The 57094-nt window shown below is 57.1% G+C and carries 59 protein-coding genes (2 of these 59 only partly in view); 39 read left to right on the top strand and 20 right to left on the bottom strand.

Translation table 11 applies throughout. The features are described from left to right. The 21 genes from MO767_RS21985 to MO767_RS21885 all read left to right on the top strand — a co-directional run. On the top strand, positions 1-1643 hold the 3' portion of the coding sequence (locus tag MO767_RS21985; RefSeq protein WP_282482214.1) for a terminase TerL endonuclease subunit. It extends 85 nt beyond the left edge of the window; only the last 1643 of its 1728 coding nucleotides appear in the window; its start codon lies beyond the left edge, outside the window; its stop codon occupies positions 1641-1643. Between the two features lie 7 nt (positions 1644-1650). Continuing rightward, entirely contained in the window at positions 1651-1815 is a 165-nt protein-coding gene (locus MO767_RS21980) for a hypothetical protein (RefSeq protein ID WP_282482213.1), read from the top strand. After that, positions 1808-3145 (top strand): phage portal protein, encoded by a 1338-nt coding sequence (locus MO767_RS21975; RefSeq protein ID WP_282482212.1) that lies wholly within the window; start codon positions 1808-1810, stop codon positions 3143-3145. The genes MO767_RS21980 and MO767_RS21975 overlap by 8 nt, the downstream gene beginning before the upstream one ends. Next, complete coding sequence (locus MO767_RS21970; protein ID WP_282482211.1) at positions 3142-3843, top strand: HK97 family phage prohead protease; 702 nt, start codon at positions 3142-3144, stop codon at positions 3841-3843. The genes MO767_RS21975 and MO767_RS21970 overlap by 4 nt, the downstream gene beginning before the upstream one ends. Positions 3844-3852: 9 nt before the next feature. Then, on the top strand, positions 3853-5112 hold the full coding sequence (locus MO767_RS21965; RefSeq protein ID WP_282482210.1) for a phage major capsid protein: 1260 nt from the start codon (positions 3853-3855) through the stop codon (positions 5110-5112). Positions 5113-5161: 49 nt separating this feature from the next. Beyond that, positions 5162-5407 carry a hypothetical protein gene (locus MO767_RS21960; protein ID WP_282482209.1) on the top strand — a complete coding sequence of 82 codons (246 nt, stop codon included), beginning with the start codon at positions 5162-5164 and terminating at the stop codon, positions 5405-5407. A 2-nt stretch (positions 5408-5409) separates the two neighbouring features. Further along, positions 5410-5886, top strand: a complete 477-nt coding sequence (locus MO767_RS21955) for a head-tail connector protein (RefSeq protein WP_282482208.1) — start codon at positions 5410-5412, stop codon at positions 5884-5886. Continuing rightward, positions 5886-6224: a phage head closure protein gene (locus MO767_RS21950; protein WP_282482207.1), complete on the top strand. Its 339-nt coding sequence runs from the start codon at positions 5886-5888 to the stop codon at positions 6222-6224. Before MO767_RS21955 ends, MO767_RS21950 begins: the two co-directional genes overlap by 1 nt. Beyond that, on the top strand, positions 6217-6702 hold the full coding sequence (locus MO767_RS21945; RefSeq protein ID WP_282482206.1) for an HK97-gp10 family putative phage morphogenesis protein: 486 nt from the start codon (positions 6217-6219) through the stop codon (positions 6700-6702). Before MO767_RS21950 ends, MO767_RS21945 begins: the two co-directional genes overlap by 8 nt. Next, on the top strand, positions 6702-7070 hold the full coding sequence (locus MO767_RS21940; protein ID WP_282482205.1) for a DUF3168 domain-containing protein: 369 nt from the start codon (positions 6702-6704) through the stop codon (positions 7068-7070). The genes MO767_RS21945 and MO767_RS21940 overlap by 1 nt, the downstream gene beginning before the upstream one ends. 62 nt (positions 7071-7132) lie before the next feature. Next, positions 7133-7633: a phage tail tube protein gene (locus MO767_RS21935; protein ID WP_282482204.1), complete on the top strand. Its 501-nt coding sequence runs from the start codon at positions 7133-7135 to the stop codon at positions 7631-7633. A 9-nt stretch (positions 7634-7642) separates the two neighbouring features. Beyond that, entirely contained in the window at positions 7643-8068 is a 426-nt protein-coding gene (locus MO767_RS21930) for a phage tail assembly chaperone family protein, TAC (RefSeq protein ID WP_282482203.1), read from the top strand. Beyond that, positions 8020-8277 carry a hypothetical protein gene (locus MO767_RS21925; RefSeq protein WP_282482238.1) on the top strand — a complete coding sequence of 86 codons (258 nt, stop codon included), beginning with the start codon at positions 8020-8022 and terminating at the stop codon, positions 8275-8277. The genes MO767_RS21930 and MO767_RS21925 overlap by 49 nt, the downstream gene beginning before the upstream one ends. Positions 8278-8328: 51 nt before the next feature. After that, positions 8329-11214 (top strand): phage tail tape measure protein, encoded by a 2886-nt coding sequence (locus MO767_RS21920; protein WP_282482202.1) that lies wholly within the window; start codon positions 8329-8331, stop codon positions 11212-11214. Continuing rightward, the gene (locus MO767_RS21915; RefSeq protein WP_282482201.1) at positions 11211-11696 is read left to right on the top strand and encodes a DUF1833 family protein; all 486 of its coding nucleotides are present in this window, start codon (positions 11211-11213) and stop codon (positions 11694-11696) included. The genes MO767_RS21920 and MO767_RS21915 overlap by 4 nt, the downstream gene beginning before the upstream one ends. Further along, positions 11697-12128: a hypothetical protein gene (locus MO767_RS21910; protein ID WP_282482200.1), complete on the top strand. Its 432-nt coding sequence runs from the start codon at positions 11697-11699 to the stop codon at positions 12126-12128. Then, entirely contained in the window at positions 12070-15657 is a 3588-nt protein-coding gene (locus MO767_RS21905; protein ID WP_282482199.1) for a host specificity factor TipJ family phage tail protein, read from the top strand. The genes MO767_RS21910 and MO767_RS21905 overlap by 59 nt, the downstream gene beginning before the upstream one ends. A gap of 12 nt (positions 15658-15669) precedes the next feature. After that, entirely contained in the window at positions 15670-16146 is a 477-nt protein-coding gene (locus MO767_RS21900) for a hypothetical protein (RefSeq protein ID WP_282482198.1), read from the top strand. 73 nt (positions 16147-16219) lie between these two features. Then, the gene (locus MO767_RS21895) at positions 16220-18157 is read left to right on the top strand and encodes a hypothetical protein (protein ID WP_282482197.1); all 1938 of its coding nucleotides are present in this window, start codon (positions 16220-16222) and stop codon (positions 18155-18157) included. A gap of 18 nt (positions 18158-18175) precedes the next feature. Then, positions 18176-18991: a hypothetical protein gene (locus tag MO767_RS21890; RefSeq protein ID WP_282482196.1), complete on the top strand. Its 816-nt coding sequence runs from the start codon at positions 18176-18178 to the stop codon at positions 18989-18991. A 143-nt stretch (positions 18992-19134) separates the two neighbouring features. Next, positions 19135-20340, top strand: coding sequence for a tetratricopeptide repeat protein (locus tag MO767_RS21885; protein WP_282482195.1), 1206 nt, complete (start codon positions 19135-19137; stop codon positions 20338-20340). A 61-nt stretch (positions 20341-20401) separates the two neighbouring features. Here the strand turns inward: MO767_RS21885 and MO767_RS21880 are convergent, their stop codons facing one another. Further along, a complete protein-coding gene (locus tag MO767_RS21880; protein WP_282482194.1) occupies positions 20402-20566 on the bottom strand; it encodes a hypothetical protein in 165 nt (54 codons plus the stop codon). A 178-nt stretch (positions 20567-20744) separates the two neighbouring features. On the opposite strand from MO767_RS21880, the gene MO767_RS21875 reads away from it, so the two are divergent. Continuing rightward, positions 20745-21167, top strand: coding sequence for a cell wall hydrolase (locus tag MO767_RS21875; protein ID WP_282482193.1), 423 nt, complete (start codon positions 20745-20747; stop codon positions 21165-21167). Between the two features lie 278 nt (positions 21168-21445). On the opposite strand, the gene MO767_RS21870 is transcribed toward MO767_RS21875, so the two are convergent. Beyond that, a complete protein-coding gene (locus tag MO767_RS21870) occupies positions 21446-22735 on the bottom strand; it encodes a hypothetical protein (RefSeq protein ID WP_282482192.1) in 1290 nt (429 codons plus the stop codon). Between the two features lie 293 nt (positions 22736-23028). Beyond that, positions 23029-23361, bottom strand: a complete 333-nt coding sequence (locus MO767_RS21865) for a hypothetical protein (RefSeq protein ID WP_282482191.1) — start codon at positions 23359-23361, stop codon at positions 23029-23031. A 773-nt stretch (positions 23362-24134) separates the two neighbouring features. On the opposite strand from MO767_RS21865, the gene MO767_RS21860 reads away from it, so the two are divergent. The 3 genes from MO767_RS21860 (at position 24135) to grxD (ending at position 27104) form a co-directional block, all read left to right on the top strand. Next, complete coding sequence (locus MO767_RS21860; protein WP_282482190.1) at positions 24135-24425, top strand: hypothetical protein; 291 nt, start codon at positions 24135-24137, stop codon at positions 24423-24425. Positions 24426-24559: 134 nt separating this feature from the next. Continuing rightward, positions 24560-26665, top strand: a complete 2106-nt coding sequence (locus tag MO767_RS21855) for a molybdopterin oxidoreductase family protein (protein ID WP_282482189.1) — start codon at positions 24560-24562, stop codon at positions 26663-26665. Between the two features lie 97 nt (positions 26666-26762). Next, positions 26763-27104, top strand: a complete 342-nt coding sequence (gene grxD / locus MO767_RS21850; protein WP_034149018.1) for a Grx4 family monothiol glutaredoxin — start codon at positions 26763-26765, stop codon at positions 27102-27104. Between the two features lie 177 nt (positions 27105-27281). Here the strand turns inward: grxD and bfr are convergent, their stop codons facing one another. Together bfr and MO767_RS21840 are read right to left on the bottom strand one after the other, a co-directional pair. After that, complete coding sequence (gene bfr, locus MO767_RS21845) at positions 27282-27755, bottom strand: bacterioferritin (protein WP_123368465.1); 474 nt, start codon at positions 27753-27755, stop codon at positions 27282-27284. A gap of 199 nt (positions 27756-27954) precedes the next feature. Then, positions 27955-28173 (bottom strand): bacterioferritin-associated ferredoxin, encoded by a 219-nt coding sequence (locus tag MO767_RS21840; RefSeq protein WP_008155585.1) that lies wholly within the window; start codon positions 28171-28173, stop codon positions 27955-27957. 313 nt (positions 28174-28486) lie between these two features. Here MO767_RS21840 and MO767_RS21835 point away from each other — a divergent pair, with 313 nt between their 5' ends. Further along, positions 28487-29089, top strand: coding sequence for a peroxiredoxin (locus MO767_RS21835; protein ID WP_282482188.1), 603 nt, complete (start codon positions 28487-28489; stop codon positions 29087-29089). A 74-nt stretch (positions 29090-29163) separates the two neighbouring features. Here MO767_RS21835 and rnt read toward each other — a convergent pair whose 3' ends face one another. Together rnt and pyrC are read right to left on the bottom strand one after the other, a co-directional pair. Next, positions 29164-29841 carry a ribonuclease T gene (gene rnt / locus MO767_RS21830; protein ID WP_149631464.1) on the bottom strand — a complete coding sequence of 226 codons (678 nt, stop codon included), beginning with the start codon at positions 29839-29841 and terminating at the stop codon, positions 29164-29166. Continuing rightward, on the bottom strand, positions 29838-30884 hold the full coding sequence (gene pyrC / locus MO767_RS21825; RefSeq protein ID WP_138968976.1) for a dihydroorotase: 1047 nt from the start codon (positions 30882-30884) through the stop codon (positions 29838-29840). Before pyrC ends, rnt begins: the two co-directional genes overlap by 4 nt. A 159-nt stretch (positions 30885-31043) precedes the next feature. Here pyrC and MO767_RS21820 point away from each other — a divergent pair, with 159 nt between their 5' ends. Both MO767_RS21820 and MO767_RS21815 read left to right on the top strand, forming a co-directional pair. After that, positions 31044-31952, top strand: a complete 909-nt coding sequence (locus MO767_RS21820; protein ID WP_282482187.1) for an OmpA family protein — start codon at positions 31044-31046, stop codon at positions 31950-31952. Positions 31953-32081: 129 nt separating this feature from the next. Continuing rightward, positions 32082-33299 carry an argininosuccinate synthase gene (locus MO767_RS21815; protein WP_007898502.1) on the top strand — a complete coding sequence of 406 codons (1218 nt, stop codon included), beginning with the start codon at positions 32082-32084 and terminating at the stop codon, positions 33297-33299. Positions 33300-33469: 170 nt separating this feature from the next. On the opposite strand, the gene MO767_RS21810 is transcribed toward MO767_RS21815, so the two are convergent. After that, positions 33470-34102 (bottom strand): hypothetical protein, encoded by a 633-nt coding sequence (locus MO767_RS21810; protein ID WP_282482186.1) that lies wholly within the window; start codon positions 34100-34102, stop codon positions 33470-33472. A gap of 579 nt (positions 34103-34681) precedes the next feature. On the opposite strand from MO767_RS21810, the gene MO767_RS21805 reads away from it, so the two are divergent. Continuing rightward, on the top strand, positions 34682-35308 hold the full coding sequence (locus MO767_RS21805; protein WP_008155570.1) for a response regulator transcription factor: 627 nt from the start codon (positions 34682-34684) through the stop codon (positions 35306-35308). 87 nt (positions 35309-35395) lie between these two features. Here the strand turns inward: MO767_RS21805 and MO767_RS21800 are convergent, their stop codons facing one another. From MO767_RS21800 to metG, 8 genes are all read right to left on the bottom strand, one after another. Then, positions 35396-35575, bottom strand: coding sequence for a hypothetical protein (locus MO767_RS21800; protein WP_007898493.1), 180 nt, complete (start codon positions 35573-35575; stop codon positions 35396-35398). A gap of 106 nt (positions 35576-35681) precedes the next feature. Next, positions 35682-36320 carry an endonuclease III gene (gene nth / locus MO767_RS21795; protein ID WP_282482185.1) on the bottom strand — a complete coding sequence of 213 codons (639 nt, stop codon included), beginning with the start codon at positions 36318-36320 and terminating at the stop codon, positions 35682-35684. Between the two features lie 25 nt (positions 36321-36345). After that, on the bottom strand, positions 36346-36933 hold the full coding sequence (locus tag MO767_RS21790; RefSeq protein ID WP_282482184.1) for an Rnf-Nqr domain containing protein: 588 nt from the start codon (positions 36931-36933) through the stop codon (positions 36346-36348). Next, entirely contained in the window at positions 36926-37537 is a 612-nt protein-coding gene (locus tag MO767_RS21785; RefSeq protein ID WP_282482183.1) for an RnfABCDGE type electron transport complex subunit G, read from the bottom strand. The genes MO767_RS21790 and MO767_RS21785 overlap by 8 nt, the downstream gene beginning before the upstream one ends. Next, on the bottom strand, positions 37534-38526 hold the full coding sequence (locus MO767_RS21780; protein ID WP_282482182.1) for an RnfABCDGE type electron transport complex subunit D: 993 nt from the start codon (positions 38524-38526) through the stop codon (positions 37534-37536). Before MO767_RS21780 ends, MO767_RS21785 begins: the two co-directional genes overlap by 4 nt. Then, the gene (gene rsxB / locus MO767_RS21775; protein ID WP_282482181.1) at positions 38513-39523 is read right to left on the bottom strand and encodes an electron transport complex subunit RsxB; all 1011 of its coding nucleotides are present in this window, start codon (positions 39521-39523) and stop codon (positions 38513-38515) included. The genes MO767_RS21780 and rsxB overlap by 14 nt, the downstream gene beginning before the upstream one ends. Further along, a complete protein-coding gene (locus MO767_RS21770; protein WP_282482180.1) occupies positions 39520-40089 on the bottom strand; it encodes an Rnf-Nqr domain containing protein in 570 nt (189 codons plus the stop codon). The genes rsxB and MO767_RS21770 overlap by 4 nt, the downstream gene beginning before the upstream one ends. A 142-nt stretch (positions 40090-40231) precedes the next feature. Further along, positions 40232-42283 (bottom strand): methionine--tRNA ligase, encoded by a 2052-nt coding sequence (gene metG, locus MO767_RS21765; protein WP_095132521.1) that lies wholly within the window; start codon positions 42281-42283, stop codon positions 40232-40234. Positions 42284-42464: 181 nt separating this feature from the next. On the opposite strand from metG, the gene apbC reads away from it, so the two are divergent. Beyond that, the gene (gene apbC, locus MO767_RS21760) at positions 42465-43559 is read left to right on the top strand and encodes an iron-sulfur cluster carrier protein ApbC (RefSeq protein ID WP_282482179.1); all 1095 of its coding nucleotides are present in this window, start codon (positions 42465-42467) and stop codon (positions 43557-43559) included. A 119-nt stretch (positions 43560-43678) separates the two neighbouring features. Here apbC and MO767_RS21755 read toward each other — a convergent pair whose 3' ends face one another. Continuing rightward, complete coding sequence (locus tag MO767_RS21755) at positions 43679-44437, bottom strand: SDR family oxidoreductase (RefSeq protein ID WP_282482178.1); 759 nt, start codon at positions 44435-44437, stop codon at positions 43679-43681. Between the two features lie 172 nt (positions 44438-44609). Here MO767_RS21755 and MO767_RS21750 point away from each other — a divergent pair, with 172 nt between their 5' ends. From MO767_RS21750 to groL, 4 genes are all read left to right on the top strand, one after another. After that, entirely contained in the window at positions 44610-45341 is a 732-nt protein-coding gene (locus MO767_RS21750; protein ID WP_282482177.1) for a HugZ family protein, read from the top strand. A gap of 66 nt (positions 45342-45407) precedes the next feature. Then, positions 45408-45887 (top strand): FxsA family protein, encoded by a 480-nt coding sequence (locus MO767_RS21745; RefSeq protein WP_282482176.1) that lies wholly within the window; start codon positions 45408-45410, stop codon positions 45885-45887. A 248-nt stretch (positions 45888-46135) separates the two neighbouring features. Continuing rightward, positions 46136-46429, top strand: coding sequence for a co-chaperone GroES (locus tag MO767_RS21740; RefSeq protein WP_008155545.1), 294 nt, complete (start codon positions 46136-46138; stop codon positions 46427-46429). Between the two features lie 49 nt (positions 46430-46478). Further along, entirely contained in the window at positions 46479-48122 is a 1644-nt protein-coding gene (gene groL / locus MO767_RS21735) for a chaperonin GroEL (RefSeq protein ID WP_282482175.1), read from the top strand. A 140-nt stretch (positions 48123-48262) separates the two neighbouring features. Here the strand turns inward: groL and MO767_RS21730 are convergent, their stop codons facing one another. Beyond that, complete coding sequence (locus MO767_RS21730; protein ID WP_282482174.1) at positions 48263-49006, bottom strand: phosphatase PAP2 family protein; 744 nt, start codon at positions 49004-49006, stop codon at positions 48263-48265. 54 nt (positions 49007-49060) lie between these two features. Next, positions 49061-51010 carry an LTA synthase family protein gene (locus MO767_RS21725; protein ID WP_282482173.1) on the bottom strand — a complete coding sequence of 650 codons (1950 nt, stop codon included), beginning with the start codon at positions 51008-51010 and terminating at the stop codon, positions 49061-49063. Between the two features lie 204 nt (positions 51011-51214). On the opposite strand from MO767_RS21725, the gene colR reads away from it, so the two are divergent. From colR to MO767_RS21700, 5 genes are all read left to right on the top strand, one after another. After that, positions 51215-51898: a two-component system response regulator ColR gene (colR, locus tag MO767_RS21720; protein WP_008155536.1), complete on the top strand. Its 684-nt coding sequence runs from the start codon at positions 51215-51217 to the stop codon at positions 51896-51898. Further along, positions 51888-53165: a HAMP domain-containing sensor histidine kinase gene (locus MO767_RS21715; RefSeq protein WP_282482172.1), complete on the top strand. Its 1278-nt coding sequence runs from the start codon at positions 51888-51890 to the stop codon at positions 53163-53165. Before colR ends, MO767_RS21715 begins: the two co-directional genes overlap by 11 nt. Before the next feature lie 162 nt (positions 53166-53327). Further along, entirely contained in the window at positions 53328-53996 is a 669-nt protein-coding gene (locus MO767_RS21710; RefSeq protein WP_282482237.1) for a class I SAM-dependent methyltransferase, read from the top strand. 4 nt (positions 53997-54000) lie between these two features. Beyond that, complete coding sequence (locus tag MO767_RS21705; protein WP_282482171.1) at positions 54001-54714, top strand: lipopolysaccharide kinase InaA family protein; 714 nt, start codon at positions 54001-54003, stop codon at positions 54712-54714. A gap of 2 nt (positions 54715-54716) precedes the next feature. Further along, a complete protein-coding gene (locus MO767_RS21700; protein WP_282482170.1) occupies positions 54717-54944 on the top strand; it encodes a hypothetical protein in 228 nt (75 codons plus the stop codon). A gap of 171 nt (positions 54945-55115) precedes the next feature. Here MO767_RS21700 and MO767_RS21695 read toward each other — a convergent pair whose 3' ends face one another. Continuing rightward, on the bottom strand, positions 55116-57094 hold the 3' portion of the coding sequence (locus tag MO767_RS21695) for a multidrug efflux RND transporter permease subunit (RefSeq protein WP_282482169.1). It continues 1060 nt past the right edge of the window; only the last 1979 of its 3039 coding nucleotides appear in the window; its start codon lies beyond the right edge, outside the window; it ends in the stop codon at positions 55116-55118.

Below are 57094 nucleotides of genomic sequence, written 5' to 3'. Positions count from 1 at the left end.
ACATCCACCAGGCGGTGCAGCGTCACTTCGACGACCTGGCAGCGAGCAGGAAGCGAGGATTCAAATACAAGTTCGACGCAGTCAAGGCTGAGAAAAAGCTGAGGCTTATCCAACTGCTTCCGCACACAAAAGGCGAGTGGGCATTCAAGCGTCAGCTGATCAGCCTGGAGCCTTGGCAATTGTTCGGCCTGGCCGTCACGTTCGGCTGGGTCAAAAAGAAAGGCGGTCATCGCCGGTTCCGTGAAAGCTACTGGGAAGTGCCTCGGAAGAACGGCAAATCCGTAGTCGCGGGTGGCGTTGGCATCAGCATGTTCGTGGCCGACGGCGAGTTCGGTGCGGAAGTGTATGCCGGTGCGACCACTGAGAAACAGGCGTGGGAGGTTTTCCGCCCCGCCAAGCTCATGGTCAGCAAGTCACCGATGCTGATTCAGGCTGCGGGCATCGAGGTCAACGCCTCGAACATGAACATCCCGTCCGACTTCAGCCGATTCGAACCGCTGATCGGCAACCCAGGCGACGGCGCTTCGCCCAGCTGCGCGATCGTCGACGAATACCACGAACACCCAACGTCGGCCCAGTACGACACCATGCTCACCGGCATGGGCGCACGCCGGCAGCCGCTGATGTTCATCATCACCACCGCCGGCGCCGATATCGAAGGCCCATGCTACGACAAGCGGCGCCAGGTCGTGGAGATGCTGGCCGGCACCGTGCCTGACGAAGAGTTGTTCGGCTGGATCTGGACGCTTGATGAGGGCGATGACTGGACCGATCCGAAGATGCTGGCGAAGGCCAACCCGAACCACGGGGTTTCGGTGTTCCAAGAGTACCTGGAGAGCCAGCAAGCGAGGGCCATACGCTCGGCGCGATTCGCTAACACGTTCAAAACGAAGCACCTCAACCTCTGGGTAAGCGCGAAATCCGGCTTCTTCAACATGGAGGACTGGAAATCGTGTGAAGACACCACGCTCACGCTCGAACAGTTCGAGGGGCAGGAGTGGATTGCAGGCTTCGACTTGGCCCGCAAGCTGGACATGAACTCACGTGCGCGGCTGTTCTGGCGAGTGATTGACGGGAAGATCCATTACTACAGCGTCGCGCCGAAGTTCTGGGTGCCTTATGACACCGCTTATGACAGCGACAACAAGCGCATGTCCGAACGGTTCCAGGCCTGGATCAACTCCAAGCATCTGGAAATCACCGACGGCGCCGAGATCGATTACCGCGAAATCTTCGAAGACACTAAGGAAGCCAATCATCAAGCGCCGGTTCGCGAGTGCCCGATTGACCCTCACGGCGCCACCGGCCTAAGTCACGATCTCGACGACGAAGGCTTTAACCCGATCACGATCACGCAGAACTACACCAACATGTCCGACCCCATGAAGGAGCTCGAGGCGGCCATCACTGCCGGCCGGTTCCATCACGATGGGCACCCGATCATGACCTGGTGTATCGCCAACGTGATCGGCAAGAACATGCCTGGCAACGACGATGTCGTGCGGCCCATAAAGCAGGGTGACGACAACAAGATCGACGGTGCCGTCGCGCTGATCATGGCTATCGGCAGGGCGCTAATTCTGGTCAACGACAACAGCGGCAACATCAGCGACTTCTTTTCAAAACCAATCATTGTTGGATAACTCACCCATGGATACAGGCCTGATCCTCTTCATCGTGGCGGCCGTGGCCGCTCTGTGCCTGTTTGTCGCCGGCGTATTTCTCCTGGCCGGTCTCGGCTGGGCCTTTATTGCCGCAGCCGCATCGTTCCTGGCCGCCGCTGGATTCATTCGCAAGGGGCTGACCGGTGAATAAACCTCTCAAGTCAGTATTGCGGCAGGCGCTGTTTAAATCGGCAGAGCCTGGGCTGGTCAAATCTTCTTTGGCGGGTTGGGTTGGCCGGCGTATCGGTCTCGGTGATGCTGCCTTTTGGAACGGCTACTACGGCACCGATTCGGCGTCGGGCAAAACGGTGAGCCAGCAGACAGCGCTTCAGCTGTCGACGGTGTGGGCCTGCGTTCGACTCATCGCCGAAACGTTGGCCACTCTCCCGATCGCGCTTTACGAAGATAAAAACGGCGTGCCGGAGGTGGCCACTTCTCACCCTGTACACCGTGTAATCAGCCAGCAGCCGAACGCCGACCAAACCCCTGTCGAGTTCTGGGAATGCGTGGTGGCCAGCTTGCTGCTCAGCGGCAACAGTTTCAATGAGCCCCATTTGGTTGGCCGCGATCTATCCTCGCTGGAGTTCATTCTTCCGCAGTCGGTTTCACCGCCCCGGCGCACGAGTAGCGGCGCTATCGAATACCGGTTCATCGACAGCGAGGGCAAGCCTCACACGCTGCTTGATGAGCAAATGATGCACACACGGGGGTTCGGTACGGATCCTATGTTCGGGTTGAGCCCGGTTGCCATGGGACGCAATGTATTCGGCGCTGCGATGGCCGCCGATGAATCGGCCAGCAAGATGTTCGCAAATGGGATGAAGCTCGGCGGCGTTCTATCGACCGACCAGATTCTCAACAAGGCTCAGCGGGAAGACATCCGCGAGGACATGGCGGCCAAGTTCGCCGGCGCCGTGAACACTGGCAAGACGATGGTCCTGGAAGCGGGGATGAAATATCAGCAGGTGTCGATGAGCCCTGAGGATGCCCAGATGCTGCAAACCAGGGCCTTCAACGTAGAAGAGATCTGCCGGTGGTTTCGTGTTCCGCCTTGGATGGTCGGCCACACGTCGAACAGCACCAGCTGGGGCACGGGCATGGAGCAGCAGATGCTCGGTTTCCTGAGCTTCACGCTGTTGCCCTGGATGAAGCGTATCGAGCAGAGCATTAATCGGCGTCTGTTGCGCCCCGAAGAGCGCCGCCGGTTCTACGCCAAGTTCAACCCGGAAGGCTTGCTTCGCGCTGATAGCGCTGCTCGCGCGGCCTTTTACAGTTCGATGACCCAGAACGGTATCTACACTCGCGACGAGTGCCGGATCAAAGAAAACCTCGCACCCAAAGGCGGCAACGCCGCACAGCTCACAGTTCAGTCAAACATGCTGCCGATCGACAAGCTCGGCGGCGATGCCGGCGATGCCCAGCAGGCGCGTTCAGCGTTGATTGATTGGCTCAACGACAAGCCAAAAGGTAATTCTGAATGAACCGAAAAGACCAATCGGTGGCGGTGAAGTACCGCTCATTCGACTACGACGTAAAGGCTGTCAGCGATGACGGCCTTTTTTCTGGGTACGGTTCCGTGTTCGGCGTGATCGACAGCTACAACGAAGTGGTTGCCCCTGGCGCGTTTCTCGAGTCCATCGCCGATTTGAAGGCGAAGGCTCGGTCGCTGCCGGTTCTGTGGCAGCACCGCACCGCAGAGCCGATCGGCTCCTGGTCTATGGATACCTTGAAAGAGGACGCCAAGGGCTTGTTTGGTGATGGCGAGCTCTGGCTGGCTGATGCGCCGTATGCGCGCATCGCCATGCGGGGCATGAAGTCCCGATCGATCACCGGCCTGTCGATCGGCTACTACGTACGTGAATCCAGCTTCGACGAGAAGACCCGGATCCGAACCCTGACCAAACTCGACCTGGTCGAGATTTCCATCGTGACAGTCCCGGCCAACGACGAAGCCCGAACCGACACGATCAAGTCGAAGCTGGCCCACGGCGGTCTGCCTTCACTTCCCGAATTTGAGCTGCTCCTGCGCGAGGCAGGCTTCTCGAAAACTCAGTCCGCGGTGATTGCCAATCGCGGACTGCAGCATCTGCTCCGGAGCGAGTCCGCGGGCGACCTGGCAGCAATTGAAGTCGTAGAGGCGCTTAAGTCGCGCCCCGCACTGTCCCTCCCTTCGTTTTGAGGATTCACCATGCATAACGCCATGAGCAACCAGGCTCGCGCTGAAGACCGTCAGATGCACCGCAAGGAGCATGCAGACGATAAGATCCAGCTGAAAGCAGTCAATGACCTGCTGGACCAACGCGACCAAGAAATCAAAGCGTTCGCCGAAAAAGCGAACAAGGAAATCAAGGAACACGGGACCATGCTGACCGAGACCAAGACCATTCTGGATGGTTTGGTGAAGGATGGCCTGGCTTTGCAGGATCGCTTCCAAGACATCGAACAGAAGCTCGCTCGTCGCTTCGCAGCCAACGATCCGACTGAGCAAAAGTCCGTCGGCGAACAGCTGTCCGAATCGGACGACTACCAGGCACTGACCACGAAAGGTCGCGGTATCGCGCGGCTGAATCTGAAAGCTGTCACCAATATCACCAGTGCCACCACTGGCACGGGCGGCGTGGGTGTCGGCATCCAGCCAACTCGCGTTGCCGGGATCATCACAGATCCTGAGCGTCAGTTCACGATCCGCGATCTGATCATGCCTGGCCGAACCGCTTCCAATGCGGTTGAGTTCGTGCAAGAGACCGGCTTCCAGAACATGGCAGCTCCTCAGGCAGGCGAGGGCGCGCTGAAGGCCCAGTCCGATCTGTCGTTTGGCATGGTCACCACCACTGTCAAAACCATCGCTCACTGGTTCAAAGCCTCGAAGCAGGTCCTGTCGGACATCCCGTTGCTGCAGAGCTACATCAACGGCCGCGCAATCTACGGCCTGAAGTACAAAGAAGAAGAGCAGATCCTCGCTGGTGACGGCACCGGGCAAAACCTGTTGGGCCTGATCCCGCAAGCCTCCACCTTCAACGAAGCGCTGCGCAAGGCCGGCGACACCAAGATCGACACCCTGCGCCGCGCGATCCTGCAAGTGCGGGTCGCCGAATACCGCGCTTCTGCCATCGCGCTGAACCCGGTCGACTGGGCCGATATCGAGCTGACCAAGGACAGCACCGGTTCCTACATTTGGGTCAACGTCCAAGAAGGCGGCGTCCAGCGTCTCTGGAAGTTGCCAGTTGTGGACAGCAACGCGGTACCTGAAGGCGAGTTCCTGGTGGGCGCAATGAACATCGCTGCCCAGGTGTTCGACCGCGAAGACGCTGCTGTCGAGGTTTCGACCGAAGACGGCGACAACTTCCGCACCAACATGGTCACCATCCGTGCCGAAGAGCGCCTGGCGCTGGCTGTTTACCGTCCTGAATCGTTCGTGCACGGCGAGTTCGAAGACCCAACGCCTTAATTCCTAAATCATCCATGGAGCGCGCCCGGGTGACCGGGCGTGTGTGCTAATGCCAGATATCGAAGTGACAACCAAAAAGGGCTTCCTTAACGGTCATGAGTACGTGAAGAAAGGCCGTGACATTACCGTCGATGAGTTCCGCGCCAAGGAGCTTCACCGAAACGGTTTGATTGAGGATTACGACGTGAAGCAGGCGGCCGAACCCGAAAACAAACAGGCCAAGGAAGCGGATAACAAAGCCGCTCCAGAGGCTAACCAAAAGCCGAAACCCGAGCTGAAAAACAAGGCTAAATAATCATGAGCGTGATCAACATCGAATTGGCGATGAAGCACCTTTTGGCCGAGCCGGAGGATCAGGAGCTCGTCCAGTCGCAACTGGATGGTGCCGAAGATGCGGGGATGGCCTATCTCCAGCGCTCGTTCTTTGTTGATCAGGCTTCCCTTGATGCTGCTCGCTTGCAAGTGCCCGCCACTCGGAACGCTGCTCGCATCAAATATGACGCTGCCTTGGCCGCTGCTGCTCTGACCGATGATCACCTCTTGCGGTGCGAAGCGTTGGCCGATGCGACTTTTTCTTTTACCGAAGCGCTGGACGCCGCCACGCGAGACGCCCGCGGAATCGTGATTAACCCCAGCATTCAATCCGCCTGCCTCTTGAAACTCGGCCATCTATTTGCCAATCGTGAAGAGGTGGTCACCGGCACTATCGCCACCGAACTGCCCCAGGCTTCCAAAGCTCTGTTGACGCCGTATCGCGTCGGGATGGGTGTCTGATGCGTGCCGGTAAGTTGCGGCACCGGATAGCGTTCGAGGCGCCCGGACTGGTTCAGGATCCTGAAACCGGTGAAATGCTACCGGGCTGGGCGCCGGTGTGGGAGAGGGTGCCGGCCTCCGTTGAACCGCTGAGCGCCCGCGATCTGATCGCCGCACAGGCCGGCCAGTCCGAAGCATCTGGGCGAATGGTGATTAGGTACCGCGCAGGTGTGTTGCCGACCATGCGAATCATCCACCGGGGCGATGTGTACAACATTCAAGGGCAACCAATGCCCGATCCGGTCTCGGGCCTTGAGTACCTCACCATCCTGGTGGCGAAGGGAGTGAACGATGGCTGAGACCGTTGAGTTCAGCATGCTCGGTGTGGATTCGCTGCTCGAAAAGCTCAGGACGGTTAACTACGACATGAAACGCAAGGGCGGGCGATCGGCTCTGCGCAAGGCGGCGCAGCTGATAGCGGACAAGGCAAAGGAAGGTGCTCTGCGCCTGGATGATGCGGAGACGGGGCGGTCTATTGCCGACAACATCGCTCTGCGCTGGAACGGACGGTTGTTCAGAGCCACTGGAGATCTTGGTTTCCGAATCGGCGTTAAGCATGGGGCGGTGCTCAAGGATGGCGGCGAAAAGTCGCAGAATAGCCCAACCCCTCATTGGCGCCTGCTGGAATTCGGGACAGAAACAATTGCGGCAGATCCGTTTATGAGGAACGCGCTTGCCGACAGTATCAATGCGGCGACGGATGCGTTCGTAACAAATTACGAAAAGACGATTGATCGGGCCATCAAGCGCGAAGCGAAGTCGAGAGGGGGTTCCTGATGGCAGCAGCACCAATCTTTGCGGTATGTGCCGCGAGCCCTCAGGTCACCGCATTGCTCGGGGCCGTGCCCACCAGGCTGTATCCGTTTGGTGAAGCTCCAGAGGGAGTGGCGAAACCCTATGCGGTTTGGCAATTAATCAACGGTAGCCCTGAGAACTTCCTCGCAGGTCGCCCTGATCTCGACGGATACACACTGCAGGTTGATGTTTACGCCGCCACCGCGACTTCGGCCAGAGCCGTGACCACCGCTATCAGCTCCGCGATCGAGCTCGTCGCGTATGTCACGCGATGGGGAGGCGAATCGAAGGACTCAGCCACAAAGAACTACCGGTCGAGCTTCGACATCGACTGGCTTGTACCCAGATAGAAAACTTCAACCCCAGACCCGCCATGTGCGGGTTTTTTTATGCCCGACATTTGGAGAATGCCATGTCGATGCTCACCCAAGGCACTCAGGTTTTCGCTCTCATCCCGAGCGTTGCCAACCCTTCAACTCTTGAAGTCGTTGAGATCGAATGTGCTACCGCCTTAAGTCCGGGCGGCAACCCTGCGGACCAGATCGAGATCACCTGTCTTAGCGAGACCGTCCGCCGATATATTCGCGGCCTGCGCACACCTGGACAGGCGTCGTTGACCCTCAACGCCGATTCGCGCAACGCGTCCCATATCCGGCTGTACCAGCTTTCCGAGGACGACAGCATCGAGAGCGTCTCTTGGGCGGTCGGTTGGTCGGACGGCAAAGGAATCCCTCCAACAGTGAACGTTGCCGGGGATGATTTCGAGCTTCCTACGACCCGAACCTGGTTCATCTTCGAGGGCTACGTTGCGGACTTCCCGTTCGACTTCGCGGCAAACACCGTGGTGACCACTGCTGCCACCATCCAGCGTTCGGGCGGTTCCGCCTGGATCCGCAAGACCATCACTCCTTAAGGATCGATCATGCAGCTGAGTATTCAATCTCTGATGGAGCGGGGTTCTTTCACGGGCCGCCCGGTGAAGAAAGAGATCACCTGGAAGCAAGGTGATACCGAGCACACCGCCACTGTTTTCGTTCGGCCGCTTGGGTATCAATCCGCCGTGAGCGACTTGATGTCTGGCGTAGGCAAGCAGGATGGCGTGGCTGGGCGAATCGCCGTGAGCATTTGCGACGAGGCCGGTAACCCGGTCTTTACCGTAGGTGACATCACAGGCGCAGCTGATCCTGAGCGGGGCGCGCTCGATGGAAATCTTTCCATGGCTCTCCTCACCGTAATCGGTGAGGTAAACCAGTTGGGAAAGATGACGAGCTCTCCGACGAAGACGAGCTCTGGCACGAAATTGCGATCTCGATCGGCTCCACGATCGCCGAAGCCAAAGAACGCCTAAGCCTTGCCGAGTTTCGCAGTTGGGTGAGATATCGCCAAAAGCGAGGATCGCTCAACTGGGGAATGCGTATAGAGCGCGGCACGGCAATGCTGGCGGCGCTCTATGCCAACTCAAAAAGCGCGAAGGGCGGCTTCAAAATCCACGACTTCATGCCCCACGAATCCGAGCAGCCGCTGACGCTGGAACAGGCGATGGAGACATGGGCATAAAAATAGGTCCTTTCACCAATCCGAAAGGGCCGGTGTCGCTTGGAGTTATAGATGGCTAATTCACTGGGCACGCTAACGCTCGATCTTATCGCGCGTATCGGCGGTTTTACCGGTCCTCTGGACAAGGCTGAGGTGGCGGCTCGGAAGTCTGGTAAAGGGATTGCCGATTCCGCGAACATGGCCTCGCTCGCATGGAGCGCACTTGGCGAAGTCGTCGCGGGCGCTGTTGCCGGTTTCTCTGTGGGAGCGGTGCTCACCAGCTTCATCACCGAGACCCGGGACGCTGAAAAGGAACAAGCCCAGCTTGCAGCGGTACTCAAGTCTACGGGCGAGTCTGCCGGGTTCAGTAGAGACCAGCTCAACGGAATGGCTGACGCCATGGAGAAAGCCTCCACCTTTTCCGGCGGCGATATCAACCAGGCGCAGACAGCGCTCCTGGCATTCACTGGGGTTGTGGGCAATCAGTTCACTCGGGCTCTCCAAGCAGCTTCCGACATGGCTGCGCGGACCGGCACCACGGTACAGCAGGCAGCTGAAACAATCGGTCGGGCACTAGATGTACCGACTGAAGGCCTGAGCTCGCTTAGCAAACAAGGTTTCAGATTCACCGAAGATCAGAAGAAGCTTGCGGAGTCATTCGAGTCCGTGGGCGATGTGGCGGGCGCGCAGGGAATCATCCTGAATGCGCTCGAGGAATCGTATAGCGGTGCTGCCGCTGCTGCCAGGGACACGTTCGGCGGTTCGCTCGACGCCTTGCGCAACACGGTCGCCGGCCTACTTACCGGCGAAGGTAGCCTTGACGGCGCCCGCGCGGCAGTTGAGGCGTTCAACTCAGCTCTGGGATCTCCGGCTGCTCGCACCGCGCTTGGGCTCACTGCCCAGGCAGCGACAGCCCTTGCGGTCGTGCTGGCAACTCGCCTGGCCGCCAGTGCCGCAGGAACCGCCATCGCTTTCGCCGCGGCTCAAGTCGAGGCTGTTCGCTATCAGCTCGCGCTTGCCAGGCTGGCCGGCGTAGCTCCGGCAACAGCCGCTGGCCTGGTCGGAATAGGTGTGGCTGCCCGCGGTGCATCGGCTGCCATGGCGTTGCTTGGCGGACCGGTAGGCGTGGTTCTACTCGCCGCCAGCGCGCTTGCTTACTTCGCCATGAGCGGCGATGAAGCAGATGAATCGGCGACGTCCCTTGCCAGCAAAATTGATTTCCTGAACAAGTCATTCGACGGGTTCACGAAGAATCAGGCCGCCTCGGCCTTGCAGGACATCAACCAGGATTTGATGGAAGCGCAGCTGCGAGCACTCGATGCGGAGAGCGCTGTTTCCCAGTACCAACGATTGCTCCGTGATCATCCAGATGATGCCCGGCAGCGCGAATGGAACGCATCGCTGATAACCGCGCAGGGCGAGCTTGATACTGCCCGGCAAAGGGTTGAGGCCTTCGGCGCGCAGATCAATGTGCTGAACGGGATCCTTGCTGCGCCAGTGGTGGTGGAACAATCGAAAGCCTTCAAAGACCTGGCGAAGACGCTGGATGAGCAGATATTACTCTCGGGCAAGAAGACGAGCGCCGATAAGCTGGCCGCTCGTATAGGTGCTGGGCTCGTCACAGGCCTGAAAGAAGGTGAGGGTGATTTACTCATTGCGAAAGCAAAGACCCTGGACGCCAGCGAAGCTGCGATCGAGGCAGAGAAGAAAAGCGCTGCTGCTTCGAAGCAAGCCGCTACGGCAGCAGCCACAGCGGCGTCAGCGCTGACCAAGCGTGGTGAGGATGCGGTAACCGACTATCAGCGCCAGATCGCTTTGATCAATACCTCCGCAGATGCGCAGAAGAAAGCAACGGAAGCGGACAAGCTCAGGTTTGAACTGGCTTCCGGCAAATTGGTTGGCATCAACGCAGTTCAGCAAAAGAGATTGGAAGGCCTGGTAGCGGAGCTCGATGTTCTGCAGAGGCTGAAGCTTGCCAATGATGAGTCTGCCAAGTCGGCGGCTTTCGCAGCAAACCTCCGCGCTGAAAACGATACCGTTCGCACGGGTTTCGACATGGAGCTTGCAGGTGCCGCTATGGGTGAACAGACCCGGGAGCGAATGCGACAGGATCTGGCACTTCAGCAAGATCACAACAAGCAGATGGCTGACCTGCAGAAGCAATTGAACGCCGGCGATATCACCCAAAGCCTGTACGACACCGAAACAGAAATGCTCCGGGAAGCCCTGGCAGAGCGTGTGCTCCTGCAAGAGGACTATTACAGCCGGGTGGATAGCCTTCAGACGCAGGGTGTGACGGGCTTTATAAGCGGTGTGGCCACTCAGGCCGAAGCAAGCATGGACCTCTACAGCACGATGCAGAACGTTGGGGCCGAGACATTCCACAATCTCACGGATGCGATTACGGAGTGGGCTGAAACCGGCAAGCTCGACGCTCAAGGATTAGCCTCAAGCTTCATTCAGTCTGTGGGCCATGCGTTGCTTTCCTATGCTGCTGCGCAGGTGGCCATGGCTGGCCTCAGTGCATTTACCGCAATGGTGGGCATTCCTTTTGTTGGCCCGGCAGTAGCTCCTGGTGCAGCGATTGCGGCAACGGCAGCAGCTGGCGTTCTGATGACAGCAGTCGGCGCCTCCCTCGACGGCCAGGCGCACAGCGGCATCGACTACGTTCCTGCTGATGGCACCTGGAATCTGAAGAGAGGTGAGCGCGTAACCACAGCTGAAACCAGCGCAAAGCTGGATAGAACGCTTGATCGCGTGTCCAAGGATGGTGGCGGGGGCGCTGGTAAAACTGAGGTAAACATCCATGAAGACGCCAGCCGCGCCGGCCAAGTGCAGAACAGCACCGGTCCGGATGGCAAGCAGATGATGGATATCTTCGTCTCTAACTTCCGAGCGCAGACAAGCTCAGCCAAAGCAATGGAGCAAATGTATGGGTGGAAGAGGGTGGGCCGATGACGGCACTTGAAACGCTGTACGCCTCTGGCGGCCAGGCCGTGATCATTCCTACGCTCGAACTGAACTGCTCAGCGTGGGCTGCGCCGATCTATCTCTGCCATGGTTTTGATGACGTCACGGCAAGGACTGAAGCGGGCGCAACCGTGAAGTTCACCGCTTCGGGGTTCGCCGTGTCTTTGCCCAAGCGGGACAACAGCGGCAACCAGACACTGACCTTCGCCATCGACAACGTGACAGGTGAGGCCCAGCAACTGATCGATCAGGCGCTGGAAGCTCGGGCGAGGATTGGCCTGGTGTTCCGGATCTTCATCTCCACGGACTTCAGCGAGCCAGCTGAGCGCCCCTACCGGATGACCGTGCTGAACGGATTCATGCAGGGGGCGAGTGTTCAGCTCAGCGCTGGCTACTTCGATCTGATCAACCTGGCTTGGCCTCGTCGCAAGTACACCTTGGCCTTCGCTCCCTGCCTTAGGTACATCTAAATGTTCGAGAAATACCTGGACGCTTCCTACGAGGACGGCGGGCGAGGCCCTGCGCGTTTGGATTGCTGGGGGCTGGTCCGGCTCGTTCGACATGAGATCTACGACCTGCCACTCCTGCCCAGTTGGGGCTATGTCCGCAACACCATGCCCAAGGAATTCACCAAGGCGGTGAATGAGGGTGTAGACGCCATGGAACGGTGCGAGCCGCAGATCGGGGCGATCGCCTGCGTGTGGCGCGGGAGCATCTGCTTCCACGTCGCCGTGATCGTCGAGGTGGACGGCCGGCTTCACGGGATGGAAATGAAACCGTCCGGCGCAACCATCAAGCCGTTGCGAAAATTCCAAGAACAGTATCTGACAGTGAGTTATCACCGTGATCGAACTCTACCCGAGCAAGCTGGAAGGCCAGCCGTTGGAGCGCTACAAAACTGATCGCGTGATGACCATCGAAGAATGGCTGGTCGCCAATGTGAAGAGCTACCAAGTGCACGAATCGCCGCCGATCAGCATTGAGATCAACGGGCTGTTTATCGATCCGGCGCACTGGGCCAAGGTTGAATTCGGCACAGCCGACACCGTTCGCATTTACCCGGAGCCAAAGGGAACAGGCTTGGAGATTGCTGCCTGGGCAATCGTGGCATCAATCGTCGCCGTTGGCGTGATCATGCTGGTTCAGAAGCCATTGATGACGCCGAGCGCCGCAAACAACGGCACGGGGAAAGCGCTGGGGCTGGCGAAGACCACAGCCAACCAGGTGAAACTGGGAGACGTGATCCGCGAGTGCTCGGGGAAAAACGAGATCTTCCCCGACTACCTCAACCCGGGCCGTATTTATTTTGGTGATGACCCCAAAGTTCAATGGGTAGAAATGCTCCTGTGCATTGGTGTCGGTGAGTTTGAGATATCCGCCGGCCAGGTCCGCATCGGCGGAACGCCTATCGCCTCGCTGGGCGGCACTGCCAGCTACACGATCTACGGGCCGGGCCAATCGCTCACTGCGGAAGACGCTCGCATGTGGTGGCACAAGTCCGAAGAGGTGGGCTCGACCTCAACTGGCAGTGCAGGTCTGACCCTCACCACCACAAGTGCAATTGATCCGCAGGTATCTGTCGATACTTTGCAGTTCAGCGAGTTTGTGATTTCGGTTCCTGTCGGCGCGGGCTGGTTCCCGCACGGATGGGAAGCTGGGTTGATCGCTCGAATCGAGAGCTCTTACCCCTACCTGTTCGCTACACCGGCGGACGGCGGGCCTACCGTGGTCAGCGGGAACCATCTCTCCATGCTTGAAGCGTTTGTCGGCATGAAGATAGAAATCACCGGCATCAATGCCGGCGACTACGTGGTGTCGACCTACACCGCTGCAGTACCAGCGACACCGGCAGCGGCTGGCAGCACTTCAAGCATCACCGCGAGCGCTGGCCCGGCTCGATACGACTACTCGGCAACGCCGGCCACATTTATCCTTGGCGGCGGCCCAGTCTTAAATCTCTTGGTAGACACCTACAGCTGGCCGACGTCTACATCCTTACCGACCGTTACCGTGAGTGCAGGGACCACGGTTGCGGGCATAGCGATCGCGGCCGCAGCGTCTGGATTCGGCTTCCAGATCACTACCGGCAGCACGTCCAACGGACTTTGGTTCATGCTGTCGCCGACCAACAACGTCGCGGGCTGGAATTTGCCCTTGTCGGCTGGCGTGCACACCATTTCGTTTGATGCATCGTCCAGCATCGACGGGGCAACGATTCAGCCAGGTATCTGGAATGGTGTGGCCAATTTAGGTCCAACCATTTCCATAAGCGCCACGCGCACTCGGTACTCGTTCACTGTAACTGTTGCATCGCCCTCAACGTTTGGTGTGATCTTTTACGTCAACCGCGCAGGCATCAACGGCAACAACGTAGTGATCGATAGTGTTCAGGTCAGCAAGGGCACAGATCTGCCCGCGTTCGCCCGCGGCACTCGCGCGGTAGCCCTGAACACTTCAACTGGCAGCATTGCCGGCCTGGTGTCGTCAATCAATGCCAAGATCAGCGGCTCGGGGTTGGTGGCCAGCGCCAGTGGCGGCGTCATCAAGATCACTGAGGCCGGTTCGCCTTACAGCGGCCTGCCGTTGACGCTTACCGGCTCGACTACCGATGTTTTCGGTGCCACTCCGGCGTTTGTCACCGGCTCCAAGACGAATATCGCCACCTCGGCCCAGCCGCCGAAAATGACCTTGGCGCATGACAGCGGGGCTCCTGTATCAGGGCTGCAGGCTGGCAGCGTTCTGTGCTGCATCGGTTACCGCGATCTGCGCTACAGGATCTCCTCGGTCGCCGACGATGCCGTGGACGATGATGAGGGCACGCCGGATGTCGACGAAAGCCATGGCCCTTCGTCAATTTCCGTTATCCGGCTGACCGATACGGGTGCCGAGGATACGGGCTGGGCTGGCTTCGACGATCTCGAAACCAGCGGCGCCAAGATCACCCTGGACAACTCGACAACCGAGGGGGATTGGGCGGGGCCTTTCGTTGCCTGCCCTGTTGGCGAGCTTGTCAGAGTCGTCGAACTGGACTTCTTTTTCCCGCAGGGGCTTGTCCGGTACACCGAACGAAACGGAAACATTCGTCAGGTTTCGGCGAAGGTTGAGGTGCAGTACCGCGATGCTGCGACGGCCGGTGCGTGGACGTCGATAACCTACACGTTCACAGCCATGAGCCAGGACCAGCAGGGATACACACGGCGCATCACCATGCCGACCTATATTCGGCCAGAGTACAGGGCTCGCCGCATTGGGGAAGAATCGACCAGCACCTCCAAGTTTGACCGTGTCCAGTGGTACGGAATGCGCGCGCGAATCCCCAAGCAAAAAGACAGCTACGAGGGCGTCACGGTCATCGCGCTGTATGTGCGTGGCGGTGACAAGCTGTCGGCGCAATCGCAAAGCCAGGTCTCTGTCGTGGCCACAAGGAAGCTGCCGGTCCTGGTGGATGGTGCATGGAGTGAGCCGACCGCAACGCGTGACATCGTGCCTTGGGTCAACCACGTAATGAAGTCCGTCGGCGGTACCGATGAAGATATGGATGTCGAAGAGCTGGCGCGTTATGGCGAGCTCTGGAGCGGTCGCGGTGACTACTTCGACTACAAGGTCGAGGATGACAGCACCGTCAAGGAGTGCCTGAACGACGGTCTTCTGGCCGGATTCGCCGAGTTCACGCTGGAGCGCGGAAGCGTGACGCCGGTGCGAGATGAGTTGCGGTCCCAGATCGGCCACATGTACACGCCGCAGAACATGACCCAGGGCCTGAAGCGCAACTTCACGCTGCTTGAGCCGGACGCTTATGACGGGGTGGACATCAAGTATGTCGACGAGGTGACCCGGGCGGAAGAAGTGGTGCCGTGTCGTCTGCCAGGGGATGCCGGGGACACCGTCCAAACGGTCACCCTGAAGGGCGTGACCGACCGCGACAGGGCTTGGCGCTACGGCATGCGGTTGAGACGGGCCCAGGTCTATCGAAACAAGAGCTACAGCTGGAGTACTGAGTTTGATGCCCTCAATAGCGGCTACATGAGCTATGACGCGGTGGCCGATGACATACCTGGATACGGGCAAAGTTCGATTCTGATGGATGCAACGTCAGAGGGTGGTCATGTTCTTCTGGAGAGCTCGGAGCCGCTGGTGTGGAAGGCTGGCGCGTCTCACGTTGTTGGTCTGCGCCGTCCAGACGGAACGGTTAGCGGGCCTTGGCCAGTCACACGGGTAGACGACTTCACTGTCTCGGTGCCTTCGTTGGACTTTGAACCTGATGTCTCATGGGGGATAGAGCCACCGCACATGCTGTTCGGTGAAACGACCCGCTGGTGTTATCCAGTCCTCATCACATCAATCGACCCCGGCGACCACTCGGCGGACGTGGAGGCCGTCAACTATGACCCGCGTGTTTATGCGGACGACGACAACTTCGCCCTTACATAAGGACTGCGGAACATGCTGACAATGCCAGACGGAATTCCGCTGCCTCTGAGGGAGGGGTACGGCTTCAAGCCAACAAGCCCGATCGTTCGATCTCAATTTGTAACGGGTCGCGCCAGAAATCGTCGTCGGTACCTGAGTGTGCCGACGGAGGTCTCTGTTTCATGGCTCTGCAATGCCGAGCAGGCGAAGCTTTTCGAGGGTTGGTGCAAATGGGGGATTGGTTGGGCTGATTGGTTCATGTGCCCAATCAGAAGCCCGCTCGGGCTTGTGCAGACGAAAGCCCAATTCACCGACATTTATGATGGGCCGAAGCTGGTCGGTGTGAACCTCTGGCGCTATACGGCAGTTCTGTCGCTATTCGAAATGCCCATCCTGAACGAAGCCGAACTAACCGATCTTCTGGCCGGCATGGACGTACGAGTCATGAATGCCGGGCTGCGAGGCCTGTTACAGCGCTGGTACACCAAGTCTTGGCCTGGCGCGACATAGCGGCGCGACCCGCAAAACAAATATCAATTCTATAGCCCGCCACTGAGCGGGCTTTTTTACGCCTGGAGTAAATATGAGCGGACCATCGGATCTCGCCCGACTTACAGCAACGATCGACGCGGCCAACGAGCTGCTGCTGACTGACGAAATCAAGATGATGGATGTCGGTGATGGGGTCATGCGCCCAACCAACGCCAAGGCTATTTCGGACCTGGCCTCGCAGATGTCCGGTGCCATGGTTTACACGAGCGTGTCTCTTGGACTGGCTGGAACAGTATCTAGTGGTTACTTCAGTGTTCTCGCGCCAGGGAGCCTGGAGTACCTGATTCTTTATCGGAATGATGCTGGTGTGGCGACAGAGGTTGATCGATACCCTAATGCAACCGGGACAAAAAAGGCGTCGGAAACCGCTCAAGCTGCATATGAGTTGTCGCCGTCGCGGACACTTTCTCCAGAGATTCCCTGGGCTGTGGTCGATGAGTTTCTGCGAGTAATCCTCGGCGTCCGCGCCGACGGTGTTGTGAGTGCGATTCTCGACAAGCTTCCCGGGCTGGACCTGATCGGTGACTACGCATGGGCGATCACCGATGTGAACGGCGTTGTTCTGCTGGGCATCAAATGGAGCGGAGAGCTTGTCACCTTTGCTCAGGCCTCCACGATCCCAGTGGCTTATGCGTCTGGGCCAAATGGCGCCCAAGATATCTGGATGTTGGTTGGTGGCGAGCCGTACCAACTGACCTCTTCGGGTGACAATTACAACCCAACCGTTGCCAGTGGACAGATCTTCTTTGTAAAGCGTGACGGCCCCGTCCAGCAGGTCACGCTGAGCGTTCCAGTGGTTGGCCAGCTGGCGACCTTTGTTCTGGAGGTTCTGCACATCATTGGTAGCGGCCAATCGCTGTGCATGGGATCCACATCGCCGGCGACGACGCTTCAGCCGCCCGCAGCTAATCGGTTGCTGACCATTCAGGACGGAGTCCGTCTGACAGTAGATACCGATGTGCTGGCCTCGGGAATGGTTGCGCCATTCAAACCGATGATCGCCAAAAACTGGGAGACGCCTGCTGTTCAGTTGACCGCGCAGATCAACCGTCTGCGCGGGCTGCCTGCGCGCGCGGCGAGCCTGACCAGCGTTCACGGTCGCGGTGGGGTTGGCATCACAAATCTTTGGAAGGGCACGCAGCCGTACGCCAATGCCATTACCGCCGTGACTGCCGCCAAGGCTGAATGCGACAGGCTCGGCTATGGCTACCGAGTGCCATTCATCGACTGGATTCATGGCGAGAACGATCGAAGCTCTGCTACTGGCCTCTATACCAGCCGCCTCATGCAGATGCAGGCGGACTACGAGATGGACATCAAGGCCATTACTGGGCAGTCCCAGGGTGTCCCGTTGTTGCTGGATCAAATCAGCAACTGGACAGCATACGGCGACACTGAGTCGCTGGTGCCCTTCGAGCAATTGCAGATCGCGTTGGATAACCCAAAAAGATTTCTGTGCGCCGGACCTAAATATTGGGCGCAATCCAGCCCTGACGGTATTCATCTGCCATCACAGAACTCGATGCGTCTCGGCGCGCAGCACGCCAGGGCAGGACAAGCAATCATCGATGGCCATTCGTGGCTTCCTACCCATTGCGTCTCGGCGGTGCGAAGCGGCGCAACGGTGACTCTGAAATTCCATGTGCCCAGTGGCCCGCTGGTCATCGACACAGTCAACGTGATTGATCCAGGCAACTGGGGCATTCGCTGGGTCGATGACTCAATGAGTGCGACTGTCTCGGCTGTGCGCCTGGTCGGAAATGACGCGGTAATCGTCACCTTGAATTCGGTGCCTGCCGGAACAAATCAAAAAATAGGGATCGCCGACATTGGTACCACCAATGCCGCGGCCGGCCCTGTTACTGGCCCGAGGGCGTGTTTGCGCGACAGCAACCCCGATCTCGATGCTTATGGCCAGCCAGTTTTCAACTGGGCCTGTCACCAGCGCGTTCCCGTTACAACCATCTAATTCGTTGGAGTTAAATTCATGGCTGGTCAAATCATTATTCTTCCTGGCGTTTCGGCCGCAGCAAGTGTTGGCGCGGCGCGCATTGACATGACTGTCGCCGACCGGATTGCCGCGAGGATGTCCAACCTAAAGCACGTCGTCAGCGCACGCTCGTTGACTGCGGTGGCGGGCGGGGGCGTATCTGGTCGCTGCCGAGCGACAGGCGTTAGCCTGGTGCCAAAGGGCACCACGACCGCGCTGAAGCTTTTCGATGTCGCCGGCAAGCGCGCGCTGGGGCTGAGCAATATTCTGGCAGCGGGTCTGGGGCTGCCGGCGGGGAGCCAGACGCCGTCCTATACCGCTGTATTGACCGTGAATATTGGGCAGGCTGATATCGACTCAGTGGCAATTTCCACTTCGCCCATTTTGTTGGGTGGCTCAAACGCTGGCGACACCGTTAATTTGAACGCGCTTCAATATTTCGGCGCAGCGGGTACGCCGCCGAATATCTTCACCGCCCGTGGTAGCGATGCGGCGTCCCCCTTTGCGTCCGTTGTTCGTCCGGGCGGAACATGGGTTATTGCCGTCGTGGATTTCGACAACAACACTAAAACCGTGTCCCTTGCCATCAACCAGGCGGCCACGTTCGCAACCATGCTGAAGACTACTGAGCATGCCCCGGCCGTGGATGATTACGTCGAAATTGGCAATCATAGCAATGCCACCTCGAGCCTGCGCTCGTCAAAAGTTGGGGATCTGTTCTTGTTCGGTGATTCCGTGCTTTCCAGTGCGTTGGGGAGGTCGCAGCTCGCGGACCTGATAGCAGCTCTGAAAACTGAGTACGGAATCGCCTGAAACTTAACCTCCAAATAGGATCCATTTTGAATTGAGGAAGGCACGCCGACAGATTGGCTTTTCTATGAAAATGGGCATGATTTTTGCGATCAACAAATTGATGTATGATTTCGTTAAAATTTTGGTGGGTGGCAGGGGTTTTCATGGGGTTCGTACAAAAAGAACAAGAAATTGATAACTATTCGGGCGCTAAAATTAGTGAGGGCGAAGAAATTATCATAAGTGCTTATTGTAAGGCTCTTGTCAGAGGTAAGCATCTTCCAACAGTTGTGGCATTTTCATCAGTCAATACCCCGAAAGGAAATTTTAAACCCTACAAAACAATACTTGATACAAAGTTTAATATTGTCTTTGTTAATGACTCTGGAAATAATTGGTACTTAAAAGGCGTTGAGGGTGTTGGCGCTAACTTTACCGAGTCCGCAAAAAAAATTATAGAAATTGCTCGGGGTATTGGTAACGGTTGGGTTATGACGTTCGGGACTTCGATGGGGGCGTATGGTTCGATGCTATATGCCGCAGTTGGTGGCGCTGATAAGTGTGTGGCATTTGGTCCGGAAGTAATGCTTGATCAGCCAGGGAGTCGAAGCCATCAGCATAAAAGCAAAGACGCCTTTCTAAGTTATTCAACTCTGCTTTCTTATGTGAAAAATTCTACCTCTATATTTTATTTGATTACAAGTGAGTCGGATGAGGTTGACTTAATCAATGCTATTGCTTTTACAAACATCAGCAATGTGAAGGTTTTTTCTATTCGTGGCGTTGAGCATCCTGGTGTTCAGGTGTTTGATGCGGAAATTGGAATTGGAAAATTTATCGATGCAGCTATAAATGATACAGGCTCAATTATGTCCTTTGAGCGTGCCGGCACAATGCTCGAGAACAAGGAGTTAATAAAAGACCTATGGATAGCCTACGGACTGAAAAGAGAAAAAAATTTCATTGGCTATCTTGATTATCTACTCTCTATAAGGGATGGATACTTGAATAGCTCTATGTATATGTTGCGCCTGGGGGAGGCATATTACAGGACCGGGAATTATCGCAGGGCGACGGAATGTCTTAAAAAATCCATCGATTTAGACTCTCTGCAATTTGAGTCCTATAACTTGCTGGGCGTAATTCAAAGAAAGCAAAAAATATATCCGGACTCAGAATCTAATCTGCTGGAGTCGGCGAAAATTTCTCCGCGAAATCCATACCCTCATCACAACTTGGGTCTGTTATATTTGGATCTAGGTTTGTTGGACAAGGCTCTTTTAGTGTTTGAAAGAGCAGTTGCGCTTAATAAAGGAAATGCAATCTTCGCTAAAAGCCTTGCTGACGTGAAGGCTCTAATTAACGGGTAGAGTACTTAAGTTGCTCTTGCGGTTATCGGCTGGTGCGCAATGCATCAGCCGACATGATCACTCAGCTTAGCTTGTCGCCCCAGCCTTTGATGCTTTCTTTTTGAATAACTTCTAGGATTATTTCGCGAATTCTTTCTTCTTGTTGATGGGTGAATGGAGTATCACTCTCGAAAAGGTTGATGCCTTTTGGCTCATTGCTTTCTGGCATCTGATGCTCATTGCTCATAACTGATCCTTTCATTCTTTTGGTTGGCTGAAGACCATCCATTGGCTGAGATTGGCACGGATATTATCAGGTAACCGATGTAGACAGCCATTAGGCAGTCGATTTGTGTACACGCAATCAGATGTACTTTTTATCTTCGGCCCGCTCAAAGCGGGTTTTTTACGCCTGGAGAAAGGTGATGACCGCAACAGAAAAAGACTATGACGTCCTTACTCGTACTCTCTGGGGCGAAGCACGCGGTGAAAGCCTCACTGGGCAGATCGCCGTCGCTTGGACAATTCGCAATCGTGTAAACGACGGCAAGGTTAAGTCTTGGTGGGGAGAGGGCTATGCCGGCGTGTGCCAGAAGCCTTACCAGTTCAGCTGCTGGAACAGGAGCGATCCAAACTTTGCCTACCTGAGTGGCGCCAAGCAGATCCCGTTCCGCGAGCTCGCTCAGGCGCGGATAGCCGCTGACCAGGTAATCGATGGAAAGGTGCCGGACCCCACCGGCGGTGCCACGCACTATTACGCCACTAGCATCAAGGCGCCGGCCTGGGCGGCGAAGGCGAGGCAGACGCAGAAGCTTGGAAGGCACGTCTTTTTCAAGGATGTACCATGAAAGCCTTATGCAGACTTTCTCGGGTACTGGCCACGACCGAGGAAGGGCTCCAGCACCGGACCGCGCTGGGGTTGGAACGGAAATCTGGATAGGTTCGGTATCAGTGGTCGGACGGCAAGCGCGTCAGCGTCTGGCGGGGTGCTGGCATGACAGAGTTGAAGCTATTTCCTGCCAGTGTATTGTTGTTGATCCCACGGGTAAGAAAAAGCCCGCGGAGCGGACTTTTTCTGTCTTAAGAGCCTACCAAGCTGATGCGGGTTTTGAACACCACAATGGAATTAGGCGTAATTTTCACTCGGAATAAGATTCGATATGCTACTTTGGGTGAAGTACCTTAAGTCGAATGACAATGCTTTCTGATTGTCAAATTCTTTATTTAAGTGCTTCGTTAGTTCGGAGGCTTCATTTTCCTTTCTCAGGGTTTCCGATGTGCTTATGTTATGATCTAGTAGAAGCTCAAGTCTATTGATCTCGTCGATGTAAGGCTTGTGTCTTGGATTAAGCATGCCGGCTCTTTTTACTTCTATGTAAGCTTCTTTGTTTCGGCCAAGCTTTAGCAGTGGAGTGCATTTTGACATGTGAAACAAGCTGTACAAAGGTTTTAATTTGATGGCTATATCGGATGCTGTTACAGATCGCTCATAAGATTTTAATCTTAGCTCGCACGATGAAAGTAAGTTCCATGCGTGAGGGCACTCTTTTTCCTTTTCGATCAGTTCTATAAGGATTGCTTTAGAACCTGTGTAGTCGCCGAGCTTGTATTTGCATACCGCATAAATAAACGTTAGTAGTAGCGAGCTGGGTAGCAAGTGAAGGTGTCTTTCAAGATATGCTAATACGTTTTGCCATTTATGACCAAGGTAGTCGTTGCTGATTCTGTGAATTACGTCGTAGGTACGCTTTGAGCTAGCGCCTTGCAATAGAGATTTGTTGTTTGCGCTTTTGCTGTTTATTAAGTCCAGCAGGAGTGGGACTAATTCGCTCCTATAGTTTAGACTGTTTGCAACATCATGCTCTGCATAAGGGATTCGATACACTCTGATATCTTTGCAGGCCTCGCTTAAAAGATAGGCGCCTATTGTGTCAGATATATCCATTTCGCCATAAACTACGCTTATCTTTGGTATGTCTAATACGCGTAGGTCAGGGTATATCGGTTGAAATTGGTTGCGCGTAACTTCAGTTCGACCGCCCGGAATGCCGAGTAATGGTTCAACCGAAAATGCAATAATGTGGTCGGCGCGCGAAAGCGATCCCAACAAAATAGCACCATAAGCGCCCATGCTTACACCGAAAAATATAGTTTCTTCTATGCCCAGACTTGTTTTGATTTCAGATATTTTTTGTGTGATTCCCGTTAAGCCATTTTCAATTCCGATAATACCAGTTCGGTACCATTGCGTCATCGGGCTATTCAAGAAAAGGCAATTGCATCCTAGGTTTTGCGCTAGCTTCCAAAATGTAAATTTAGGATGTCTTGTATCAAGAGATGAACATATAACCAGCAACTTTTTGGATGTTGGGTGCTTTTGCAGTTGATAATAGTTACTGGACTCGATTATTTCCATGCTTTGAAAGTTTCCTTCGCTGACTAGGTGCATAGCTAGTGATTTATGTAGAAGCTGACCTGATTATGCCCGTTTTTTACTTGTTTTTCCCGCGCTCAACTCCACTACCAAGTTGCTGAGCAATACTCAACCAGGGAATGCTTCGCTAAAAGGTCCGAGCCAAGCCGCAGGGGGTGGACGGCTCTTTACAGTCCTAGGATGAATCAGTGGCGTCGAGAGGGAGGGAGCGCGCGATCAAGGACTGATAGTGCTGGCGGCGGGTCAGGCGTACCTGCGCGCCATTCTGTCCGTGCTCAAGTGATAGGTTTCGGCTGAGGTGTCAGGCCGTTGTGTATCCCGCGAAGGCGCTCAGCTTCGCGCTGATGCTCTCTCGCAGCGTAGAGTTTCTTGCGGAGTTTCGCGGCCTCACCGGAACGCTCCCGCAAGTTCGCCACGGCTTCGTCACGATGATTCATCGCTTCGGCGTGCATTTCGACCAGCGTGAATATTTTTTCCCGGGCCTGGCGCAATTGCAGGTTCAGTTCCTCGAATTCGTTCTCATACATCCGGAGTTGGTGCCGACAGGTCTCCAGCTCGGTCGGGCAGCCGAGCCAGTCGCTTGTGTCTTCGATTTCGTACGGGTCCACGACGGCACCTTATCTATACTGTTTGGATATACAGTAATCGAGGCGCGACGTTTCAGCGAGGGTAGGGCGACGAGTTGTAGATTCTGGGTTGGGGTGTTCGGTCGGCAGAACGCCGTAGGTGGGATTTTCTTCGGGGAATTCTTCCCCAAAACGCAACCGTTTGGACCAATGTTTATTGGGTTCAGAAGAGTCGGAAAAGTCGGTGGTTTTATTGGCTGATTTAGGACTCAAGGCCTTGATTCAAAAGGCCTTGTTTCGTTTCTATGCGGCATCCCAGGCTTTGATACCGTAATTGGGTGGCATCAACCACTGAGGCGCGGTGTTGCGTTGGGTTATCGCAGGCAGAACGCCGGAGATGGCTGGGCCAATTCTTGGGCCAATTTATCGGGGAGCGACGGAGTATTACGGGGAACCCTTGGGGCTTGGCCCTTGAAATCAAAGGCCGAATCCCCGCTTACCCCCATGTAGACGTCATAATTAAATGTCGCGTCTTACCAATAGGGCTACGGTTTTTAGGGGAGTTCAGAGGGGCTACGGGGTGACCGCAGTAGCGCTTTTGAAGCCTGTTTCCTGACAGCAGCCCGTCATTTGTACACTGGGGTCACGGGGCTTTGCAATCAAACGGGGCGGGGACGGCATAGCAGCGGTCGGTTTCTGACCTGTCATTCGAAGCATTTGTACTTAGGATTGAGAGATGTGTCTGGTCTGAAACATTTGCTAATGCTAAGTGGCGGGTTATAACTAACGCACGAACGACGCAGGAAGCCTTCGGAATGGAATCGAAAGAACGACAGTTAATGGAATTACTCGGCCTCACGGCTCGCTCGCTGACCCACCTCACCGCGTCCATGACCTCGATGTCCTTCGAGTTGATGCGCAGTGAGGACCAAGTGACCAAGGCGGCCGGCCGGCGGATGATCGACCGCATGGCAACCATCAGCACCGGGCTCGACGAGCACTGGCGGCTGATCGGTGAACTCACCGGTGTTCATGTCGCTCAAGAGCAGATCGAAACCATTCAGGAGATTCAGTTGCAAGGGCCGCCGAGGCTGCCGCCGAACTGATCCCCGACGGTCATCGGCTGGCCTGATAGTCGCCAATTCACAAGACGAACGTCGCTGGCGCAGCAGTGGCTCTGGCGCCATAGTTTTGTTCCCGCGGCCGATATTGCCCGCCCAGAACAAGACAGAGACTGGCCATGACCAAGACTCTCCATCACCGTGCGTGCCACCTGTGTGAAGCCATCTGCGGCCTGACCATCGAAACCACCGAAGTCGAAGGCGCAGTGCAGATCACTTCGATCAAGGGGGACGCTCAGGATACATTCAGCCGCGGGCACATCTGCCCCAAGGCCGTCGCCCTGCAAGATATTCAGAACGATCCGGATCGTTTGCGTCAGCCGATGCTGCGGGTCGGCAGTGAATGGCAACCCATCGAGTGGGAAGACGCCTTCAACCTTGTAGCCGAACGTCTGGCGGCGATTCAGGAGCGTCACGGACAGAATGCGGTGGCGGTCTATCAAGGCAACCCCAGCGTGCACAACTATGGGTTGATGACCCACAGCAATTACTTTCTCGGCCTGTTGAAAACCCGCAACCGGTTTTCCGCGACCTCAGTCGACCAGTTGCCCCATCACCTGACAAGCCATTTGATGTACGGCCACGGTTTGCTGTTGCCGATCCCGGACATCGATCACACCGATTTCATGCTGATCCTCGGCGGCAATCCGCTGGCCTCCAACGGCAGCATCATGACCGTGCCGGATGTGGAGAAGCGTTTGAAGGCTATTCAGGCCCGCGGCGGCAAAGTGGTGGTGGTCGATCCGCGCCGCAGCGAAACCGCGGCGATTGCCGACCAGCATCTATTCGTGCGCCCCGGTGGCGATGCGGCGTTGTTGTTCGGACTGCTCAATACCTTGTTCGCTGAAGGTCTGACCCGCGACAGTCATTTGCCGGTGGACGGTCTGAATGAGGTGCGGGAGGCGGTCGCGAATTTCACCGCCGAGGCCATGAGCCCACTGTGCGCGGTGCCTGCCGAACAGATCCGCCAACTGGCACGGGACTTTTCGGCGGCACCGACAGCGGTCTGTTACGGCCGCATGGGTGTCTCGACCCAGGCGTTTGGCACCTTGTGTCATTGGGTTGTGCAACTGATCAATCTGGTCACCGGTAATCTTGATCGCGTAGGAGGGGCGTTGTGCACCGAACCTGCGGTGGACCTGGTGGCGTCCACCTCAGGTGGGCATTTCAATCTGTGGCAGAGTCGGGTCTCCGGGCGTCCTGAATATGGTGGAGAACTGCCGGTCTCGGCACTGGCCGAAGAGATGCTTACTGAAGGGGAAGGGCAGGTCCGCGCGCTGATTACCGTGGCGGGTAATCCGGTACTGTCGACGCCCAATGGCCGGCAACTGGAACAGGCGCTGGACGGTTTGGAGTTCATGGTCAGCATCGACCTGTACATCAATGAGACCACGCGGTTTGCCGACCTGATTCTGCCGTCCACCTCGGCCCTGGAAAACGATCATTACGACACGACTTTCAATATGTTTGCGGTGCGTAACGTCAGTCGGTTCAATCGCGCGATCCTGGCCAAGCCCGAAGGTGCGTTGCATGACTGGGAGATATTCGTGGGGCTGGCCAAGGCCTTTGCTGCGAAGACTGGCAAAGCATTGAAACCAACCGTTGCTCCGGCGCAGATGATTGATCATGGCTTGCGAATGGGGCTGTATGGCGACGCTTCGGAGCACAAGTTATCGCTGGCGACGTTGTTTGATCACCCTCATGGTGTTGATCTTGGGGCATTGAAATCCAATCTGGCGCCACGTCTGAAAACGGCTGATCAGCGAGTCCAGGCGGCGCCTGCCGCGATCCTTGCTGATCTCGTGCGCTTTGCGGCACTGCAAGCGCCGGCTGCTGATGAATTGCTGATGATCGGCCGTCGTCATGTGCGCAGCAATAACTCGTGGATGCACAACTATCACCGCCTGGTGAAGGGCAAGCCGCGCCATCAATTGCTGATGCACCCGGATGACCTGGCCAGTCGTGGGCTCAACGACGGGCAGCGAGTGCGGGTCAGTTCGCGGGTCGGTGAGATCGAAGTTGAAGTGCTCGGAAGTCTGGATATGATGAAAGGCGTGGTCAGCCTTCCGCACGGTTGGGGCCATGCGCGGCCAGGCGTGCAAATGACCATTGCCAGTGGTCAGCCGGGTTCCAGCGCCAATGACTTGACCGACGAGTGTCAGCTCGATGAGTTGTCGGGCAATGCGGCGTTGAACGGTGTGCCAGTGACCGTGGCAGCGGCTTGACTGAGTCTGTCGGGGAGACCGAGCAGGGTGCTCGGGTTTCCGTTACAATGCGCCACCGTGCCGACCCCTGAGTCGGAAAGTTCAGCCGAGGTGCTCCATGGATATCATCGAAACGATTAAAGAGCAGATTGCTAACAACACCATTCTGCTTTACATGAAAGGTTCGCCGAATGCCCCGCAGTGCGGCTTCTCCGCGAAAGCCGCGCAGGCCGTGATGGCGTGTGGTGAAAAGTTTGCGTATGTGGACATCCTGCAGAACCCGGAAATCCGCGCCAACCTGCCAAAATACGCCAACTGGCCAACCTTCCCGCAACTGTGGGTGGGCGGTGAGCTGGTCGGCGGTAGCGACATCATGACTGAGATGGCTGCAGACGGTTCGCTGCAAACCACCATCAAGGCTGCTGTCGAAGCTGCTGCTGCCAACAAGTCCGAAGCCTGACTAGCTCCTGTAGGAGCTGTCGAGTGAAACGAGGCTGCGATCTTTTGATCTTCAGCAACTAAAAAGCCCCACCCTCGAAAGAGGAGTGGGGCTTTTTATTGCGCTTGATAAGTTATGTCGATGTCGATGTCGCCACTGCCATCGCCAAGATCGCAGCCTCGTTGCACTCGACAGCTACTACTCTTCGCCCATCTGCGATTGCAGATAGTTCTCAAGACCGACTTTATCGATCAGACCCAGTTGGGTTTCCAGCCAGTCGATATGTTCTTCTTCGGATTCAAGAATATCTTCAAGCAGTTCACGGCTACCAAAGTCGCCAACGGTTTCGCAATGAGCGATAGCCACTTTGAGATCCGCATGACCGGTGCGTTCGATACGCAGGTCGCACTCAAGCATTTCCTTGGTGTGTTCGCCGATCTGCAGCTTGCCCAGGTCCTGGACGTTCGGCAGGCCTTCAAGGAACAGGATGCGCTTGATCAGCTTGTCTGCGTGCTTCATCTCGTCGATGGATTCGTGGTACTCGTGCTTGCCGAGCTTGTTCAGGCCCCAGTCTTCGTACATGCGTGCATGCAGGAAGTATTGATTGATCGCGACCAGTTCATTGGCAAGGATCTTGTTGAGATGCTGGATGACTGTAATGTCGCCTTTCATGATGGGGTCCTGCCCTTTATTAGCTGTCAATGAGGCAGAGTTTGAGCCGCGTAATTAAGGGTGTCAAACCTAAGTTATTGAAACTTAAATGAAAATTAATCTGAATAAGAATGTTTTTGTTCCGCGTCTAGAGCGTAAGCGATTGATTTTCAGGTATAAAAAAACCGGACATCAAGTCCGGTTCTTTGAAATATGGTAGTTACGCGGCAGTAAATTCTACAGGATAGGGAATTGCAGCCTGGGCCGATTGCAGCTTGGTCAGGGTTTCGCGAACGACCTCCTTGGCAAGGCAGGCGCATTTACCGCATTGGCTCGCAACGCCGGTGGCCTGACGGACTTCCTTATAGCTGCAGCAACCTTCATAGATTGCTTCGCGGATTTGACCGTCGGTGACGCCAGTGCAGAGGCAGACATACATAAGTGAAAACCGTCGCTGGTTGTGACTCAATTGCGATGGATCTTAATGTTAACGAGAATGATTGTCAAAGTGCTTTCTGAAAGCTTCGCGTTATAAGCGGGCGCGACTGACGAACGGTTTTCGTCAGGGCAATCTGCCAGTAACCGCGGCGACGGCAATTTTACGAACCTGCGAAAAACCGTTGAGGACAGCTTAAAAACGCCGTGTATGATGGTCGGTCCTTGCGAAGAGGGTCGTGTCACAGGGCCGTCGCCTGAAGGTGACAGGCTGATACGAGCCCAGTTCTTCACGTTATTACACCAGGAGATATCCAATGAGCGTACTCGTAGGCAAACAAGCCCCTGACTTCACCGTACCGGCCGTACTCGGCAATGGCGAAATCGTAGACAGCTTCACCCTGTCGTCGGCCATCAAAGGCAAATACGGCCTGGTGTTCTTCTACCCACTGGACTTCACCTTCGTTTGCCCGTCCGAGCTGATCGCTCTGGACAACCGCATGTCTGACTTCAAGGCACGCAACGTTGAAGTGATCGCCGTTTCGATCGACTCGCACTTCACCCACAACGCCTGGCGCAACACCCCGGTGAACAATGGCGGTATCGGCCAGGTTCGCTACACCATGGCTGCCGATATCAAGCAGGAAGTCATGAAGGCCTACGACGTTCAGTCTGCTGACGGCGTAGCTTTCCGTGGCGCGTTCCTGATCGACGACAAAAGCGTTGTCCGTTCGCAGATCATCAATGACCTGCCGCTGGGCCGTAACATGGAAGAGCTGATCCGTCTGGTCGACGCTCTGCAATTCCACGAAGAGCACGGCGAAGTTTGCCCTGCCAACTGGAAAAAAGGCGACAAAGGCATGACCGCTTCGACCGAAGGTGTCGCGGCTTACCTGACCGAGCACGCTGCGGCACTGTAAGCCCAAGCGTCAGGCACAAAAAAACCGGCCGTTGAGGCCGGTTTTTTTATGCGCGGGATAAACCTGACGACGGATCAGTCGTTGTAGTCTTCCCAGCCGCCCATTTGTTTCCAGCGATTGACGATGCCGCAGAACAGCTCGGCCGTCTTCTCGGTGTCGTAGCGAGCCGAGTGGGCTTCACGCCCGTCGAAGTCGATATCGGCGGCCTGACAGGCCTTGGCCAGTACCGTTTGGCCGTAAGCCAGACCGGCCAGTGTTGCCGTATCGAAGCTCGAGAACGGATGAAACGGGTTGCGCTTCATGTCCAGGCGCGCGACGGCGGCGTTGAGGAAGCCCAGATCAAAGCTGCTGTTGTGCCCGACCAGAATCGCCCGTTTGCAGCCATTGGCTTTCAGGGCCTTGCGGATGCCACGGAAGATGTCGGTCAGCGCTGCTTCTTCACTCACTGCCATGCGCAGCGGGTGGTCGAGTTTGATCCCGGTAAATTCCAACGCGGCCGCTTCGATGTTCGCGCCTTCAAAAGGCTCTACGCGAAAGAAGTAGGTGTGGTCAGGGTACACAAACCCTTTTTCGTCCATGCCAATGGTGGTTGCGGCAATTTCCAGCAAGGCGTCAGTGGCAGAGTTGAAACCACCGGTTTCAACGTCGACAACGACTGGCAGGTATCCACGGAAGCGCTCAGCCATCGGGTGGCGTGAACCACCTCCGCCGCCTTGACCGTCCTGTTCGTCGTCGAAATGGTCTTCACTCACGCGTGTTCCTCCAGCAGGCGCCAGCGCAGTTTTTCACCGGCGCGCAGCGGGATTACGGTCAGCTCGCCAAATGGCAGGCTGGTTGGGGCGGTCCACTCTTCGCGGACCAGGGTGATGCGATCGGTGTTCACCGGCAGGCCGTAGAAACGCGGGCCGTTCAGGCTGGCAAAGGCTTCGAGCTTGTCCAGCGCGTTGCGCTGTTCGAAGGCTTCGGCATACATTTCGATCGCTGCATAAGCGGTGTAGCAACCGGCACAGCCGCAAGCGGCTTCTTTGGCGTGCTGGGCATGGGGCGCCGAATCGGTGCCCAGAAAGAACTTGTCGCTGCCGCTGGTGGCGGCGTCGAGCAGGGCTTCCTGATGGGTATTGCGCTTGAGGATCGGCAGGCAATAGAAGTGCGGCCGAATCCCGCCCACCAGCATGTGGTTGCGGTTGTACAGCAGGTGATGCGCGGTGATGGTCGCGCCAACATTGGCCGAAGCCTCGTTGACGAACTGCACGGCGTCGGCGGTGGTGATGTGTTCGAACACCACTTTGAGCGTCGGGAAACGCTCGACCACACGACGCATGTGCTCATCGATGAAGATTTTTTCGCGGTCGAACACATCGACATCGCCGCGGGTGACTTCACCGTGAACCAGCAAGGGCATCCCGACTTCAGCCATGGCCTCAAGTGCAGGGAAGATCTTGTCGATGCTGGTGACACCGGAGTCCGAGTTGGTGGTCGCGCCGGCCGGGTACAGCTTGGCGGCGTGAATGAAACCGCTGGCCTTGGCCTCGCGAATTTCTTCGGGCTGGGTGCGGTCGGTCAGGTACAGCACCATCAACGGTTCGAAGCGACTGCCGGCCGGGCGTGCAGCGAGAATCCGCTGGCGATAGCCGTCGGCTTCAGCGGCGTTACGCACCGGAGGTACCAGGTTGGGCATGATGATGGCGCGACCAAAGGTGCGCGCGACATCCGCAACGGTATTGGTCAACACGGCACCATCGCGAAGATGAATGTGCCAGTCGTCGGGACGCAGCAGGGTCAGGCGGTCGGACATGAGGGGATTCCAGGCGGGTCAAACTGAGGGGAATGCTACCGGAAAAGACACTTACAGGCACTCGCTATCAAGTTTTGCAGGAAGCTTCCGATATCCAACAGGTATGCCGTAAACATCTGTGTGTCGGTCTTTTTGTTGTAGAAGCCAGTGGAGCCTCCCGTGCGCCAGCGTTATTTAGCCTTGCTCAGCGTGTTTGCCAGCCTTCCTGCGATGGCGCTCACTTTCCAGACCCGTCTGGAGAGCATCGAGTGGACGGTCGAAGGAGACAAGTTCGAGTGCCGCCTGGCTCAGCCGATCACCGATTTTGGTTCGGGCGAATTCGTGCGTCGCGCTGGCGAGCAAGCGACGTTCCGTCTGAAGGCCTATAACTCGATGATCGGCGGCGGTTCGGCCACCTTGTTGGCGGCGGCTGCGCCCTGGCAGCCGGGGCGTGGCGACATCAACCTTGGTTCTGTGCGAATCGGCAGTGGCAATGTGTTGTTCAACAGTTCGCAAGTTCAGGCAGGCCGCTTGATCAGCGGCCTGATGGATGGCCGCAGTCCGGTGGTTCGACATTACTCGGGCGATGGCCGGGTGTCGGAAGTGCGTCTGTTGCCAGTCAAGTTCAGCAAGGCATTTAACGACTATCAGGGCTGCGTGGCGAAGCTGCTGCCGAAGAATTTCGAGCAGGTTAAGCAATCGCAGATCGGCTTCCCCGGCGAAGTCATCGATCTCGACGCGCAGGCCAAGGCGCAATTACAGGTGATGCTGGAGTTCATGAGGGCTGATCCGACGGTCAACCACATCGAGCTCGATGGCCACTCCGATAACAGCGGCAACCGCCTGACCAATCGTGATCTGTCGCGGCGTCGGGCCCTGGCCGTCATGGAGTTCTTCAAGGCCAACGGCATTCAGGAATCGCAGATCACCGTGCGCTTTCACGGCGAGCGTTATCCATTGGCGCCCAATACCAATTCCGCCAACCGGGCAAAGAACCGTCGGGTCAATGTGCACCTTGCGCGTGTTGCGCCCACCGAAAAGCCGGCCCCTCAGGCCACTGCATCGGCGAGCGCCGCGTCGACCTCCTGAACCCGCTGTTATCGTCGCTCACTCGACATAATCTGTCGCTTCGTCGTCATAAGCTGTCGCGCCTCTGTAAATTGTCCTGCATGACCGGTAGACTTGACGGCTTTCCGTAGAACCCCGTGGAGTGATGGCATGGCGGACGTAAACAAGGTCGTTCTGGCGTATTCCGGCGGCCTGGACACTTCGGTGATCCTCAAGTGGCTGCAGGATACTTATAACTGTGAAGTCGTGACCTTCACCGCTGACCTGGGTCAGGGCGAAGAGGTCGAACCTGCACGCGCCAAGGCACAGGCCATGGGCGTGAAAGAGATCTACATCGACGACTTGCGCGAAGAATTCGTGCGCGATTTCGTTTTCCCGATGTTCCGCGCCAACACCGTTTACGAAGGCGAGTACCTGTTGGGTACTTCCATCGCTCGTCCGTTGATCGCCAAACGCCTGATCGAAATCGCCAACGAAACCGGTGCTGACGCCATTTCCCACGGCGCCACCGGCAAGGGCAACGACCAGGTTCGTTTCGAACTGGGCGCCTACGCCTTGAAGCCAGGCGTGAAAGTGATTGCTCCGTGGCGCGAATGGGACCTGCTCTCCCGTGAAAAGCTGATGGATTATGCTGAAAAGCACAACATCCCGATCGAGCGTCACGGCAAGAAAAAATCCCCGTACTCGATGGATGCCAACCTGCTGCACATCTCCTATGAAGGCGGCGTGCTGGAAGACACCTGGACCGAGCACGAAGAAGACATGTGGAAATGGACCGTCTCCCCGGAAAAGGCTCCAGACAAGGCGCAGTACCTGGAACTGACCTACCGCAACGGCGACATCGTCGCACTGGACGGCGTCGAAATGACCCCGGCTACCGTGCTGGCGACCTTGAACCGTATCGGTGGCGAACACGGTATCGGCCGTCTCGACATCGTCGAGAACCGTTACGTGGGCATGAAGTCCCGTGGCTGTTACGAAACCCCAGGTGGCACCATCATGCTGCGCGCCCACCGTGCGATCGAATCGATCACCCTGGACCGCGAAGTGGCTCACCTCAAAGACGAGCTGATGCCTAAATACGCCAGCCTGATCTACACCGGTTACTGGTGGAGCCCTGAGCGTCTGATGCTGCAACAGATGATCGATGCATCCCAGGCCCACGTGAACGGCGTTGTGCGCCTGAAGCTGTACAAGGGCAACGTGATCGTCACCGGTCGCAAGTCCGACGAATCGTTGTTCGATGCCAACATCGCGACCTTCGAAGAGGATGGCGGCGCCTACAACCAGGCCGACGCGGCGGGCTTCATCAAGCTCAACGCCTTGCGCATGCGCATTGCGGCGAACAAAGGCCGGAAGCTTTTCTGAGACCTTTGAAGCTTTAGTGGAACCACGGTAGTAGAGTTGTGGCCTTGTCGGTGACAAGGCCACAATTTCTGAATAGGGGGAATTTTCCTGCCGGACATCGTGTTATCAGCGCTCTTTTTGTATCTGTAATACCTTCCTTCTGTTTCCTCTCTCTGAATGCTCTTCAAGCGTTACCTGCTGCGTGTCAGGTAAAAAGAGTGATCAAGAATCGTCAGACCGCGTGAATTCAAATTGTAAGCAATGCAGAGCGTTGGACTGTTGCGATTCTTTGCCTGTTTTGATTGCTTGCTTGCGCTTTCCTTGAGTAGTGCCTCCGAATCGGTACAGGTGAGAAATACGATCACTTGTGCAGGGCTTCCCTGTGGGTGTCGGTTTTTTTCAATCCAGGCACCGAATTCCATTTTCTTGTTTAGCCACTGCGCATCGACGATGTGCAGGTTTTTTAGCGGCTCGGTCAGGCAAACGTACTGTAGAACCGAGAGGCCCGTCTGAATGCCGATCCGGGCGGGAGGGTCCTTCAGGTTATCGGGCCGCTGACCGCGTTCAGCGTTGTCCATCACTTTTACAAAATGCTTTCCCTTGCCGTAATCGGATGGCGCGTACAGCGACCGGTAGTTGAAGTTAAGTGTGGCGAAGAAAAGAAAAAGCAAATAAAAAGGAAAACTGATCAGGAACCAGACATAGAGTTCCCGCTCCTTATTGTCGAGAAAGGGCAATGATACGGCGGCCGATGTTTCAGAAATAGCGGCGAATATTGCAATGACTGTCATGGGGTTGAGGATTTTTTTCTTTGATTTGATCATGTTTTTTTGCTCATGGGGATATTGTTTTTTCTCTATTGGTTGATATTTCCGGTTTTCATTTTAATAACTAAGTGGTCGGTGTTTGTATTAGTGCAGCGCTCCTTTTGAGTTTTAGATTTCGAAGGTTTGATAGTAACGGTATTGAGTGTTTCGCGGGTACCTCTGTTGTTGAGTTTTAGGGGGTGATGGATTGAGTTTGTTTTTTAAGTGTTGCCTAGTGTGATTTTTTATTACAACTTTGATATGCGGTCTTTGTGGTATGGGATGTCAAGTGGTAAATATCAGTTACTTTTAAGGGTAGCTCAATAGTCGGTGTTCGTTGGATCGCTTGCGACGAACCCTGTTATTTGGTTTTCTGGTTGTAAATAGAAACAAAAAAACTGCGGATAATCGAAACATTTTCAGGTTGATAAAGTTTTTACCCCTCCGGTATTTTTGGAAATTTGTAAGACGATTCTTTAATGTCCGTAGGAAATGTCTCTTGGTGTGGGTGGCCGAGGGGGGCGTCATGCCATGGGTGAAACGACTAGGCTATCGTGCGGGCTCTAAAAATTCGAACAGCGAAAATTGGACTTGCCCATGAATAAAGTGCTGATCGTGGATGATCACCCTGTCATTCGTCTTGCGGTACGTATGCTAATGGAGCGTCACGGCTACGAGGTTATTGCAGAGACAGATAATGGCGTGGATGCGTTGCAACTTGCCCGTGAGCATATGCCGGATATTGTCATCCTTGATATTGGAATACCAAAACTTGATGGGCTGGAAGTTATTGCGCGTCTGACATCGACAGCAATGCCCATGAAAGTACTGATACTAACTTCCCAGGCACCCGGGCATTTCTCTATGCGTTGCATGCAATCAGGTGCCGCCGGATATGTTTGCAAGCAACAGGACCTCACTGAGTTGCTCAGTGCAATAAAGGCAGTATTGTCGGGCTACAGTTACTTTCCGAATCAAGCGTTGCATACCGTACGTTCCAGTTTGGGGAACGCCAGTGAAGCCGATATGGTGGATCGTCTGTCGGGACGGGAAATGATGGTTTTGCAACAATTGGCCCGAGGCAAGACCAACAAGGAGATCGCCGATGGAATGTTCCTCAGCAATAAAACTGTCAGTACTTACAAGACTCGTCTGTTGTTGAAACTCAATGCCCGCTCCCTGGTCGACCTGATCGAATTGGCTCAACGCAATGGTCTGGTGTGACTGCCCCAGCGTTTGACGAGGCGCGATAAGCAGGGGGCATCAGGCGGCACTAAGTAAAAAGCCTCCGTTTCGGGAGGCTTTTAGGTGTCATAGGTCAAAATCGTAATCGGCCAATTGCTTTTGCAGTCGGCGCTCCTCCAACAGATTGTCGATGGTACGGCGTTTGCTCAGGTTGGTCTTCGCCACTTCAACCACCGGTTCAGCATCATCAGCCTCAACAGGGGTGAAGTCGTCTTCTACGTCCAATTGCTCTTTGCCAGTGCTCATAGTGTTACTCCAGGCTAAGGCTGCCTTTGGCGCTCCTTATATCGATAATCTCCCAGCGGGTAAAAAAGATTTTTTCAATCGATAAATCGAAAAACCTAATAGCGCCTCAATCGTCCGACGTCTTTTGCTTGTATTCGCACAAGTCTTCGATCCGACAACTGCCGCAACGAGGCTTGCGGGCCAGGCAAACGTAGCGCCCGTGGAGGATCAGCCAGTGATGGGAGTCGAGCAAATATTCCTTCGGCACGAACTTCATCAGTTTTTTCTCAACCTCCACTACATCTTTACCTGGAGCGATGCCGGTACGGTTGCTGACCCGGAAAATATGCGTGTCCACGGCCATGGTCAGCTGACGGAACGCGGTGTTGAGCACTACGTTGGCGGTCTTGCGGCCGACGCCGGGTAACGCTTCCAGCTCTTCACGGGTTTGCGGCACTTCACCTCCATGACGTTCCACCAGTAATCGACAGGTCTCGATCACGTTTTTCGCTTTGCTGTTGAACAGGCCGATGGTCTTGATGTATTCCGACAAGCCTTCGACACCCAGGGCGTAAATCGCCGCTGGCGTATTGGCCACCGGGTAGAGTTTGGCGGTGGCCTTGTTGACGCCGACATCGGTCGACTGCGCCGAGAGAATCACGGATATCAGCAATTCGAACGGCGAGGAATAGGCCAGTTCGGTCTTCGGTTCCGGGTTGTCTTCGTGAAATCGGCGAAAAATTTCCAGACGTTTTGCGGCATTCATGGGCAGTGCGTTTCCTCGAAGGCGGTCAGTGAGAGGGCGTCGAGCGGGTCCAGGCCTGACGTGCGGCGATCAGCAGTCCCAGCAGAATGAATCCACCAGGGGCCAGGGTGGCCAGGCGCAAGCCACCGTCGGCGGTCAGTACCCAGCCTTGCCAGTCCGCTTGCGCAGTGCCAGCCAGCCATGGCAGATGGCTGCCGAGTGTCCCGCTGCCGATGAGTTCGCGCAGCAAGCCAAGGCCCGCCATCAACGCGCCGAACAGGCCACACAGGCGCAGACGCTCGCGCCAGGAGCTCTGGAAAAAACCGGTGTGTTCCAGCACAACACATTGCAAGGCAATCAATCCTGCATAGAGCCCTACATGTTGGTGCCATTGCAGCGACCAGACTTGCGCGGCGAGTTCCGTGCAGCTGGTCAGTGTGGCCGCCAGCAGGACGCTGGCAAGCAAACGTGTCGCCGGGACAAGTCGGGGTCGCAAGGCGCCCACGCTCACTCCAAAGGCACTGATCACCACGATGAACATCAGCCACAAGCCCAGGGCGGTCACCAAAGAATCCGTGGCGCCGATCAGTGGCGCAAGCATCAGTGAATTCTGCAGCGTCGATGACTTATTCATGAGCGCTGCTCCCGATCAACTGTTGCTGATGTTCGTCGAAATAGCGCAACGCGTCATGGATGGCGTTGATGACCGCTCTCGAAGTAATGGTCGCCCCCGCTATTTGATCGAATTGCCCCTGATCCTTTTTCAAGGCCCAGCCATTGTCGGCAGGTTCGGTTCGGGACTTTCCGGAAAAAGCCTGAAGCCAGGCATTGGGCCAGTCGGCGAGTCGTCCGCCCAGCCCAGGTGTTTCCGATTGCTTGAGCGTTTTGACGCCCAGCACCTTGCCGTTTGCGCCGATGGCGATCAGCAATTCGATGGAACCCTCGTAACCCAGGGTCTGGCTGCGCAGCAACACGGCGCTGGGTTGGCCAGTCTTGGTCGCCAGGTAGCCACCTAGCAGCGTGCTGTTGGCCAATCCAGTGCTTTCGAGGGCGAGCGGCTGTTCCAGCGGCTGATTGTCGTAGCTTTCAGCCAGGAGCAGGTCCAGCAGGTTACGACTGTCGATCAGGCGCTGTTCGGCCGCAATGCGCGGCGCGCTGGTGTGTTGCACGAGGTAAGTCGCGCCAATCCCCAGGCCTGCCAGCAACACCAGGATCACAACGCTCGACGATCGGCTCATGGCGCACCTCGTTCCAGTCTAGAGGTGGCAAACCGCTCCAGCGCCGGCACACAGAGGTTCATCAACAGCACGGCAAAGGCTACGCCGTCCGGATAACCACCCCAGGTACGAATCAGGTACGTCAGCAGCCCGACGCCCGCGCCGAACAACAGTCGCGCGCCGGGGCTTTTTGCGCCGGACACCGGTTCCGTGACGATGAAGAATGCACCCAGCATGCTCGCGCCAGTGAGCAGATGAAACAGCGGCGAGCCATGGGAGTCGGAGCCCGAGCCGTTCCAGCACAGCAGGCTGATGATGAACAGGCTGGCGAGCATGCCGACCGGCGCATGCCAGCTGAACACCCGTCGTTGCAGCAGAAACGCGCCGCCCGCCAGAAAGGCCAGGTTGACCCATTCCATGCCTCGGCCACCGAAATGACCGAACGCCGGGTTAGCGGCAAACAGTTCGTCCATGGTCAGGCTTTTGTTGATCCGCAGGCTGTCCAGCGCCGTGGCCTGGACCCAGGCATCTGGCGTCTGCCCGAGGCTGAACCCGAACACCTGCTGCAAGCCTGCGATCAGGTCCAGTCCATGGGATGACGGCCAGTGGGTCATCTGTTGGGGAAAGGTCACCAGCACCAGGGCGAAGCCCAGCATTGCCGGGTTGAACGGGTTCTTGCCAACGCCGCCATACAGGTGTTTGCCGAACACCATCGCGAACGCCGCGGCACAGAGCGTCAGCCACCACGGGCAATAAGGCGGCAAGGCCAGCGCCAACAGCGTCGCGCTGACCAGTGCGCTGCCGTCGCTCAAGGTCGGCTTGAGCGCTCGCTTGCGTAAGCGCAACACGGTCGCTTCAACGGCCAGTGCGGTAACACCCGTCAGAATCAGGTTGATCAACACGCCCCAGCCATACAGCCAGAAAAACACCAGCATTCCCGGCACGGTAGCCAGCAATACCAGCTTCATGGCCTGCTGAAGGCGCTCGTCGACCGATTCAAGGGGCGGCATAGGCATCCACCTGACACTCGGCTTCATTCACCGCGAGTTCCAGGGCTTCGATCTGCTCAGCCGACGCTTCGCTGGCTTGGGCTTTCTTGAGTTCGGCGCGGCGCATGGCCAACTGGATCTTTGCCCGATTCAACTGCGCATTTTTCGCCGGAACGACGGGGGGCGCGGCTGGCGGTGCAGTACTTTCCAGTGTCGCCAATGCCTGTTCGGCAACCTCGAACTGCTGTTGCAAGACGATCAGTTGCGACTGCTGTTCGAAGGTCGGCGGATGCCCGAACGCCTTGAGTGACTTGTTCAACTGCGCCCGACTCATCGCCAGATCGATCTTGGCCTTTTTCAACGCCGCATCCGCATTGGCTGCCTTCTGTGCGCGGACTCGCTCAAGAGCGGCCTGAACCGGGTCGAGTGTCGCTACCTCGCTGTGCTGGACGGCGCGCTGGGCTCGGGCCTGACGTTCGGCGATTTTCTGTTCTTCTTCGCGATACAGGCGAGCGTTGCGCTGTTCAAATCGGCGCCGAGCATGATTGCGCTTGGCCGCCCGGGCACGTTGCTCCTCAAGGCTAAACGCCAGACCGCCGACAATCGGCAGCACCGTGGCCAGCGGCAATGGCCGCATCTCGATGCAATCCACCGGGCAGGGCGCTACGCACAGGTCGCAACCAGTACATTCATCGACGATCACCGTGTGCATCAATTTCGCCGCGCCGACAATGGCATCCACCGGGCAGGCCTGGATGCACTTGGTGCAGCCAATGCACTCCGCTTCACGAATGTAGGCGATCTGCGCCGGGGCAGAACCGCGACTGATGTCCAGTTCCAGCACCGGCACTTTCAACAGCTCGGCCAGGGCGGCGATGGTTTCACTGCCGCCCGGCGGGCACTTGTTGATCGGTTCGCCGCTGGCAATGCCTTCGGCGTACGGTTTGCATCCGGGGTGGCCGCACTTGCCGCATTGGGTCTGCGGCAAGAGGGCGTCGATGCGTTGAATCAGACTCATGTTTTGATCAGTCCGCTGAATCCGAGAAAGGCCACTGCAATCAGTCCGGCGCCGATCAGGTCGATCGGCAGGCCGCGAAAGGGCAGGGGGATATCATTTTCGATGGTGCGTTGGCGCAAGTCGCTGAACAGGCTCAGTACCAACCAGAAACCCAGGCCGGCCCCCAGGCTCAGGGCCATGGCGTGGAAGAAGCCTTTGTCGTCCTGAGCATTGAGCAGCGTCAAGGCGAGTACGCCGGCGTTGCTCAGCAGCAGGGGCCAGAGGCCATCGAACGCAAGCTTTGGAAGTAACCGGGAAAGCATTTTCAGCAGCGGGCCAATCAGCAGAACGCTTAATGGCAGGAACACGAAAAGGCGCAGCGACGTCAGTTCCTGCGGGACCAGCAACCAACGGTAGGCCGAGTAGCCCAGCGTGCCGACGATCAGCATCAAGCACGTCGTCGCAAGACCCAACGCGTGGACCTGTCGATGCTCGTTGCCCAGCAGCGGATCGACGCCCAGCGGCCAGTGCAACACGAGGTTGTTGATCAGGGCAGCGCTGATAAGCGTAAGAACAATTTCGGTCATGATCGTGCCGGCAAGAACGGGGCTTTTTAACGGAACGGTCTAAAAAGCTTAGGCATTATCCGGCAAGGACGGAGGGTGGGCCAGACATGAAAATCCCACAGTCGCGTCGGGCACGACTGTGGGATCGGTTTACTGCAGAACCTTACTTGATGCGCTGACCCGGCTTGGCACCGCTGTCAGGGCTGAGCAGGTAGATTTCTTCACCGCCAGGGCCGGCCGCCATCACCATGCCTTCGGAGATACCGAACTTCATTTTCCGTGGCTTGAGGTTGGCGATCATCATGGTCAGACGACCATTGAGCTTGGACGGGTCCGGATAAGCGCTCTTGATCCCGGAGAACACGTTGCGTTGCTCGTCACCGATGTCCAGGGTCAGGCGCAGCAGTTTGTCGGCACCTTCCACGTGTTCGGCCTTGAGAATCAGGGCGACGCGCAGGTCGACAGCGGCAAAGGCATCGAACTCGATTTCCGGTGACAGCGGATCCTTGGCCAGTTCGCCATTGCCGGCAGGTGCAGCGTCGCCGGTGTCGGTAGCGCTGGCGGTCAGGTCTTCTTTCGAGGCGTCGCTCATGGCTTGCACTTTTACCGGGTCGATACGGGTCATCAACGGTTTGAACTCGTTCAGCTGATGGTTGCTGAGCAAAGTAGCGTGGTCGTTCCAGGTCAGCGGCGCGACGTTCAGGAACGCCTCGGCGTCGGCGGCCAGCAGCGGCAGCACCGGTTTGAGGAAGATCACCAACTGGCGGAACAGGTTGACGCCCAGGGCGCAGATGGCCTGGACTTCGTCTTGCTTGCCTTCCTGTTTGTTCAGCGACCACGGCGCCTTGTCGGCGATCCAGGCATTGGCACGGTCGGCCAGGCCCATGATTTCGCGCATGGCACGGGCGAAGTCGCGAGCCTCGTAGGCCTCGGCAATGCTCGGCGCTGCGGCGAGGAACGCTTCGGTCAGTTCCGGCGCGGCATTACCTGCCACCAGCACACCGGCGTTGCCTTTGTGGATGAAACCGGCGCAACGGCTGGCGATGTTGACGACTTTGCCGACCAGGTCGGAGTTGACCTTCTGCACGAAGTCTTCGAGGTTCAGGTCCAGGTCGTCGACGCCACGGCTCAGCTTGGCTGCGTAGTAGTAGCGCAGGTATTCCGGCGACAGGTGGTCCAGATAGGTTCGGGCCTTGATGAAGGTGCCGCGGGATTTGGACATTTTCTGACCGTTGACGGTCAGGTAACCGTGCACGTTGATGCCGGTCGGTTTACGGAAACCGGCGCCTTCGAGCATGGCTGGCCAGAACAGGGCGTGGAAGTTGACGATGTCCTTGCCGATGAAATGGTACAGCTCGGCGGTGGAGTCCTTGCCCCAGAACGCGTCGAAATCAAGTGTAGGCGTGCGGTCGCAGAGGTTCTTGAAGCTGGCCATGTAGCCGATCGGCGCGTCCAGCCAGACGTAGAAGTATTTGCCTGGCTCGTCGGGGATTTCGAAGCCGAAGTACGGCGCATCACGGGAGATGTCCCACTGTTGCAGGCCGGCGTCCAGCCATTCGGCGATTTTGTTCGCCACGGCTTCTTGCAGGGTGCCGCTGCGGGTCCAGGCTTGCAGCATTTCCTGGAAGTCCGGCAGCTTGAAGAAGAAGTGCTGGGAATCCTTGAGCACCGGAGTGGCGCCGGAGATTGCCGACTTCGGATCCTTCAGGTCGGTCGGCGCATAGGTCGCACCGCATTTTTCGCAGTTGTCGCCGTATTGGTCTTCGGTGCCGCATTTCGGGCAAGTGCCCTTGATGAACCGGTCGGCCAGGAACATTTTCTTTTCCGGGTCGAAGTACTGAGTGATCGAGCGCGTGGCAATGTGCCCGGCGTCGCGCAGCTTCAGGTAGATCTGGCTCGACAGCTCACGGTTTTCTTCGGCGTGAGTGGAGTGGAAGTTGTCGAAGTCCACCAGGAACTCGGCAAAGTCGGCGCTGTGTTCAGCCTGGACGTTGGCGATCAGCTGTTCCGGGGTGATGCCTTCCTTTTCCGCGCGCAGCATGATCGCCGAACCGTGGGCGTCGTCGGCGCAGACATAAATGCATTGATTGCCGCGGTGCTTCTGGAAGCGCACCCACATATCGGTCTGGATGTATTCCAGCATGTGGCCAAGATGGATCGAACCATTGGCATAGGGCAGGGCGCTGGTGACGAGGATCTTGCGTGGCTCGGACATGGGGCTCGGCTACTTGATGAAACGGAGGTCGGCCACTATAAAGCGCCGGCGCATATTTTTCACCCCGTGAGCCTGTTTCGATCTACGACAACCGCCAACCGGCGTCGGGCTCCCTCGCCACAAATGTGTGTCCGGCGTAGGATACTCGCCTGATTTTCCAGTCTTGCTATCGGAGTTGCCCATGAGCGCCGTCAATCGCGCAGCGGTGGAAGCCGTCCTTCGCCAATACACCGACCCTTATCTGAACCAGGACCCGGTCAGCGCCGGGTGCGTACGCGGCATCGACATTCAGGGTGATCGCGTCAGCGTCCAGCTGGAGCTGGGTTACGCTGCCGGCCTGTTCAAGAGTGGCTGGGCGCAGTTGTTGCAAATGGCCATTGAAGGGCTGGACGGCGTGACCATCGCGCGCGTCGAGATCACCAGTGTCATTGCCGCGCACAAGGCTCAAGCGCAGATCCCGGGTCTGGCCAACGTCAAGAACGTGGTGGCCGTGGCGTCCGGCAAGGGCGGTGTGGGCAAATCAACCACCGCCGCCAACCTGGCCCTGGCCCTGGCCCGCGAAGGCGCCAAGGTCGGGATTCTCGACGCGGACATTTACGGACCGAGCCAGGGCATCATGTTCGGCATCCCTGAAGGCACCCGGCCCAAGGTCAAGGATCAGAAGTGGTTTGTTCCGATCGAGTCCCATGGTGTCGAAGTCATGTCCATGGCGTTTCTGACCGACGACAACACGCCGATGGTCTGGCGCGGGCCGATGGTTTCCGGCGCCTTGTTGCAACTGGTCACTCAGACAGCCTGGGGCGATCTGGATTACCTGGTCATCGACATGCCACCAGGCACCGGCGACATCCAACTGACCCTGGCGCAGAAAGTCCCGGTGGCCGGCGCGGTGATCGTTACCACGCCGCAAGATCTGGCATTGCTGGACGCACGCAAGGGCGTGGAGATGTTCCGCAAGGTCAACATTCCGGTGTTGGGCGTGGTGGAAAACATGGCCGTGCACATCTGCTCCAACTGCGGGCATGCCGAGCATCTGTTCGGTGAGGGCGGTGGTGTGAAGCTGGCCAACCAGTACGGCGTCGAACTGCTGGCTTCGTTGCCGCTGGCGATGGCCATCCGCGAACAGGCCGATGGCGGCAAGCCAACGGTGATCGCCGAGCCTGACAGCCCGATTGCGATGGTTTACCAGGAACTGGCCCGCCATGTCGGCGCGCGGATTGTGTTGCAGGAAGCGGTATCGCCTGCGATGCCGAACATCACGATCAGCGACGATTAATCTGCGTCGACTGTTAAAAGATCGCAGCCTCGCTTCGCTCGACAGCTCCTACACATGGGTTTTGCATTCACCTGTAGGAGCTGTCGAGCGAAGCGAGGCTGCGATCTTTTGATCTTGCTTTAGATCCGCAACCCGCCATCCAACTCCAGAATTCGACCGGTGAAGTAGTCGTTCTCGAAAATGTACGCCGCCGAATGGGCGATCTCATCAGGCTTGCCCATGCACTTGAGTGGAATCGCGGACGTTATCTTCTCCAGCGCCTCAGGCTTCATGCTCAGCGTCATTTCGGTTTCGATAAAGCCCGGTGCAATGCCTGCCACACGAATACCGTAGCGTGCCAATTCCTTCGCCCAGGTCACGGTCATCGCGGCGACACCGGCCTTGGCGGCGGAATAGTTGGTCTGGCCGGCGTTGCCAGCACGAGAGATCGACGAGATATTAATGATCGCGCCGCTGTTGTTCAGCTCGATCATTTTGGCCGCAACTTCACGGGTGCACAGGAATACGCCGGTCAGATTGACGTCGATGACCGATTGCCACTGGGCGAGGCTCATCTTGGTCATCTCGCCGTCCTTGACCTTGATCAGCAAGCCATCGCGCAGGATCCCGGCGTTGTTGATCAGGCCATGGATCGCGCCGAAGTCCTCGGCAACCTGGGCGGCCATGTGGGTTACTTGCTCTTCATTGGCGACGTTGCACAGATAAGCGCGAGCCTCGACGCCTTTAGCCTTGCAAGCGGCTACGGTGTCGTCGAGTTTTTCCTGGTTCAGGTCCACCAGCGCCAGCTTCGCGCCTTTACCGGCGAAATACTCGGCCATGGAACGGCCCAAACCCTGGCAACCGCCAGTGATAATGATTACTTTGTCAGTGAGTTGCATTCGCATGCCCCAATAGCAGGTCAGAGGGAGTGGTTTCCTTTTAGAGAGTAGTCTCTCGATCTGCACCTGATACGGCTTGGCTGCACATGAGAACTGCCCTAATGGCGTTACTGGACCTTATCCCCAGGCGCCTGTCCGTTTTTTCGACGGATTCTATATAAGGAGTCATAAATTGAGCATTGAAGCGGCCAAGAATGCCCGAGAATTGCTTCTCAAGGAATACCGTGGAGTGCTCTCGACACACTCCAAGGCGATGCCCGGTTTCCCGTTTGGCTCTGTGGTTCCGTACTGTCTGGACGAACAGGGCCGGCCGCTGATCCTTATCAGCCGCATCGCCCAGCACACGCATAACCTGCAGAAGGATCCAAAATGCTCACTGTTTGTGGGCGAGCGTGGGGCTGAAGATGTGCAAGCCGTTGGTCGCCTGACCTATCTCGCCGAAGCAGAAAAGCTCGAGGACGAGGCCGCCATCGAAGCGGCGGCTGACCGTTACTACCGCTATTTCCCTGATTCGCAGAGCTACCACAAGGCCCACGATTTCGATTTCTGGGTGCTCAAACCGGTACGTCATCGCTACATCGGCGGCTTCGGTGCGATTCACTGGGTCGATCAACTGACCCTGGCCAACCCGTTTGCCGGTAAGCCCGAAGCGAGCATGGTCGAGCACATGAATGCCGATCACGCCAAAGCCATCGCCCACTACGTCGAACTGGCGGGCCTGCCGAAAACCGAGCCGGCGCAACTGGCGGGTATCGACACCGAAGGCATGCACCTGCGCATTGGTCAGGGGCTCTATTGGTTACCGTTTCAAGCGCCGTGTAATACGCCGACACAAGTGCGCGAAGCCTTGGTTTTCCTGGCTCACGCCGAACATTGGCCGAAAAATGAAGTGGCCGACGCTTGAATTCACGAATCGGCGACGTCATCTAGGGAAGACTGGCAAGGCATTCTTGCGTTGAGGAACCATTTGATGCGCCCTTTTTTATTGCTCTTTGTACTGTTCCCGGTGTTGGAGCTGTTCGTATTCGTCAAGGTCAGCGGGGCGATCGGGTTTTTCCCGGCCCTGCTGTTGGTCATTCTCGGCTCGATGCTCGGCGTGTTCGTGCTGCGTATCGCTGGTCTGGCAACCGCATTGCGTGCTCGTGAAAGCCTGAACCGCGGCGAGTTGCCGGCTCAGACCATGCTCGAAGGTTTGATGCTGGCACTGGCGGGTGGTCTGTTGATCCTGCCGGGCTTCGTCACTGACGCGCTGGGTCTGATCATGTTGCTGCCGATCTCTCGTCGACTGTTGGCCAATAAAATGCGCCAGCGTGCCGAAGAGGCGGCAATCCGTCAGCGTGCGTTCGCCGACGACCTTCAGCCACTTGGCGGCGGCCCTGCGACCCGCGAGCCTCTGGGCCGTGAACCCCACGTGATCGAAGGCGAATTTGAACACCGCGACACCAAGTAATCCGCTACACCGACACGGCACCTTCGGGTGCCGTGTTCGTTTGTGGGGCAGCAACCTGAAAAAATTTGCTTCCTCGCCCTTGTAATAAGCTTGTGCGCCCTTATGTAACGGTCACCGCAAGGTTTCTGGCGATTACGCCAGACAGACTTCCGCGGTTCGCTCGACGAACCGCACCCGGCACCGCCGGATTTGTTAAACCCGCCGGGAATACACCGGCCGATGAAAACCACAATTAGGAGAGATCGACAATGAAGCTTCGTCCTCTGCATGACCGCGTCGTCGTCCGTCGCAGCGAAGAAGAAAAGAAAACCGCTGGCGGTATCGTCCTGCCAGGTTCGGCTGCTGAAAAGCCAAACCAGGGTGAAGTTCTCGCCGTAGGTCCAGGCAAAGCACTGGAAAACGGTGAAGTGCGTGCACTGGCTGTGAAAGTGGGTGACAAGGTTGTGTTCGGCCCGTACTCCGGCAGCAACACCGTGAAAGTCGACGGCGAAGACCTGCTGGTAATTGGCGAGAGCGAAATCCTCGCCGTTATCGAAGGCTGATTCCCCGCTCATTTTCCCGCTACTACAAAGTATTTAAGGAATATCGATCATGGCTGCTAAAGAAGTTAAATTCGGCGATTCCGCCCGCAAGAAAATGCTCGCCGGTGTCAACGTCCTGGCTGACGCAGTAAAAGCGACCCTGGGCCCTAAAGGCCGTAACGTGATCATCGAGAAGAGCTTCGGCGCTCCGACCATCACCAAGGACGGCGTGTCCGTTGCCAAAGAAATCGAGCTGAAAGATCGCTTCGAAAACATGGGCGCGCAGCTGGTCAAAGACGTTGCCTCCCGTGCCAACGATGACGCAGGCGACGGCACCACCACCGCTACCGTTCTGGCTCAATCGATCGTCAACGAAGGCCTGAAAGCCGTCGCTGCCGGCATGAACCCGATGGACCTGAAGCGCGGTATCGACAAAGCGACCATCGCAATCGTCAAAGAGCTCAAAGCCCTGTCCAAGCCTTGCGCTGACACCAAGGCTATCGCTCAGGTCGGCACCATCTCGGCCAACTCCGACAGCTCCATCGGCGACATCATTGCCGAAGCCATGGAAAAAGTCGGTAAAGAAGGCGTGATCACCGTTGAAGAAGGCTCGGGCCTGGAAAACGAACTGTCGGTTGTTGAAGGCATGCAGTTCGACCGTGGCTACCTGTCCCCGTACTTCGTCAACAAGCCAGAGACCATGACTGCCGAGCTGGACGGCCCGCTGATCCTGCTGGTCGACAAAAAGATCTCGAACATCCGCGAAATGCTGCCAGTACTGGAAGCCGTTGCCAAAGCCGGCCGTCCACTGCTGATCGTGGCCGAAGACGTTGAAGGCGAAGCCCTGGCGACTCTGGTTGTGAACAACATGCGCGGCATCGTTAAAGTCGCAGCCGTCAAGGCTCCAGGCTTCGGCGACCGTCGCAAGGCCATGCTGCAGGACATCGCTGTTCTGACTGGCGGTACCGTTATCTCCGAAGAGATCGGTCTGAGCCTGGAAAGCACTACCCTGGAACACCTGGGTAATGCCAAGCGCGTGATCCTGTCCAAAGAAAACACCACCGTGATCGACGGTGCCGGCGTTGAGGCTGACATCCAGGCTCGCGTTCTGCAGATCCGTCAGCAAGTGGCTGACACTTCGTCCGACTACGACCGTGAAAAACTGCAAGAGCGTCTGGCCAAACTGTCCGGCGGCGTTGCAGTGATCAAGGTTGGTGCGGGTTCCGAAGTTGAAATGAAAGAGAAGAAAGCCCGCGTTGAAGACGCCCTGCACGCTACCCGTGCAGCCGTTGAAGAAGGCGTGGTACCTGGCGGCGGCGTGGCACTGGTTCGCGCTCTGCAGGCAATCTCCGAGCTGAAAGGCGACAACGATGACCAGAACGTTGGCATCCAGTTGCTGCGTCGCGCTGTTGAAGCGCCACTGCGCCAGATCGTTGCCAACTCCGGCGACGAGCCAAGCGTAGTGGTCGACAAGGTCAAGCAGGGTTCGGGTAACTACGGTTACAACGCTGCTACCGGCGAATACGGCGACATGATCGAAATGGGTATCCTGGACCCTGCCAAAGTGACTCGTTCGGCTCTGCAAGCGGCTTCGTCGATTGCCAGCCTGATGATCACCACCGAAGCCATGATCGCTGAGATCAAGGAAGAAGGCGGCGCTGGCGGCGGCATGCCAGACATGGGCGGTATGGGCGGCATGGGCGGCATGATGTAAGCCAGCCTTACCCCTATAAAAAAACCCCGCCTGCGCTAAGCAGGCGGGGTTTTTTATTGCCTTCGATTTACCTGGATCTTGAAATTGAACCGGACCACTGTGGGAGCGAGCAATCCCGCTCCCACATTTTGATCTGTGTTTCAGGCAGTAGCTTGTTGTGGTTCGGACTCTCGCTCAGCCTTCGAGGCTGGCCGATACAGGATGTAGTAGTAAGACCCCAGACAAATCAGCCAGCAGAAAATTGCCGTCCACACATTGTGCGAAAAGAAGTGCGCGCCCTGCATCATCCGGCTGATGGAAAACACCGTGCCCAACGCGAAAGCGAACACAAACGCCTTGCGTGCCAGACGCGGACGACGGTCACGCAGGACAAAGAACAGCGCAAACAGTGTGAAACCCGTCGCCGCATGACCGCCGGGCCAGCAACGGCCAGGTTTATCGGTGTGCGGGCGAGGGCTGAGCAGTTCGCTATAGGTTTCGTGACCGCCGAATTGCTCAAGGCTCCACGGGCATTGAACGGCCGTCACCGCTTTGACTGGCGTGACAAAGGAGGTCGCCAGCGCCAGCGACAGCACCAGACAGCCCAGTTCCCGTTTGATCGGTTTGAGCCGGTCCATGAAAAAGGAGGCGATGAAACCGAAGATGGCCAACACCGAGAAGGCGATGACCACCTGCTTGGCGCGGTCATGCACGATCTCTTCCAGGAAGTAACTGTGCCGCCCGATGAAATCCCCCGCGACCGGGTCATAGAGCAGTTTGGCAAGGTCCATATCCAGGGACGTCAATTCGAGCAGCATCAGAGTGATCGCTGCGATGGCGGGAACGCCCAGGCACACCCAGAAATTCAGCGGGCGGGAGGCGGGACGAACAGCAGTTGATGGCATGGTGGATCCTGAACAAAGGAAAAAGCCCCGGGGCATCAGCCCGGGGCGATTCGATTAATGTGGGCTGACTTGGTCGGTGCCCTCCGTGGGCGTCTTCCAGCCAAGTAGCTGTTGCTTGAAGCCATAACTGGCGGTTTGGTAATAGGTGATAGCACGGGCAATCAACGGGTCGCTGGCGGTGGCCTTGGACTCACGGCTCTCGGTCAGTGCTTCATCATGGCGCCGTAGCCCTTGGCGAGGGCTCAGGATCGCCAAATCCTTGCCGTCGAACAAGCCCAGGTGCTGGTAATTGCCAACGACCACGCGGGGCGGCAGTGGATTGTCCTGCAGCAAATTGCGGCCAAAGAAGGTCGACTGATAATCCAGGTTCAGCAAACCCAGCAAGGTCGGCGCCAGGTCGATCTGACTGGCCAGTTGCGCGGTTTCCCGTGCATCGATCAGCTTCGGTGCATAGATGAACAGCGGAATCTGATAGTTGCTGATCGGCAAGTCTTCCATGCCGGCGCTGCCGGCCGTGTGATCGGCGACGAAGACGAAGATTGTATTGTCAAACCACGGCTTTTGGCGCGCCTGATCGAGGAACTGACCAATGGCATAGTCGGTGTACTTCACCGCACCGTCGCGACCGTTGCCGGATTTGATGTCGATCCGGTTGTCCGGGTAGGTGTAAGGGCGATGGTTGGAGGTGGTCATCAGTTGCAGCAGAAACGGCTGCTGTTTCGCGTAGTCAGCGTCGGCCAGTTTGAGGGCCTGCTTGTAGAGATCTTCGTCAGCCATGCCCCAGGCATTTTTGAAGTGGATTTCTGATTCCTCGACGCTGGTCTGGTCCACCACACGGTAACCATTGCCACTGAAAAACGCGTTCATATTGTCGAAGTAACCGCGTCCGCCATAGACGAACACGCTGTCGTAACCCACGGCGGTGAGCTGCTGGCCGAGGCTGGCGAAACCGCTTTCACGCCCCACGCGCTTGACGATCGAGCGCCCCGGGGTTGGCGGGATCGCCAGGGTAATGGCCTCAAGGCCGCGATCGGTGCGGGTGCCGGTGGCATAGAAGTTGTTGAAGTACAGGCTCTGCTTGCGCAAGGCATCGAGGTTGGGGGTCAGGTTGCGCTTGTCGCCGTTACTGCCCATGTACTTGGCGCTGAAGCTTTCAATCGTCACCAGCACAATGTTGGGTTTGCGCACAGTGCCCGGGTTGTCGATCATCCGGCGAATGTCCTGCGGATCCTCGCCGATGAAACGCGCGTTGGGTTCGCTCAGCTCGGCACGAATCTGCTGAGCAACGATTGCCGGCGGCAGGCTGCTGTAGAACTGCGTGTAATCCAGTTCGTTGTTACGGAATGCTGCAAAAAACTGATAGGGCCCATTGCTCGCCAGTTCGTTCTGATAGGCGTTACCGCCCTGGGCGCGCGGCGAATCCTGGCTGAGCAGTTGCAAGCTCAGGCCCGCGACGATCAACAGGCCCAGCGCATTCAGCAGGCGCCCGCGCATTGGCGGCAACGGTGCGTCCAGCGCGGCATTGAAAGGTTTGCGCAACACAAAGCTCAGGGCGACGGCCAACACGGCAAGGATGCTCAGCAGCGTGCCGATCGGATAAGACTCCAACAGGTTGTTCAACACCTCGTCGGAATACACCAGGTAATCGACGGCGATGAAGTTGAAGCGCACACCGAACTCATCCCAGAACAGCCACTCGGCTACCGCGGTGAACAACATGGCGAACAAGCTGACGGTCAGCAGTCCCTGAAGGAACCAGCGGTGGCCGCGGCGACGCCACAAGGCCGGTGGGCAGAGCAGCAAGTAGAGGCCCATCGGCAGCGCTGCGTAGGCAATGAAGCCCAGGTCGTAAAGCAGGCCGATGCCAAACACCGACAGAAATCCGCTACCGGCCTCATCCAGATGGGTGAGCAGCAAAACCGTGCGGGTCAGCAAGAAAATGACCAGCCACGAGCCGGTCACGAGCAGGAGAAAGCGCATTGGCGCGGTCTTGAAGAGCTCCATTGTGTGTACATTCCTTAACAACAATTGTGTGGGATTCTCGCGCCACGACTGTAGTCGGCTTGTGAATCGATAGTGAAAAACATGTTAATCCTATCATTTGGTTGAGCGGATTGATTCCAGGCACCCTGACCCTAGCCCTGAGCCACGCTTGGCCTTAAGCTGCGCGGGCCACGACGCCCGTTGCTGTGTACGCAGGAGATACCCATGCGAATTCTATTGGTTGAAGACAACCGCGATATCCTGGCCAATCTGGCCGATTACCTGGGGCTCAAGGGTTACACCGTGGATTGCGCGCAGGACGGTTTGTCAGGCTTGCACCTGGCGGCCACCGAGCATTACGACTTGATCGTGCTCGACATCATGTTGCCTGGCATCGACGGTTACACCCTGTGCAAACGCCTGCGCGAAGACGCACGCCGCGACACGCCGGTGATCATGCTCACCGCTCGCGATCAATTGGACGACCGGCTGCAAGGCTTCAAATCCGGTGCCGATGACTACCTGATCAAACCCTTTGCCCTGTCTGAATTGGCGGCGCGCATCGAGGCGGTCATGCGTCGCACCCAGGGTGGCGGTCGCCGTACTTTGCAGGTTGGCGATCTGAACTACGACCTCGACACCCTGGAAGTCACCCGCGAAGGTCGTCTGCTCAAACTCAACCCGGTGGGCCTGAAGTTGCTGGCCGTGCTGATGCAGAAAAGTCCTCATGTGCTGCGCCGGGAAATTCTCGAAGAGGCGCTGTGGGGGGATGACTGCCCGGACAGCGACAGCCTGCGCAGCCACGTCCATCAGTTGCGCCAAGTGATCGACAAGCCGTTCGCCAAACCGTTGCTGCAAACCGTGCACGGTGTGGGTTATCGCTTGGCCGAGGGCCGTGATGGAGTTTAAGCAGAGCCTTGCTCAACGGATCATCATCGCCTTTGCGCTGATGAGCGCACTGGTCGCGGGAGCCTTTGCCATGGGCATTGTGGCGACCGTGCACCTGGTAGAAGAAAAACTGATTTCGGCAGGTCTGGGGGGCGATTTACAACGGCTGTTGCTGATGGACAGTGTCACGGACTGGAGCCATCGTCCCGAGCCGGACCAACTGTTCTATTTCAGCGGCGGGCCGGGCGATTTTCAGTTGCCCAAGGATTTACGCCACCTGGAACCGGGCTTTCACGAAGTATTTCGCGAACAGCTGTCATATCACGCCATGGTCGAAGTCGTCGACGGCCGGCGTTATGTGCTGTTACAGGATCAGAGCGATTTCGAGGAGCGTGAACGGGTGCTGTTTGCCGTGGTGCTGGTGGGTTTCGTTCTGAGCCTGGCATTGGCGGTGTTTCTCGGCTGGATACTGGCGCGCAAAGTGATGGCGCCCGTGGTGCGACTGGCCCGCCAGGTCCGTCACCGTGACCAATTGTTAGGTCTGGCGCCACCCCTGGCGCCGGATTACGCCGCTGATGAGGTGGGCGAGTTGGCCGTGGCCTTCGACGCCACCCTCGGGCGCTTGCGCCAGGCGTTGACCCGCGAACGGCTATTCACCAGTGACGTCAGCCACGAGCTGCGCACGCCATTGATGGTGCTGGCCAGTTCCTGCGAGCTGCTGCTGGAAAACCCCGGCATCGATCAGCGTGGTCGTGCTCAGGTCGAGCGAATCGCCCGCGCCTGTGAAGAGATGCGTGAGCTGGTGCAAACCTTTCTGATGTTGGCCCGCAAACAACGTGAAGACGCCAGCATGTCGCCCCAGCAGAACCTGAACCAGGTCGCCGGCGGACTGCTCAATCTGTGGCGCGAGCCGATCGAGTCCAAGGGACTGACGCTGATCTTTGAGCCGGGCAATCCGGCAAGCACCTGCTACAACGCAACCCTTCTGCACGCGGTCATGGGCAACCTGCTGCGTAATGCGCTGCATTACACTGAGCACGGGTTTATTCGCCTGACGCTGACGGCCACGGGTTTCATGGTCGAAGACAGTGGCGTGGGCATTCCCGAGGAAAAACGCGAGGCGATGTTCGAGCCCTTCGTGCGGGGCAGCGAGAAACGCGGCGAAGGCCTGGGGCTGGGGCTGTCGCTGGTGCAGCGGATCTGTGAAAACCAAGGGTGGAACGTCAGCCTGACGAACATGGAGCCCAACGGCTGTCGTTTTCAGGTGGAGCTGTCAACGAGTAGTTGATCGCCTTATTGAAACGCATTAACCCGGTGCAATCGTTTTCATCCTGTAAATCCTCGAAGTAATTCGGGGGGTTGCATGACGTTTTTTTCACAACGGCATGACCTGACGCTGACACGGCGCTACCTATCGTGGGTACCATCAGCAGCTCAGGAGAACTTGATGATGGACGGCCCGATCAAACTTGATTTTTCCGAAAAATACGACGATCAACACGCTCAACAATACCTGCGCAAACACAAGGACGGCGTGGGCCGCCGCCTGTCCCACTGGCGTGACGAGCAACTGGCGCGCAAGGCACTCGCACTGGCCGGTGAGCCGGGGCTGATCCTCGATTTGCCCTGCGGTGCGGGGCGCTTTTGGCCATTGCTGGCGGAAAAAGCCAATCGTGCGATCATTGGCGCCGACAACTCCGAATCCATGCTGAAGATTGCCATGCAGGCGCAACCTGCCGATGTGGTGAAACGGGTACAACCCTTGCACACTTCTGCATTCGACATCGCTTTGCCTGATAATGCGGTCGACAGCATTTTCTGCATGCGTTTGCTCCATCACATCGGTGAAGCCGAGCATCGACTGGCTATTTTGCGCGAGTTCGAGCGAGTCACTCGCGACAGCGTGATCCTTTCTTTGTGGGTGGACGGCAATTTCAAAGCGTGGAAACGCAAGCGCCTCGAGAAAACCCGTGAGCAGCAAGGTTACCAAAATCGATTTGTGTTACCGGCTGCTACGGTTGAAAAGGAATTCGAGCAGGCGGGTTTTCAGATTCAGGAACAACTGGACTTTTTACCGCTCTATGCCATGTGGCGGGTCTACGTATTACGCAAGAGGTAACAGAATGGCAGTGCAATGTGCAGCAGAATCGGAAGTCGCTCCTCAAGACCGCTTCGATTATTTCTGGAATCAGCGCGGTGAATGGGTAGAAGAACCCAACATTCGTCGCGGTGGAGAAAGCGGCGTGCAGCGCGTCGTGAGCAGCAATGGACAGCTGCTGTACGTTAAACGTCAAACCGGGCATATCCATCGCAGCTTGCAGCACCCGTTCGGTCGGCCGACGGTGTTGCGCGAACGCGATGCGCTCATCGGCCTGAACCTGCTCGACGTTCGCGTTCCGGAACTCGTTTTCTGCGGTGCACAGCGTGATCCGGTGCATAAATGGCGCGCATTGCTGGTCACCAAGTCGCTGGACGGTTTCGAGGAAATCGAACACTGGTACGCTGGCGGTGGTCGCGAGCGTCACGGTGAGGCCGTGCATGATCGAGTGTTGAAGGAACTGGCCGAGAGCCTGGCCCGGATGCACAAGGGCCGCTGGCAGCATAGCTGCCTCTACTTCAAACACGTATTCGTGCGCATCACCGGCGAAGGCGAGGCTGCCAAGATTGAAGTGGCCTTGATCGATCTGGAGAAATGCCGGCAGCGTTTGACCGCCCGGCAAGCGGCTACGCATGACATGAAGCAACTGCGTCGCCACTCGTCGTTCAGCACGACGGACTGGCAGAAACTCGTCTACTTTTATAAGACGGCGTTTGGCAGCGCTATCAAGGGTTTATAGCAATGAAACTCGAAATTGCACGAGGTGTATTTTTATTAGGAGCCTTGGCAGTTGCTTCACTAGCGGTGGCGGCTTGGGAGCAGCCCCGCACGCAAGTCCTCAGTTCAGTGAACGGCAACACACACTGTCCATTGCCACGCGTTGCGAAGGCATCCGTGGCATCCCAACCCGATCATGATTTCTTGCTGTTCATGTTCGGACTTTCTCAAGGATTGAGGCCACAAAGTTGAACAGATTGAAGCCCAAATAAAAGGCCTCGCTAATGCGAGGCCTTTTTTATTCCCGAATTTCGAGCCTTGCAACCATCTCTGTGGGAGCGAGCTTGCTCGCGATAGCGGTGTGACAGTCACCTCAATGCTGATTGCGCCACCGCTATCGCGAGCAAGCTCGCTCCCACAGGGTTATGAGTGTTCTTTGGGTTTATCGGGTTTTGCCAAAAGCGTGTAAACACACGGCAGCACAAACAACGTAAACAACGTCCCGATCGACATCCCTGTGGCGATCACCGTGCCAATGTCGAACCGGCTGACGGCCCCCGCCCCCGTGGCGATGATCAACGGCACCATGCCGAACACCATCGCAGCAGTGGTCATCAACACCGGACGCAGACGAATGGCCGCCGCTTCCTCCACGGCCTCGCGCGGCGACAACCCTTTGTCCTTACGTAACTGGTTGGCAAATTCGACGATCAGGATTCCGTGCTTGCTGATCAGCCCGATCAACGTCACCAGGCCGACCTGGGTGTAGATGTTCATGCTCGACCAGCCCAGGAACAGCGGGATCAGCGCGCCACAGATTGATAGCGGCACGGTCACCAGAATCACCAACGGATCGCGGAAGCTTTCGAACTGGGCGGCCAATACCAGGAAAATGATCGCCAGCGCCAGGGCGAAGGTGACCCACAGCGCACTGCCTTCCTGGACGTATTGCCGTGATGCGCCGGAATAGTCGAAGGCATAACCCACCGGCGCCTCTTCCCGAGCGATTTGGCGCACTGCGTCGATGGCTTCACCCATGCTGACCAGCGGCACCCCGGACAGGATGGCCGAGTTGAGTTGCTGGAACTGGTTCAACTGCCGTGGACGCGCCCGGTCGGTCACGGTAATCAGGGTCGACAAGGCCAGCAGTTGGCCTTGGGTGTTCTTGACGTAGTAATTGTTCAGCCAGTCGGGGTTGTCCCGGAAAGGTCGTTCGACCTGCGCGATGACTTTGTAGCTGCGACCTTCAATGGTGAAACGGTTGATCTCCGCCTCACCCAGCAACGTCGCGAGCGTCCCGCCCAGGTCCTGCATGGAAACACCCATCTGTGCAGCCTTGGCGCGATCGATATCCACCACCACTTCGGGTTTGTCGAACGCCAGGTCGAGGTCGACGAAGGCGAACTTGCCGGACTCCATTGCCCTCTTTTTGATTCGGTCGGCCACTTGCAGCAGCGACTCGTAATCGTTGGCGGAGTTGATGACGAACTGAAACGGCAGCCCCTCACCGGTACCAGGCAGGGACGGCAGGTTGAAGCCGAAGATCTGCAGCCCGGAAATGCTCTCCAGTTTGCGCTGGACCTCGGGGAGGATTGCCATCTGAGTGCGGCTGCGTTCGTTCCACGGTTTGAGCAGGAAGCCGCCGATCCCAGATTGCACGCCGTTGAAACCATTGATCTGGAACGACGAGTAGTACTCGGGAAACGTCTTGAAGATCTCGACGAACTCGTCGGTGTAGGCGCTCAGGTAGTCGAGGTTCGTCGGTTGCGGGGCATTGGCGATCATGAAAATGATGCCCTGGTCCTCATCGGGCGCCAGTTCCGACTTGGTGAACTTGAGCAGCACCGGAATCAGGCACAGCACGATTACCGCAAACACCAGCACCACCGGCCGGGTGTTAAGGGTGCCGTGGAGCATGCTTTGGTAACGGCGCTTGAGACCTTCGAAAATCCGGTCCAGACGATGGGCCAGGCCGCTGGGATTTTCCTCGTGACGCAGCAATAAGGCGCACATCATCGGCGACAGGGTCAGGGCGACGATGCCGGAGATCACCACCGCGCCGGCCAATGTCAGGGCGAACTCCTTGAACAGCGCACCCGTGAGCCCCGTCAGGAAACCGATCGGCGCATAGACCGCTGCCAGGGTGATGGTCATCGAGACCACCGGCATGGCGATTTCCCGGGCGCCTTCGATGGCCGCATCCAGCGGCGTTTTGCCTTCTTCGATGTGCCGGTGGATGTTTTCGACTACCACAATGGCGTCGTCCACCACCAGGCCGATGGCCAACACCATCGCCAGCAGGGTCAGCAGGTTGATCGAGTAGCCCATCATCTGCATGAAGAACATCACGCCGATCATCGACAGCGGGATAGTGACTACCGGGATCACCACCGACCGCAGCG

The organism is Pseudomonas sp. UYIF39, from assembly GCF_029963765.1.
Taxonomy (GTDB): Bacteria; Pseudomonadota; Gammaproteobacteria; order Pseudomonadales; family Pseudomonadaceae; genus Aquipseudomonas.
Note: the sequence above shows the minus strand (reverse complement) of the source record. Positions and strands in the feature narration are given on the sequence as shown.

Coding starts and splice junctions, on each gene's coding strand:
- MO767_RS21885 (WP_282482195.1), top strand. CDS start 19,135: ATGGGGTTCGTACAAAAAGAACAAGAAATTGATAACTATTCGGGCGCT.
- MO767_RS21790 (WP_282482184.1), bottom strand. CDS start 36,933: ATGAATAAGTCATCGACGCTGCAGAATTCACTGATGCTTGCGCCACTG.
- MO767_RS21730 (WP_282482174.1), bottom strand. CDS start 49,006: ATGCCATCAACTGCTGTTCGTCCCGCCTCCCGCCCGCTGAATTTCTGG.
- MO767_RS21810 (WP_282482186.1), bottom strand. CDS start 34,102: ATGATCAAATCAAAGAAAAAAATCCTCAACCCCATGACAGTCATTGCA.
- MO767_RS21835 (WP_282482188.1), top strand. CDS start 28,487: ATGAGCGTACTCGTAGGCAAACAAGCCCCTGACTTCACCGTACCGGCC.
- MO767_RS21715 (WP_282482172.1), top strand. CDS start 51,888: ATGGAGTTTAAGCAGAGCCTTGCTCAACGGATCATCATCGCCTTTGCG.
- MO767_RS21940 (WP_282482205.1), top strand. CDS start 6,702: ATGGCAGCAGCACCAATCTTTGCGGTATGTGCCGCGAGCCCTCAGGTC.
- MO767_RS21710 (WP_282482237.1), top strand. CDS start 53,328: ATGGACGGCCCGATCAAACTTGATTTTTCCGAAAAATACGACGATCAA.
- MO767_RS21960 (WP_282482209.1), top strand. CDS start 5,162: ATGCCAGATATCGAAGTGACAACCAAAAAGGGCTTCCTTAACGGTCAT.
- MO767_RS21920 (WP_282482202.1), top strand. CDS start 8,329: ATGGCTAATTCACTGGGCACGCTAACGCTCGATCTTATCGCGCGTATC.
- MO767_RS21970 (WP_282482211.1), top strand. CDS start 3,142: ATGAACCGAAAAGACCAATCGGTGGCGGTGAAGTACCGCTCATTCGAC.
- MO767_RS21910 (WP_282482200.1), top strand. CDS start 11,697: ATGTTCGAGAAATACCTGGACGCTTCCTACGAGGACGGCGGGCGAGGC.
- MO767_RS21895 (WP_282482197.1), top strand. CDS start 16,220: ATGAGCGGACCATCGGATCTCGCCCGACTTACAGCAACGATCGACGCG.
- groL (WP_282482175.1), top strand. CDS start 46,479: ATGGCTGCTAAAGAAGTTAAATTCGGCGATTCCGCCCGCAAGAAAATG.
- rsxB (WP_282482181.1), bottom strand. CDS start 39,523: ATGAGTCTGATTCAACGCATCGACGCCCTCTTGCCGCAGACCCAATGC.
- MO767_RS21700 (WP_282482170.1), top strand. CDS start 54,717: ATGAAACTCGAAATTGCACGAGGTGTATTTTTATTAGGAGCCTTGGCA.
- MO767_RS21745 (WP_282482176.1), top strand. CDS start 45,408: ATGCGCCCTTTTTTATTGCTCTTTGTACTGTTCCCGGTGTTGGAGCTG.
- MO767_RS21955 (WP_282482208.1), top strand. CDS start 5,410: ATGAGCGTGATCAACATCGAATTGGCGATGAAGCACCTTTTGGCCGAG.
- MO767_RS21755 (WP_282482178.1), bottom strand. CDS start 44,437: ATGCAACTCACTGACAAAGTAATCATTATCACTGGCGGTTGCCAGGGT.
- MO767_RS21875 (WP_282482193.1), top strand. CDS start 20,745: ATGACCGCAACAGAAAAAGACTATGACGTCCTTACTCGTACTCTCTGG.
- MO767_RS21880 (WP_282482194.1), bottom strand. CDS start 20,566: ATGAGCAATGAGCATCAGATGCCAGAAAGCAATGAGCCAAAAGGCATC.
- nth (WP_282482185.1), bottom strand. CDS start 36,320: ATGAATGCCGCAAAACGTCTGGAAATTTTTCGCCGATTTCACGAAGAC.
- MO767_RS21780 (WP_282482182.1), bottom strand. CDS start 38,526: ATGCCGCCCCTTGAATCGGTCGACGAGCGCCTTCAGCAGGCCATGAAG.
- MO767_RS21900 (WP_282482198.1), top strand. CDS start 15,670: ATGCTGACAATGCCAGACGGAATTCCGCTGCCTCTGAGGGAGGGGTAC.
- MO767_RS21860 (WP_282482190.1), top strand. CDS start 24,135: ATGGAATCGAAAGAACGACAGTTAATGGAATTACTCGGCCTCACGGCT.
- colR (WP_008155536.1), top strand. CDS start 51,215: ATGCGAATTCTATTGGTTGAAGACAACCGCGATATCCTGGCCAATCTG.
- MO767_RS21980 (WP_282482213.1), top strand. CDS start 1,651: ATGGATACAGGCCTGATCCTCTTCATCGTGGCGGCCGTGGCCGCTCTG.
- MO767_RS21915 (WP_282482201.1), top strand. CDS start 11,211: ATGACGGCACTTGAAACGCTGTACGCCTCTGGCGGCCAGGCCGTGATC.
- MO767_RS21965 (WP_282482210.1), top strand. CDS start 3,853: ATGCATAACGCCATGAGCAACCAGGCTCGCGCTGAAGACCGTCAGATG.
- grxD (WP_034149018.1), top strand. CDS start 26,763: ATGGATATCATCGAAACGATTAAAGAGCAGATTGCTAACAACACCATT.
- MO767_RS21890 (WP_282482196.1), top strand. CDS start 18,176: ATGGCTGGTCAAATCATTATTCTTCCTGGCGTTTCGGCCGCAGCAAGT.
- MO767_RS21725 (WP_282482173.1), bottom strand. CDS start 51,010: ATGGAGCTCTTCAAGACCGCGCCAATGCGCTTTCTCCTGCTCGTGACC.
- MO767_RS21815 (WP_007898502.1), top strand. CDS start 32,082: ATGGCGGACGTAAACAAGGTCGTTCTGGCGTATTCCGGCGGCCTGGAC.
- apbC (WP_282482179.1), top strand. CDS start 42,465: ATGAGCGCCGTCAATCGCGCAGCGGTGGAAGCCGTCCTTCGCCAATAC.
- MO767_RS21935 (WP_282482204.1), top strand. CDS start 7,133: ATGTCGATGCTCACCCAAGGCACTCAGGTTTTCGCTCTCATCCCGAGC.
- MO767_RS21945 (WP_282482206.1), top strand. CDS start 6,217: ATGGCTGAGACCGTTGAGTTCAGCATGCTCGGTGTGGATTCGCTGCTC.
- MO767_RS21705 (WP_282482171.1), top strand. CDS start 54,001: ATGGCAGTGCAATGTGCAGCAGAATCGGAAGTCGCTCCTCAAGACCGC.
- MO767_RS21805 (WP_008155570.1), top strand. CDS start 34,682: ATGAATAAAGTGCTGATCGTGGATGATCACCCTGTCATTCGTCTTGCG.
- MO767_RS21855 (WP_282482189.1), top strand. CDS start 24,560: ATGACCAAGACTCTCCATCACCGTGCGTGCCACCTGTGTGAAGCCATC.
- MO767_RS21740 (WP_008155545.1), top strand. CDS start 46,136: ATGAAGCTTCGTCCTCTGCATGACCGCGTCGTCGTCCGTCGCAGCGAA.
- MO767_RS21930 (WP_282482203.1), top strand. CDS start 7,643: ATGCAGCTGAGTATTCAATCTCTGATGGAGCGGGGTTCTTTCACGGGC.
- pyrC (WP_138968976.1), bottom strand. CDS start 30,884: ATGTCCGACCGCCTGACCCTGCTGCGTCCCGACGACTGGCACATTCAT.
- MO767_RS21785 (WP_282482183.1), bottom strand. CDS start 37,537: ATGAGCCGATCGTCGAGCGTTGTGATCCTGGTGTTGCTGGCAGGCCTG.
- MO767_RS21950 (WP_282482207.1), top strand. CDS start 5,886: ATGCGTGCCGGTAAGTTGCGGCACCGGATAGCGTTCGAGGCGCCCGGA.
- MO767_RS21800 (WP_007898493.1), bottom strand. CDS start 35,575: ATGAGCACTGGCAAAGAGCAATTGGACGTAGAAGACGACTTCACCCCT.
- bfr (WP_123368465.1), bottom strand. CDS start 27,755: ATGAAAGGCGACATTACAGTCATCCAGCATCTCAACAAGATCCTTGCC.
- MO767_RS21770 (WP_282482180.1), bottom strand. CDS start 40,089: ATGACCGAAATTGTTCTTACGCTTATCAGCGCTGCCCTGATCAACAAC.
- MO767_RS21870 (WP_282482192.1), bottom strand. CDS start 22,735: ATGGAAATAATCGAGTCCAGTAACTATTATCAACTGCAAAAGCACCCA.
- MO767_RS21840 (WP_008155585.1), bottom strand. CDS start 28,173: ATGTATGTCTGCCTCTGCACTGGCGTCACCGACGGTCAAATCCGCGAA.
- metG (WP_095132521.1), bottom strand. CDS start 42,283: ATGTCCGAGCCACGCAAGATCCTCGTCACCAGCGCCCTGCCCTATGCC.